The following is a 55,598-nucleotide window of genomic DNA, read 5'->3' as shown; positions in this document are numbered from 1 at the left end:
CGGCTGACCTTGCTCGATCCGCACCGCCGCGACCTTGTGCCCGGACGGAACCGGCTGGGAGACCGTGACGTTTTCTTCGTCCAGGTACGTGCCTTCACTCAGCGCCTGGCGAGCGATCAGCACGTTATCGAGGGGGTTCAGGCGGATGAACAGCGCGCTGCTATCGAACGCGGGCGTTTTGGCGATGAGTTCCATGCGGCCTCTCATGACGGTTGCGGCCTGGGTCAGCAGTACCAGACGCAACTTCCCTCAGGAAGCGGCACCGCGGCTGGCCGGTTATTGTTATGTACGACGTATCAAGCAGCCGCTTCAGAGCGCGGACGTTGTCGGCCGATTTTCAGCCACTCTATGAAGCCGGTACGTAATTTCCCAATGAAAGGTTTCGATTGAGCGATAACGCAGGGTTATCGATTCATGGGCCGTCTGCACCGTTAGAAATGGAGCTTAGACAAGTGAGCAGTGCCTTCACCGCCGCCGACATCGGCCTGGCTTTCGACGTCATCAGCCCGAGATTGGCCATGCTCAACGGCAACTCAACCGGCAGAATGGCGATCATGCCGTAACGCGCGTAGTGCTCGGCAACGTCATTGGGCACCACGGCAATCATGTCCGAGGATTCGAGCATCGAGCTGGTCGCCAGAATCGAGCGGGTTTCGATGATGTCCAGCGGCTTAATCAGTTGCGCTGCCTGCAGTGCGTTTTCGACCTGGCGCCGCATCGGGCTGCCGATAGGGTGGAGGATCCAGGTCATCGGCGCCAGCGCCGCCAGCGTCAGTCCGTTGTGGCTCGCCAGCGGGTGCTGCGGCCGGGCGATGATGCGCATGCGCTCGCCCTGTTCGAACCGCTGAATGTCGAGGCTCTGGCCGTCGAGTTGATCGGGCAGGCGGCCCAGCACCACGTCCAAGTCGCCGCGAATCAGTGCCGGTATCAATTCATCGCTGGTGCCGACTTCCAGGGCGATGCGCACCTTCGGGTGCGCGGCCTTGAACGCCAGCACACCACGGGTCAGCAGTGTCGGCACCGGGCCCATCACTGTGCCGATGCGCACCATCCCTGTAGCCCCCCGTGCCAGCTCGGCCAACTGCGCTTCGGCGTATTCGAACTCATGGAGCGCACCCCGGGCGTAACGAATCATCACCTCGCCGAACAGCGTCGGTCGCATGCCGCGCGGCAAACGCTCGAACAATTGCACGCCGAGACGATCCTCCAGCTGTTGCAGCAACAAACTGGCGGCGGGCTGGGTGGTGTGAATGGCGGTGGCGGCCTTGCGCAGAGTGCCCAATTCGCCCAAGGCGTTAAGCAAGGCGATCTGCCGGCTGGAGATCTTCGGTGTCGGGAAGGTGCCAGGCAAATCGGAGGGGGGTGATGTGTCTGACATATCGGATTTGATATCGATGGTTAGGATTTGGCGATTATGCCTGTATCGCCGTTCGGCCTACAGTCGGCTATGAGTGTAGGAGTGAGCTTGCTCGCGATTGCGATTGATCAGCGACTGAAGTGTTGACTGGCACGCTGCAATCGCAAGCGAGGTGGAACGCCACCCCGGTCACTCCTACAGGTATGCATTGCCACCCATAACAAGAGCCCATCATGCAGATCACCTCGATTTCTGTCCGCGACATCCGCTTCCCCACGTCCCTGTCCCTTGACGGGTCCGACGCGATGAACAGCGCGCCGGACTATTCCGCTGCCTATGTTGTGCTGCACACCGATTCGCCTGACGGGCTTGAAGGTCACGGCCTGACGTTCACCATCGGCCGGGGCAACGAGATTTGCGCCGCCGCGATCCACTCCCTGGCGCCCTGCGTGGTGGGACTGAGCCTGGAATCGATCACTGCGGACATGGGCGCGTTCTGGCACAACATCACTGCGGGCGACAGCCAGTTGCGCTGGCTGGGGCCGGAAAAAGGCGTGATCCATCTGGCCACCGCCGCGCTGGTCAATGCGGTCTGGGATTTGTGGGCCAAGGTCGAGGGCAAGCCGGTCTGGAAGTTGCTGGCCGACATGACCCCCGAGCAGTTGGTCAAGTGCCTGGACTTCAGCTACGTCACCGACGCCATCACCCCCGAAGAAGCCATCGCCTTGCTCCGTCGCCAAGTGCCGGGCAAGGCGAAGCGCGAGGCGCAGATGCGGGAGGAGGGCTATCCGGGCTACACCACCGCGCCGGGCTGGCTGGGTTATTCGGAAGAGAAAATGCGCCGACTGGCCCGCGAAGCCGTGGCCGAAGGCTGGACCCACATCAAGCAGAAGATTGGCTCGGACATCGAAGAAGACATGCGCCGCGCCGCGATTCTGCGGGATGAACTGGGCTGGGAACGCACGCTGATGATGGACGCCAATCAGGTCTGGAGCGTCGAGCAATCGATCAGCAACATGCGCCGACTGGCGGCGTTCGAGCCTTGGTGGATCGAAGAGCCGACCCACCCCGATGACATCCTTGGCCACGCGACGATCCGTCAGCGAATCGCGCCGATTGGCGTGGCCACCGGCGAGCATTGCCACAACCGGGTGATGTTCAAGCAGATGTTCCAGGCCGGCGCGCTGGATTTCTGCCAGCTCGACGCGGCACGGCTGGGCGGGCTGAACGAGGTGCTGATCGTGCTGCTGATGGCCGCGAAGTTCGACATCCCGGTATGCCCCCACGGTGGCGGGGTCGGGTTGTGCGAATACGTGCAGAACATTTCGCTGTTCGATTACATCGCCGTGTCCGGCTCTCTGGACAAACGCGTGCTGGAATACGTCGATCACCTGCACGAGCACTTCCTTGATCCGGTGGTCATCCGCCGCGGCCGCTACATGCCACCGCAGCGGCCGGGGTACAGCATCGAAATGCACCCCGAGACGCTGGAGCGGTATCAGTATCCAGACGGCGCGGTGTGGCTGGAACTGGCTGCCAACAGATGATTTAAATGTTGGTCACTCCGTCTCACGGATGCTGCACGGTGGCGCAGCAAACATAGACCCTGTGGGAGTGAGCTTGCTCACGAAAGCGGCACTCCAGGCCCAGAAAATGCAGCGGATGTACTGGCCTCTTCGTGAGCAAGCTCACTCCCACAAGTCCTCCGAACTGGCCGAAATATCGAGGCAGCTCACCATCCTGTGGGAGTGAGCTTGCTCACGAAAGCGGCATTCCAGTCACAGAAGATGCAGGGGCTATACCGGCCTCTTCGTGAGCAAGGTGGAACGCCACCCCGTTCACTCCCACACGCTCGTCATCGCCACGAATATCGGCGACATGGCCCTATTTGAGAAACCCCGCGCTGCGGCAACAGACAACCCCATGTCGCTGTGGACACGGGCCTTTCCCGGGCATGACCGGTATGATCCGTCGCATCTACCCGACCACGGTGCGACATGAATTCCCCCGAGCCCGGCCACGTCACCCCTCCCGCCAGTGCCCCCGTCACGCCACCCGAGCGTGACCGGCTCTCGGCTTCATTGCTCGGCGGCGGGTGCGAGCCTGACCCGCGTTTCACCCTCGCCAACGAACGCACCTTTCTCGCCTGGATCCGCACGGCGCTGGCGTTCCTGGCCGGTGGCATCGCGGTCGAAGCCTTTACCAGCGACGTGTTCAGCCCCGGCCTGCGTCGGGTGGTGGCCCTGTCGTTGCTGGTGCTGGCCTTGTTGGTGAGCGCCAGTGCCTGCGTGCGCTGGCTCAAGGTCGAGCGGGCGATGCGTCAACGCAAGCCGCTGCCGTTGCCGGTGCTGGTGCCGATTCTGTCGCTGGGCGGCGGGTTGGTGGCGGCGGGGCTGATCGTCTTTCTGATTTACGGCGCGTCGTGAATCGGCGCATGCCTGCCGTGCCGTTGCGCCACGACGATCCCGGTCTGCAACCCGAACGCACGCTGCTGGCCTGGCGCCGGACGCTGCTGACGTTGATCGGCGTGTGCATCTTGTTTCTGCGCTGGATTCCGCCGTTTGGGTGGATGGCGCTGCTGCCCGTCATTCTTTCGTTGATGGCGGGCCTCCTGATCCAGATCGGCCTCAACGCCCGCTACCGCAAAAGCGCCCGGGGAATGGCCCAAGAGCGCATACCGCCGCCACTGCGTGAAGTGGCGGTACTGGGTTGCACGGTGATGGTGTTGAGTCTGGTGGGGATTGTTGCAGTTGTTTCTGGTTGAAGATCCGGCATTGCGTTAGCCGCAATCTAGTGGCCAGCAGGACCTACCTCTTCCCGGCTAAAGCCGGTCCTACGACTAGCGCGCATTTCGTAGGACCGGCTTTAGCCGGGAAGGCGGTTTAAATGGCACGCCGCGCGTTTTAGTGGGACCGGCTTCAGCCGGGAAGGGGCTTCCACCGAATCCTGGCCGGGTGACTCAATACGCCGCCACCAACCCATCCTTCCTCGGATCGGTCCCGCCCACATACCCATGGGCCGTGCGCTGGATAATCTGCGCGCCGCCGAAGGCAAACACGCCGCTGGGGTCTTCCACTTCCACGTCATGACCCTTGGCGCGCAGCGCTTCGATCACCTGGGGATCAAATGACCGCTCCACCGCGACCTTAAGGCCCGACTCGATACGCCAGCGCGGCGCGTCGGCGGCAGCCTGGGGATTCTGCTTGTAGCGCAAAATGCGCAGCATCATCTGCAAATGCCCTTGTGCCTGCATCGGCCCGCCCATCAGGCCGAAGGACATCAGCGGCGTGCCGTCGGCATTCATCACAAAGCCCGGAATGATGGTGTGAAAGGGCCGCTTTCCCGGTGCCACGGTGTTGACGTGATCCGGGTCCAGGGTAAAACCCGCGCCACGATTCTGCAGGCTGATGCCCGTGCCCGGCACCACCACACCGGAACCAAAACCCATGTAGTTCGACTGAATGAACGAGACCATCATGCCGCTCTCGTCCGCCGCCGACAGGTACACCGTACCGCCGGCCTTGGGCGCGCCATGCAGCGGGTCTTGTGCCTGTTCACCGACCAGCGCCGCGCGGTCGCGCAAGTACGCCGGGTCGAGCATGTGTTCAGCGGCCACGCGCATGTGGTCGTTGTCGGTGACGTGCTGATTGAGGTCGGCCAGCGCCAGCTTCATCGCTTCCAGCACCGGGTGCACGGTCTCGACGCTGTTCACCGGCTGCTCGCCTACGCCAAGCGCTTCTAAGATGCCCAGACCCGCCAGCGTGGCGATGCCCTGACCATTCGGCGGCAGCTCGTGGACCACGGCGCCGGCGTACGGCACCGACAAGGTATCGATCCAGTCCACTTGGTGGTTCGCCAGATCCTCGAGGCTCATGACGCTGCCATTGGCGTTGGCGTGGCTGATCATCGCCTGAGCCAGTTCGCCGCGATAGAACGCCTCGCCTTTGGTGTCAGCAATCAGCTCCAGCGTTTTCGCGTGATCCTTCAGCATGACCTTCTCCCCGGCCTTCGGCGCTTTGCCGCTTTGGAGGAAGCACTCGGCAAACCCCGGCTGATCCTTCAACAGCCCGGCGCCGCGCCGCCACAGTTCGGCAATGATCGGCGTGACTTGGTAGCCGTTGCGCGCATAGCCGATGGCGGGTGCGGCGAGGGTGGCGAAGGGCAGCTTGCCGTAGCGCTCGGACAACGCGACCCAGGCCGACACCGCGCCCGGCACCGTCACCGAGGCCCAGCCGCGCTGAGGCATTTCCTGCTGACCGGCGAAATGCTCCGCTGTCCAGGCTTGCGGCGAGCGGCCCGAGGCGTTGAGGCCCTGCAACGTCTTGCCGTCCCAGACGATGGCGAACGCGTCGCTGCCGATGCCGCAACCGGTGGGCTCGACCACGGTCAGCACCATGGCGGCGGCGATGGCGGCGTCAACGGCGTTGCCGCCCTGACGCAGCATGTCCAGCCCGGCCTGTGCGGCCAGGGGTTGCGAGCAGGCGACCATGTTGTTGCCCATCACCGGCGAGCGGGCGGACGCGTAAGGTTGGCTGTAATCCAGATCATCGAACATGCAGTCGTTCTCTTCTTGGCAGTTGATCGGTTATAGAGGCGCGGCTTCGGCGTGTAAGGGGGAGCGCCGTCAGCTTTTCGGGTCAAGGGCATCACGCAGCCCGTCGCCCAGCAGGTTGAAACACAGCACCGTGATGTAGATCGCCACGCCCGGGGCGATGGACATCCATGGCGCCTGTTCCATGAAGTTCTTCGCGGTGTTGAGCATCGAGCCCCAAGACGGTGAGGGCGGTTGTTGACCCAGGCCGAGGAAAGACAGGCTCGCTTCCGCCAGAATGGCCGACGCGATGGTCAGCGTCGCTTGCACCACCAGCGGCGAGAGCACGTTCGGCAGCACGTAGCGCAGGATGATCCAGCGGTCCGGCAGGCCGATGGCGCGGGCGCCTTCCAGATAATCTTCGTGACGGATCGCCAGTACCTGACCGCGGGTCAGGCGCGAGAAAATCGGCATCGCCGACAGCCCGATGGCAATCATCGCGTTGCTCAGGCTCGGGCCCAGAAACGCGCCCAGGGCAATCGCCAGCACCAAAAACGGACACGACAGCAGCGCTTCCATGACGCGCGAAATCACCGCGTCGAGCCTGCCGCCGAAGTAACCGGCCAACAGGCCCAGCGGCACGCCGATGACCATGGCAATCGCCACCGAAACCCCACCGGCCAGCAACGAACTGCGCGCCCCCCAGAGCAGGCGGGAGAACAGGTCGCGGCCGAGTTCATCGGTGCCCAGCCAGTAGATCAGCGACGGCGCCTTGCGCACGGCGAGGAAGTTGGCCTTCAGCGGATCATGGGGCGCAATCCACGGCGCCAGCAGCGCGGCGAGAATGAAGATGATCAGCACCACCGCGCCGACCACCGCGCCTTTGTTGGCGAGGAATTTCTTCACGAACGGCGAACGGGTGCGCGGCCGCAATGGTTCTCTCAACGGCGCCTGGGACGGCGCGTTCAGCGGCGCCGAGGGATGGGTCGCAATCGAAGTCATCAGGCAGTCCTCAGACGCGGATTGATCAGGCGATAGAGCACGTCCGCCAGCAGATTCAGCAGCAGGAAGCCGATGGCGACGCACAGCACCACGCCTTGCACCACGGCGTAGTCGCGGTTGAACACAGCATCGACAATCATCTTGCCGAAGCCGGGAATGCTGAACACCTGCTCGGTCAGCACGGCGCCGCCGAGCAACTCACCGAACAGCAGCGTGGTCAGCGTGACGATGGGCATCAGTGCGTTGCGCAGGGCGTGCTTCAAGATCACCGTGCGCGGGAACAGACCTTTGGCCCGCGCGGTTCGCACGTAGTCGGCGCGCAACACTTCGAGCATCGCGCTGCGGGTGTGGCGCATCAGCACCCCCGACAGCCCCGCGCCCAGCACGAACGCTGGCAGGATCAGGGTTTTCAGGTTCTGCCCGACGTCTTCACCCAGCGGCACGAAGCCCGAGGCCGGCAGCCATTGCAGCTTCACGGCGAAGATCATGATCAACAGAATCCCCAGCCAGAAGTGCGGAATCGAGATCCCCGACAGGGCGAACACGTTGGCCGCGTAGTCCACCGACGTGCCCTTGCGCACCCCCGAGATCACCCCGGTGGGAATGCCGATCACCAACGCGATGATCAACGCCAGCACCGCCAGCTCGATGGTCACCGGCAGCTTCGACGCCAGCAGCACGGTCACCGGTTGCTCGGTGCGCAACGAGGTGCCGAAGTCGCCCTGCAGGACATTGCCGACCCAGTGCACGTATTGCAGCGGCAGCGGGTCATTGAGCCGGTATTTCTCGCGCAGGTATTCCATCACCGCCGGGTCGCGCTCTTCACCCGCCATGGCCTGGACCGGATCGCCCGGCAGCAGCTTTTGCAGGGTGAAGACGAACAGCGAAACCAGGATCAGCGTCGGAATGGCGCTGAGCAGGCGTCGCAGGATGAAAGTCAGCATGACGAATCCTCGCGGCCGAAGCGGTTGTCCACGGGCGCCGCTGTCATTTGAAAGCGACGTTGTTCAGGCGAATCAGACCATCCGGGTTGGGCACGAAACCGGTGAGGTTGCTGCGCATGGCGATGATTCGCGGATCGAAGTACAGGTAGCTGGTCGGCACGTCTTCGGCGAGCAGGCGCAGGGCCTCGAAGTAGAGGGCCTGACGCTGGGCCTGGTCGTTCACGGTGCGCGCCTTGTTCAGCAGCTCGTCCAGTTTCGGGTCGCAGAAATGCCCGTCGTTCTGGCCGCCCTTGCAGGTCACGAACTGGTGGATGTCGCCATCCGGATCAGGACGGCCCGACCAGGCGCTCATGCCGATCTGGAAGTTGCCGGCCTGTTGCTCGCTGAGCAGGGTGGCGTATTCGGTGGCGATCAGATTGACCTTGAAGCCGGCCTCTTCGGCCATCGTCTGAATGATCTGGCCGACCTGTTGCGCAATGGGGTTGTTGGCGACTTTCAGCTCGACGCTGAGGGGCGTCTTGACCCCGGCTTCCGCCAGCAGTTTTTTGCTGGCTTCGACGTCGCGGGTCGGGAGCGGCAGGTCCTTGTCGTAATACGGGCTGTTTTTCGGGAACGGCTGGGCGCTCGGTGCGTACAGGCCCTCGAACACCACCTGATTGATCGCGTCACGGTCGATCGCCAGCTCGAAGGCCTTGCGCACGCGCTTGTCCTTGCCCATGGGGTTGTTGGCCTTGTCGCCGTTGTTGGTGTTGTACATCAGCTGCATGTAGCCCAGGCCCGGCGTGCTGAACACCTGCACGTGGCTGTCGGCCTTGGCGGTCTTCACGTCGGTGGGCGCGACGCGTTCGATGATGTCCAGGTCGCCGGAACGCAGGTTGGCCAGGCGCACCGAGGTGTCCGGAATCGGCAGGAAAATCACCTTATCGAAGTGGTACGCCTGCTTGTTCCAGTAGTTGTCGAAGCGCTCCAGCACGATGCGGTCCTGCTGCACCCGCTGAACGAATTTGTATGGCCCGGAACACACCGGTTTCGAGGCCACGTCGGTCGCTGAAGCCTTGGGCGCGAGCATCATCCCGGCGCGGTCGGACAGCTGCGAGATCAGCGTGGCGTCGGGCTGCTTGACCTTGATCGCTACGGTGTTCGCGTCGACCACCTCAACGCTTTCCACCGACGCCAGTTCGCTCTTGCGCAGGGAGTCGGGCAGGGTGCGGGCGCGGTCGAGGTTGAACTTCACGGCGGCGGCGTCGAACACCTCGCCGTCGTGGAAGGTCACGCCGTCGCGCAGGGTCATGGTCAGGGTCTTGCCGTCCTCGCTCCAGTTCCAGGCGGTGGCCAGTTGTGGCGCGTAGGTCAGATCAGCATTGACGTCGACCAGCTTGTCGCAGAGCGCGGTGTAGACCAGTCGCCCCGAATAGGTACGCGAGCGGTGGGGGTCGAGCATGTCAGGGTCGTCCTGAATGCCGATGCGCAGGGTGGTTTCGGCGACAGCCGCATTCGCAGCGAGCAGCAACAACGTGGTTGTTATCAGGTGGGCGAACTTCATGGCTGACTCTCCAGAGAAAGGGCTTGATGGCTTTTGAACAGATTCAGACGCTGGCTATAAGCGGCGCTGGGGGTGGGCACGATCAGCGAACCGGCACCGGCGTTGGCGATTTCGCGCCAGTAATGGCAGGCCACCTGACGCCCCGGCTCGACGGTTTCGAAGACCGGCTTCACTTCGCGGCACAGCGGCTTGGCGTGGGGGCAACGGGTGTGAAAACGGCAACCGGACGGCGGTTTGCTCGGGCTTGGCATGTCACCGCCGAGCAACGGCCGCGGGCGGCGCAGGTCCGGGTGACTGACCGGCACGGCGGCCATCAGCGCTTGCGTATAAGGATGAAAGGGCGTTTCGAACAACGCGTTGACCGGTGCCAGCTCGACGATTTCGCCGAGGTACATCACCGCCACGCGGTCGCTCATGTGGCGGATCACCGCGAGGCCGTGGGCGACGATCAGCAGGGTCAGGCCGAACTGGTGCTTGAGGTCTTCCAGCAGATTAACCACCTGCGCCTGCACCGAGACGTCCAGCGCCGACACCGGCTCGTCGCCGAGGATCAGCCGTGGTTCCGAGGCCAGTGCGCGGGCGATGCCGATGCGCTGACGCTGACCGCCGGAAAATTCGTGGGGAAAGCGGCTGCCGTGCTCCGGCGCCAGACCGACCGTACGCAACAGCTCGGCGACTTTGTCCTGACGGGCGCTGCGGCTGTCGTCACGGTGCAGCCAGATCGGTTCGCCGATGATCGATTCCACGCTCATGCGCGGGTTCAGCGAGGCGAACGGGTCCTGGAAAATGATCTGCAGATCGCGGCGCACCTGACGCAGCTTGTCGGCCGGCAGATTGCCCAGGTTGCGGCCCTCATAAATGACGTCGCCTGCGGTGGGCTTGAGCAGGTTCAGCAGCACGCGGCCCAGGGTCGATTTGCCCGACCCCGACTCACCCACCAGCGCCAGGGTTTCGCCCCGGCGCACGGCCAGGGAAACCTCGTTGACCGCCTGCACCGGCGGCTTCTTGCGCTGGAACAATCCTGCTTCGCTGTGAAAGTGTTTGCTCACCGCGATGCTTTCCAGAATCGGCTTTTCCAGCGCCGATTCAGCCACCCCGGTATTCATGATGTGTGGGCCTGACAGGCTCATGCGCTGACTCCCAGATGCTGTTCAAGTGGCACGCGAATGCAGGCGGCAAAGTGCCCGGCGGAAACTTCCAGCAACGGCGGACGGGCTTCCCGGCAGGCAGCGATGACGAACGGGCAACGGCTGGCAAAGCGGCAGCCGCCGGGCATTTCAGCCGGCGTCGGCACGCGCCCATTGATCGTTGCCAAACGCCCCTCGCGAGGGCCGACCGAGGGCATCGAACCCATCAGGCCGATGGTGTAAGGGTGCTGCGGATCATCGAATAAGGTTTTGACCGAGCCGCTTTCGACGACGCGCCCGGCGTACATCACGATGACCTCGTCGGCCACTTCCGCGACCACGCCGAGGTCGTGGGTGATGAGCATCATCGAGGTGCCGGTTTCGGCCTGGAGGCTGGCGACCAGCGAGAGAATCTGCGCCTGAATGGTCACGTCCAGGGCGGTGGTGGGTTCGTCGGCGATGATCAGCGCGGGGTCATTGGCCAGCGCCATGGCGATCATCGCGCGCTGCCGCATGCCGCCGGACAGCTCGTGTGGGTAAGCGTCGAGGCGCTGAAGGGCATCGGGCACGCGGACCTTTTCCAGCATTTCCAGCGCGCGCTGGCGGGCGGCGCTGGCCGACAGACCCTGGTGACGCATCACGCTTTCGGCGATCTGATCACCGATGGTGAACACCGGATTGAGCGAGGTCATCGGCTCCTGAAAGATCATCGCCATGCGATTGCCGCGCACGTCCAGCAGGCGCTCGTCTGACATCCCCAGCAGCGGCTCGCCCAGCAAGTTCGAGGCGCTGGCCTGGACCGTCGCGGTGTCGGGCAGCAAGCCCATCAAGGCCATGGACGTCACGCTTTTACCGCAGCCGGACTCGCCGACGATGGCCAGGGTCTTGCCCGGCTGAATGGCGAACGACACGCCGTCGACGACATTGGCTGGCGCATCCTTGAAGCGCACGGTGAGGTCGCTGACGCTCAATACCGATGGGGTGTTCGCGGGTGAAGCACTCATACGCTGGCCTCGAGGTCTTGCTGGATGACGTGATCGAGCGCCTGTTGCAGCGCACGCAGATGACCGCGCATGGCGGTGGCGGCCTTGGCCGGGTCGCGACTTTCGATGGCGCCGATGATGTCGTGGTGATCGTGGCTGTAGGTGCTCAGGCGGTCGGTGTTGCGGGCGCGTTGGCGCAGGTCGCGCCACGCCGGGTCAAGACGAATGGCGTCGAGCATTTCGAAAATATCGAGCATCAGGCGGTTGCCCGCCGCTTCGGCGATCCCGCGGTGCAGCGCGCTGTCCCACAGCTCGATGCCTTCGGCGTCGGGTTCGCTGGCGTGTTGCTGGTGGGTGGTACGTTCGGCCAGTCGGCGCAGGATCGCCATCTGTTCGCCGCTGGCGCGCAGCGCAGCCAGTGACGCGAGTGCGGGCTCCAGATAGATGCGCGCTTCCATGACCTCGCTGAAATTGGTCCGGCTCGACAGCCTGGCAAAGCTCATGGCGGCGCTCGGTGGGGTAGGGCCGACGAAAGTGCCTTTGCCCTGCCGCCGCCAGATGTGCCCCTCGGCTTCGAGCACCGCCAGCGCGCGGCGAATGGCCCGGCGACTGACGCCGAAGTCCACCGCCAGGTCGCGTTCGGTCGGCAGCGGCCGCTGGGGAAACGCCGCCTGCTGCGCGACCAGTTGGCGCAGCGCGTCGAGGGCCATCTTCGACGAAGTGTCGTGGGTTGCGTCGGTGTCGATGCTGTCCATCTGCGTCTCTCGTCACGGGTGAACCGGAGGCCAGGGGCTGCGTGAAGCGGGGCCGGGCTACAGGGGACGAGTGCAATAGCGATGCCAATGGAAATTGGTTCGCCTGCAAGGACAGATGGCCGGTCGTGCGGACAGGCGTGATCCTGCCGCTTCGGGCCAATCGGCAAAGGTTCGGAAGTCTGGTTCGCAGGAGAGGACGGGATTGGTTCAGGCGGTAAGCGAACCAATTTCAGGAAGGGGCCAGGCAGGGCGCCTGTTTATGGTTCGAGTGCTTTATAAGGGGGCGTTGCATTGGGGTGATTCTGGCCGAAGCCAGAATCAGGGCTGCATCAATCCCAATGGGGCGCGAGGCTGGCCGGGCTGGTCAGGCGATGACCACGGTCCAGCTGGGCGATCTGCGCCATGTCGTCCTCGGTCAGCGTGAGGTCGACTGCTTTCAGGTTGCTTTCCAGGTTCGCTCGCTTGGTGGACGACGGAATCACCGCGTAACCCAACTGCATGGCCCACGCCAGCGTCACTTGCGCAGGGGTTGCGTTGTGGCGCTGGGCGATCTGCTCGATCACCGGGTCCTTCAGCACTTCGCCATAGGCCAGGGTCATGTAGGACGTGATCTTGATTCCGTGTTGCTTGGCGAAATCGGCGACGGTGCGATTTTGCAGGTACGGGTGCAGCTCAATCTGGTTGGTGGCGATGTTTTCGGCGCCGACCGCAGCAATGGCTTCTTTCATCAGCGCGACGGTGAAGTTGGAAATCCCGATCTCGCGGGTCAGGCCTTGCTGCTTGGCCTCCAGCAGCGCGCCCATGAACTCGGCGACAGGCACCTGGCCTTTCGGCGACGGCCAGTGGATCAGCGTCAGGTCGACGTGATCGGTTTTCAGCTTTGCCAGGCTTTCCTTCAGGCTCGGGATCAGCTTGTCGGCGGCAAAGTTGTCGGTCCAGATCTTGGTAGTGATGTAGAGCTCGTCACGGGGCACGCCACTCTTCTCGATGGCCTGACCGACCTCGGCTTCATTGCCGTAGATCTGCGCGGTGTCGATGACGCGATAGCCCAGTTCCAGGCCATTGCTGACCGAGTCGATGACGACCTGATCTTTCAGGCGGAAGGTGCCGAGGCCAAATGCGGGAACAGTCATGGGAGAACTCCAGGGTTCAAGGGGGAAGGGGAGAAACGATATTGACGGCCAGTATCCCGCGCCGGCGGGCATGGAAAAACCACAGCACGGGCACGGGAGTTTTGACGGGGGATCATGAATGCCATGGAGTTTGGGGCAGCGGGTGGATGGGATCGTTCAACGGGATGTGATTTCCGTAGAAGCTGTCCTTAGCCAGCGCGCTGCATTGCCTTGCGGAAAACGGAGGAACTGTAGGAGTGAGCTTGCTCGCGAAGACGGTATTTCAGCCGGAGAAGATTTAGCGGATGTACTGGCCTCTTCGCGAGCAAGCTCGCTCCTACAAGGTCCCTTGCCAGACTAAGATTTTGCGCGTGCCGCAGATCCGCTGGAGGGGCAAGCCAAATCCCGAAAACCGTCAAACATGCCCATCGCGTTTAACGAAATGCTTGTGCATGTCCGCCGTCAGCGCTTCCACCCGTTCGGTCAGCACCTTGGTCATTTCGGTGAGTCGGGTGTTCTGCTCCAGCAGCTCAAGCATCTGCGCGGTGTTCTGCGCGGCTCGGGCCATGCGTTCTTCATTGGCGGTCGCCAGTGCTTCTCTGTGCTCTGCGTCGGCATCTGCGCTGGCTTTGTCGCGGGCGGCCTGTCGCGTCTGGGCCAGCAGAATGAGCGGCGCGGCGTAGGCCGATTGCAGGCTGAACGCCAGATTGAGCAGGATGAAAGGGTAGAGGTCGAACGACACCAGCCCGCTCAGGTTGGCGCCCACCCACAGCAACACCAACAACGTTTGTGCGCCGAGAAAGGTGGGCGTGCCGAAGAACCGCGCAAATGCCTCGGCCTTGAGGGCGAAAGCATCGGTGCCAAAGGTCGGCGCCAGGTGGGCGTGGCGTTTGTGGAAGCGCAGGTGATCGACCGGCGCAGCGGCAGCGCTCGGTTCGGCGGGCGACGGGGAAGGCGTTGCGGTGGGCATGGGGCTTTCCTGAAGACAGAAACATCTGCCCACTATAGGCCTACGCCCCCTGGCGTTGTACTTAACCGCTGCTGAACCGATACGCGTCCCTGGGAGCCGCGTCAGTCCACAGGTTCAGGGTACAGCGGCTTGGAACGCTGCATGATGCTGGCGTAGTCGTAAACGTACTGGCGGCCGGCGTGACTGGTCATGCGCAGGCGGTCGATCAGTTGTCGCTCTTTCTTGTTCAGGTATCTCAACCCGTGGTGGTCACTGGACTTGAGGCGATCACGTTCATGGGCGTCAGGGAAAGTGATGACGTTCGTCATGAAATATCTCCTTGGTTAAATCCGTGTCCCCGGCTCCGGGTTCCGGGTTCACCCTGTGTGGTGCGACGCTGCACCTTACCCATAAAAAGTCGGACGCTACAACCCTGCAAATGATCAGTGGATCACAGGATTTGCGTGATCTCGAACGATTGACGGCTGCCGTTCACCACCACTTCCACCTCATCGCCATCGAACTTGCCGAGCAGGCTCTGACCCAGCGGCGAGCGTGCCGTGATCACCGTAATCACCTGCTCGTCGACCGTGATTTTCAGCCCCGCTGCGTCGGGTGCCAGAAACAACCGCTGTTGCGCGCCGTTGTCCGCCAGGAGGGCGATGAGGTCGCCGGTCTGGATGCCGCGCTGGTCATCGAAGGGCTTGAGCACGAGGGTGCGACACAGGTTCAGCGACTGGCGGATTTCCTCCACGCGCCGCGCCTGACCCGCCGCCAGATACGACGCCTCCAGTCCAAGGGTGTCGTACTTGTTCTCGGCGATGTTCTCTTCATGGGTCGCGGTTTCGTACGCCGTTTGCGCGGCCCGCACGGCCACATCGAGATCGACCTGCAACTTCTCGACGATGCAGTGCAGGACGGTTTGCTTGTTCACGGGCATGGCGTATTCGGGGGCATGGCATGGCTCGACAAAAGGGGATTCAGCCGCAGAACTGATAGACGCTGGCGCGGCTCTTCTCGCTGGGCGCGGTCTGGTTCTGCTGCATCCAGAACTGGCATTTCGGGCCGTTGAAGCTGCGTTGCCGCTCCGCCTGTTCGGCTTCCTGGCTCTGCCGCGCTTCGCTGTCGCGCAATATCTGCCGGTATTGATCAAACATCGGGTTATCACTTTCAAGCTTTGGCTTGGCCGCAGGCGGGGTCGTCATTTGCGCGGCCGCGTTGTTCAGTGCCTGGGTCTGCTCGGCGGGGAGCATTTTATAGATCAGCCACAGGCTGAGCAGGACGGCGATAAACCCCAGCCAGATGCCGGCGGCAATCGACAGGATCAGCTTGAGCGGGCGCAGCGTGACGGACAGTTCGCGGTGGTTGACGTACATGACAGACTCCAGACTTGTATGCATGTGGCCAGCGGTGGTGGCGATTGTCGCACGACCGGGGCTGGTGATTCTGCGCCGCAATGAAGGACAATCGGTTTTTTTGAACATCCTCAGGGAGCCCGGATGAAAGCCTCTTGGGATATTTTCTGCAGCGTTGTCGATAATTTCGGCGACGTCGGCGTGACCTTTCGCCTGGCCCGACAACTGGTCGCCGAACACGACCTGCAGGTTCGCCTCTGGATCGACGACCTGAATGCCTTCGCACGGCTGTGCCCGGGTGCCGATCCGCTGGCGGAAGAGCAGATGCGCGATGGCGTGACCGTCTGTCACTGGCCGAAGGAATGCCCCAAGGTGTGGCAAGGGGTCGAGCTGCCGGACGTGGTGGTCGAAGCCTTCGCCTGTCGCCTGCCACCGGATTACATTGAGGCCATGCACGGGGCAGAGAAGCGGCCGCTGTGGTTCAACCTCGAATACCTCAGCGCCGAGGACTGGGTGTCAGGTTGCCACGGCCTGCCGTCGATCCAGTCCTCGGGCCTGCGCAAGTACTTCTTCTTCCCCGGCTTCACCGGCAAGACCGGCGGTTTGCTGCGTGAGGCGGGCCTGATTCAAAAGCGTCAGGCGTTTCAGGCGGATTTCGCCGCACGCCAATCCTTCCTCCAGCGCCTGCACATCGTGCCCCATGCCGATGCGCGGCTGATGTCCCTGTTCGCCTACGAGCACGCCGGCCTCGGCACCTGGCTGGATTGCCTGGCCCAGGCTGATCGCACGACCCATTTGCTGGTGCCTGAAGGCCGCATTCTGGGTGACGTTCAGCGTTGGTTGGGCGTGGATGAACTGAAGGCGGGCGCCGTGCAAGTGCGCAACGCCCTGACCATTCAGGTGCTGCCGTTCGTGCGCCAGGAAGACTACGACCAGCTGTTGTGGTGTTGCGAATTCAACGTCGTGCGCGGGGAAGATTCATTCGTCCGCGCGCAATGGGCGGGGCGGCCGCTGATCTGGCACATCTACGAGCAGGATGACGACGCCCACTGGGCCAAGCTCGATGCCTTTCTGGACTTGTACCGGGTGGGATTGTCGGAGGAGGCGCAGCAGGCGCTGACCGAGGTCTGGCGCCAGTGGAATGCAGGAAAAGACATGACCCAGGGCTGGCATGCGCTGGAACAACACACCGACGAACTGGCCGCCCATGCCGAGCGCTGGTGTCTGGAACAGGCCTTGCAGGACGATCTGACGACTGCGCTGGTAAGGTTTTACCAAAGTTGGATATGATACGCGGCCTTGTATTAAGCCCTGTACGAAAAGTGGCTTTTCGTACAGGGCTTAGAAAGATCTTTCATCCAAATTCGGATACTCGTAATGAAAACTGGTAAAGAGCTTAAACCCGGTACCGTGATCAAGCTGGAAAACGATCCTTGGCTGGTTCAGAAAGCTGAATTCACCAAGTCGGGCCGTAACAGCGCGATCATGAAGACCAAGCTGAAAAACCTGCTGACCGGCTACAAGACTGAAATCGTCTACAGCGCAGATGACAAGCTGGACGACGTGATCCTGGACCGTAAAGAAGCCACGCTGTCTTTCATCAGCGGCGACACTTACACGTTCATGGACACCACTGACTACACCATGTACGAGCTGAACGCCGAAGACATCGAAGCCGTTCTGCCGTTCGTTGAAGAAGGCATGACCGACGTCTGCGAAGCGATCTTCTTTGAAGAGCGTCTGGTTTCCGTAGAGCTGCCGACCACCATCGTGCGCACCGTTGACTACACCGAAGGTTCGGCTCGTGGCGACACGTCGGGCAAAGTCATGAAGCCGGCCAAGCTGGCCAACGGCACCGAGCTGCAGGTGGCTGACTTCATCGAAATCGGTGACAAGATCGAAATCGACACCCGCGACGGCGGTTCTTACAAAGGCCGTGCTAAATAAGCACTGCTCTTGTAATGCCGGAGATGTAATGCCGGACACGAAAAAGCCCGACCATTGAGTCGGGCTTTTTTGTGGGTGCGTGAACGGGAAGTTCCAACACACGCTGACCCTGTAGGAGTAGGTGTCGCCGCCGCAGATGCAGCTGTCGACAAAGCGCTGTGGGAGCGAGCTTGCTCGCGAATAGACCGGTACATCCGCCAAATCTTCAGCGGCTGGAAATATGTCTACGTGAGCAAGCTCACTCCCACAGGGACTGCGTGTGCTGCGCAACAGTGCGGGTTATGAACGACGGAATCCAGCAATGCAAACGGGTCGACCATTGCTGATCGACCCGTTTTTTTATACTGCCTTTACTTCAAATGTACTTTCAGCTCTTGCGAAGCCTGCAGCATCGCCGAGCGCACTTCCGGCACTTGGCTGACCACGTTCAACAGCCCGTAATCGTGGATCATGCCGTTGTAGCGAACCGCCGTGACCGGCACACCGGCCTGGTCGAGCTTGCGAGCATAGGCTTCACCTTCGTCGCGCAGCACGTCGGCACCTGCCGTTTGCACGAGGGCAGGCGGCAGACCTTTCAACTGATCGGTCGTGGCCCGCAGCGGTGAGGCATAGATCTCCGCGCGCTGTTTCGGGTCGGTGGTGTAGTTGTCCCAGAACCACTTCATCATGTTGCGGGTGAGGAAGTGACCCTCGGCAAACTGATCGTACGAACCGGTATCGAAGTTGGCATCGGTCACCGGCCACAACAGCACCTGGTAACGGATGGCCGGGGTACCTTTGTCTTTGGCCATCAGGCTGACGACCGCCGCCATGTTGCCGCCGACGCTGTTGCCCGCCACCGCCAGACGCTTGCCGTCGACGTTGATTTCCTTGCCATGCTCGGCGACCCATTTGGTCGCCGCATAGGCCTGGTTGATCGCCGTCGGGTAGTGCGCTTCAGGGGAAGGCGTGTAGTTGACGAACACCGCCACTGCGCCCGAACCCTCTACCAGATCCCGCACCAGACGTTCGTGGGTCGGGTAATCGCCGAGCACCCAGCCGCCGCCGTGGAAGTACATGAACACCGGCAAGGTGCCTTTGACGCCGGCCGGACGAACGATCGTCAGGCTGATGTTCTGGCCGTCCACCGAAATGGTCTTCTGGCTAACATCGGCCTTGGGCAGGGTCAGCTTGACCCCGGCCTGGGCGCCGGTCAGCACCGCACGGGCATCCTTGGGCGAAAGCTGTTCGATCGGCTTGCCGCTTCCGGAATTCAGCGCGTCCAGAAACGCCTGCGTGTTGTGCTCGACGCCCGTATCGGTCGCCGCGAAAGCGTTGCCGATGGACAGTGCGAGGAGCGAGCCAGCCACAATCTTGCCAAACGTGTTCATGTTCTTCTCCCGGTCAAACGAGGGTTGGGGACGAGGTCTTGTGGCGAGCCTTTACACAGTCACGTGCAGACGGACATCGACGTTGCCGCGTGTGGCGTTGGAGTAAGGGCAGACCTGGTGGGCCGCATCGACCAGCGCCTGAGCTTCGGCTTGTTCAAGGCCCGGCAGGCTGATGTGCAGGTCGATGTCCAGACCGAAACCGCCAGGGATCTGGCCAATGCCGACGTGGGCAGTGATCGACGCGTCAGCCGGGATGGTTTTCTTGCTCTGGCCAGCGACGAATTTCAGTGCGCCGATGAAGCAGGCCGAGTAGCCGGCAGCAAACAGTTGCTCTGGGTTGGTGGCTTCGCCGCCAGCGCCGCCCAGTTCTTTTGGGGTGGCCAGTTTGACGTCGAGAATTTTGTTGTCGGAAACAGCGCGGCCATCACGGCCACCGGTTGCGGTTGCGACTGCAGTGTAGAGAGCTTGCATGGTAATTCCTCACGTGCTGATGGGTTGAATGTTGATAACTGAACCAGGGTCTGCTTGGCGCTAAAGTCTTGTGCGCTAAGCAAGTGAGATGGAATGTACTGCGCTAATGTTTAGTGCGCAAGATAAATTTTCGGGATTTTTCAAAAGAGTCGATTTTGGGGGGCTGATCAGAGGCTCTCGAGCAGATTTCCACGCAGGGCAAGCAGGTCTTTCTGCATTGACTTGAGCTGCTCAAGGTTGATGCCGCTGGCGGCCAGAATGCATTGCGGAACGCTCTGCGCCTTGGTGTGCAGGGCCTTGCCTTGCTCGGTCAGGGTCAGCAGCACGACACGTCCATCTTCCTTTGCGGGTGCGGCGGATCAGGCCTTCAGCTTCCAGCCGTTTGAGCAGCGGCGTCAGCGAGCCTGGTCGCCACGCGTCATACGGTAGCTCTACCCCGTAGTCGCTATCGCTGCTGCATCCGCTCAGAATCAGGTTCGATACGCATACGAACAGGACGTTGATGTTTTTTGATCGGACTTCACCAAGAGTCGTAAGGGATGCCGAAGGTGTCGATGTAGGCCTGCGATGCCGCATTGGGAGGACGATAGTAAAGGCCGTTTGAATGGCCTTCATGAGGGCCTTTCTCGACTATCCGACCTTGTACGCGGCTTACTTCAATCGGGTCCAGGCAAGCGCCTCTTATCCAGGTTTTAGCAATGCCGCCCGGAGCGAGCCCGATTACCAGCAGCTCACGGTGGTCGGTGATCCAGTCTTTGGTTCCTCTGCAGTACGTTTTTTCTTTGACCTCCAACATTGCATGACGAGTTGATTCAGGAATTTCAATGTAGGCCTCGTAGGTCTGTGGTTCGGCCAAAGACTGCCAACGTACGTAGATCAGTCTAGGAACCTCTGCTCGCCAGACGTGCTTGCCTGCTCCGTCCCCTGGACGTTTAGGCCACCCTCTCGGGGTTCCCTTGAGGTTAGGGGGAGTCTGAACCGCCGCCACGCCGCTCATTGCACGCCTAAATAATCGGCCTTTCACATCGACGACGTTTGCTGTCTCAATCCAGACTTCCATGTAGTTGGGAGCAAAGAAGCCCAGTCGCCATGCGTCGTAAGGCAGCTCTACGCCATAGTCATTAGCGCTGCTGCATCCGCTCAGAATCAGGCTCAAAACGCATCCGAGCAGGACGTTGATGTTTTTTGATCGGCCTTCACCAAGAGTCATAAGGGATGCCGAACTTGTCGATGTAGGCCTGCGATGCCTCATTGGGAGGGCGGTAGTAAAGGCCTTTTGAATGGCCTTCATGAGGACCTTTCTCGACTATTCGACCTTGCACGCGGCTGACTTCAATTGCATTTAGACAGCCTCCCTGAATCCAGGTCTTAGTCACGCCTCCCGGAGCCAAGCCCACCGTAATCAGGTCTCTATAATCGTTGATCCATTTGTTATCTGCCCTGCAATATGCGCGCTCACCTTTCAGCATGGCTTTGCGAATGCGCTCAGGTATTTCTATGTAGGCTTGATAGGTCTTCGGTTCGGCCAGAGATTGCCAACGCACGTATATAAAGCGAGGAAGATTAGCACCCAAGACTTGTCTTCCAGCGCCTGCTCCCGGATGTTTTGGCCAGCCCTTCGGACTGCCCGTTAAATTAGGAGGAGTCTGCACGGCTGCTACGCCACTCATTGCCCGCTTGAACCATCTGTCGTTGATATCCACAGCGTCAGCGGTTTCGATCCAGACCTCCATATAGTTGGGAGCAAAGAAGCCCAATCGCCAAGAGTCGTAAGGAAGTTCTACGTCGTCATTAATTGTGCTGCACCCGCTGAAGATCAGACCCAAAACGCATCCAAGCTGCGCTTTGAACTTACCGATTGTCATGAACGATCCGCTGGTAGTCATCGGTTGGCCGGTTGATAAACATTGGTCCGATGCTCGTTCGATTCCTGTCTTTCACCGCGTTCCAGCTGGCTGAAAGGTGGATGTAGCGTAGTAACAACAAGTCCTCTTCAGCGGCGGTTAGATCAAGCGTTGTTCTCCTGCCTGTTGCATAACCCAGAATCTTCGCTGAAATGGTGGCGAGATCAGTCGGCAAGGACAGGCGCTGGTCGTGCTCGTTGATAACATCGAGCGGGGCGCCGTGCTGTACTGCCAGCTCCCGCATCACCCGCAGATAAATCTTCGACAAATCTCCCTCCACCTCACGATCAAGTGTGGTCATAACGTAAACCTGCTTGTGAAGGGGGATTTGATTTTCCTGCGTGCGCTCTTCGTCTTCGGACCGGCAATGTATATCCACCTCAAGACCCTGATCGACCAAGCGTTTGACCAAAGGACCGACGCTTTGAACGGATTGTGAAAACGCAAGCGACTGTTCGTTAGGCGTGGTCTTTCGTTCCTGGCTACTTGCCGGTTTCGCGACCAGCAGCCTTTCACGCATACGAGGGCGGTAGCCGCCACCAATGTCCGAGTGCGAGCCGGGCAGAGCGATATCGTTCTCGGTGCGGATCAGGGCGAAATTCAATCGATGCTCATCCCGCGCTACCAACTGCACTACTTTGCGGGCGGCACCCGTTGGGAGCCCCAGGTTGAGTCCCCCGTTGCGATCATTGCCGGGACTGAAATCCAGCATTAACGGCGTGACAATGGCGGGCACGGTATCGAAGAGGCCGATGAAGTTCAGATGTACATCATGCTGGACACGCCAACCGAACCCTTCAACGAATACTGAGGCACTGGGAGGCAATGCTTTTGCAAGCAAGCTCTCGACGCCTTTCCGCATGTCATTGGCGAAATGACGAGCTGCAGCGGCTCCACGGCTGAACCCAAATACATCGATTTCAAGTTGCTTAATCGTTATCTCAGGATGGTTATCTTTAAATACTCTTAGGCGACGTAATATCAATGCCGAACTCTGTTCAACTCGCGCAACGACCCCGTTTTCCCCTCTCCCAGTTGCTTGTCCCCAAAGATCATCCTCACCACCGCTGACAGTCCCAATACCTTCCAGATAAACCTTTAGCGCCGCTTCTTCAGCATCCGCCTTGATCGAGACGTCGGAATGGTCCATGTACAAATCATAAAGCCGCGCCACATTGGAGGTGTCATTCCCAAAGCTGTTGTCTGGCGCACTCCCGTCAATCCCATAGCCAAACTCGGCACAGAACTTCTGAATGTCTTCGGCTTCATTTTCCAGCCCGACATCCCGCGCCATGCAACCTGCAACCGTTTCGCTGTTGGCCTGGTTGTTACCGGTGCCATCAAAGAACACGCCGAGGCGCAAAGTGATCAGTTGCTCCTGCTCGACTTCTTCTTCCTCTTCTTCGATGTCCTGCTCTCTCTGCGCGTCGGCAGGACGGCGTGGGTTGAGAGGCGTCGGCGTAGCTGCAACGGCAGCACCTTGCACGTAACCAGCGGCGGAAAAAGGCCTGCCGGCTACTGCCGCCGGAATTTCCTCGTTCTCGTAGGCGGCATAGAACAGCGATGCCTCCAACCGGGCTTTACAGGGGCAACCGCTGACACTGTCCAGGGTGCCGGCCAGGCGAATGCCGTCACTGGTCATGTGGGAAATTCCGCCTTCGATCCGATACGTTTTACCGTCGACACCGCACCTCACCGCGTCGCCCTCTCGCGACTGTTCAATGCCGTGCAACACCATGTGGGAGGTTGCTTGCATGACGAATCCGCCACAGCGGGTCTTGTCGTTCAGTCGGATGTAATAACCGGTAGCCATCAATGCTCGGTCCCTGTTCAGGTGTCGCGTCCATGCGAAAGAGTGGAGATGTGGGGAATCCACGCGAAAGCCTGATGGGCAGGTCGCGCAATGGAACCAAGTGGGGTGTTATTCGGCGTTAGCGCTGCCAACGGCAGGCAGGAAGTCGGCAGCCAAAGGGACGCCCTGGCGGGCTACGAACGGTCTGTGGGGCTGTGGCGTGTTGATGATCTCGTCGCCGTTGCACAAGCGGCTCCCCACCAACGCGACGTGACCATTGCTGTGGCCTGCGCCTGTGATGATTTGGGCGGTGGAACCATCCGGATAAAGAACGCAGTCTCCCTTATGCGCTAAGCGCACTTGCTCGCCGTTCTCCAGGATGCACGTGATAGTCGACTGCGTTTTTTGAACAATGCCGCCGTTGCGCGTCTGGCTGCCTTCAGTGGCAAGCCGGTAGATGCCGATGGGCGGATGGGCCAGGCAATAGGCTTCGTTTCTGCGAATAACCGCTACAGCGTCTTCGTGAAATTCAGCCATTTGTTCAGAAGTGAAGGTGGGCGTGTCGAGCGACTGAAGAAAGTCGCCTGTCACTTCATTGGTGTACATCGGAGCGAGTGAGGTAGTCATGCCCAGGTCCTGAGTCGTGATCATTCTGAGAGAGCCGTCCCAATCCATGCGGGGTGATTGAGCGGGTCGGGCAGAAATGATGATCAGGATCAAAGCCGGAAAGCGAAGCGCCTTGCCTGCGATGACGTAGGACAGAAATGAAAAGCGCGTCGTCCATTTCTTGCAGAAAGTGTCTATTCGTACTCAGCAAAAAGCCCCTGACTCTTGCGAGTTCAGGGGCTTCACTGTGCGTGTGAGCGAGTGTCAGACAGTCATGTGCAGACGGACATCGACGTTGCCGCGTGTGGCATTGGAGTAAGGGCACACTTGGCGGGCTGCATCGACCGGCGCCTGGGCTTCGGCTTGTTCAAAGCCAGCAGACTGATGTGCAGTACTGCGCTACTGCTTAGTGTGCACGTTTAATTTTGAGGTTTTTGAGAATTGTCGATTACGACAGCCGATCAGATGCTTTCCTGCAGATTTCCACGCAGGGCAAGCAGGTCTTTCTGCAGGGCCTTGAGCTGTTCAAGGTTGATGCCGCTGGCGGCCAGAATGCATTGCGGCACGCTCTGGGCCTTTTTGTGCAGCGCCTTGCCTTGCTCGGTCAAGGTCAGCAGCACGACCCGTTCATCTTCCTTGCTACGGGTCCGGCGGATCAGGCCTTCGGCTTCCAGGCGTTTGAGCAGCGGCGTCAGCGAGCCGGGATCGGTGAGCAAGCGGGTGCTGACTTCTCCGACGGTCAGGCCGTCGCGCTCCCACAGCACCAGCATCGCCAGGTACTGCGGGTAGGTCAGGTTCAGTGCCTGGAGCAGTGGCTTGTAGACCTTGGTCATCATCAGCGACGTCGAGTACAGGGCGAAGCACAGCTGGTTATCCAGCAGCAGCTCGTCGCAACTGCCAGCGCCAGCCTTGGGGTTGGGCTCGTTGGCGTTCATGGGGTGTCCCTCTCAGTCAGTAATGCTCGGTAATTTAGTGCCCTGCTGTTTAATGCACCAGATAATTTCGGTAATGGCCGGGCGTGGGGTTTTCTATCGGCCGCCTCAGCCGCGGATCGTTTCCACATCCTGATATCGTCTCAGCGGATTTCCTCAACGGCACTGACTGCGTAGCATGCGCGCAGAAATCGAATCAGAGGATCGGCCGTGATTGTCGATGTATTGATGTACCTGCTGCTGGGCGCCGCCATGGGCACACTGGGCGGACTGTTCGGCATTGGCGGCGGGCTGGTGGCCATTCCGGCGCTGGGGGTGTTGTTCGGGCTTGATCAGCAACTGGCCCAGGGCACGGCGTTATTGATGGTGCTACCCAATGTGCTGCTGGCGCTGTGGCGTTACAACCAGCGCAATCGGGTGTCGGTGCGTCATGCGCTGATGCTCATCGTGCCCAGTTTCACGATGTCCTGGCTGACCTCGCTGTGGGCCGTGCGCGTTGACCCTCAAATCATGCGCCTGGGCTTTGTCGGCTTTCTTGTGGTGCTGACGCTGTTTAACCTGATCCAGATGGTCTGGCGCAACGGGACCGTAGGCGCCGAGTTGCGGCACATCCGTTGGTTGTGGCTGCTGGGCCTCGGCTCGGGCGTGACTGCCGGGCTGTTCGGCGTCGGCGGCGGGGTAATCGCGACGCCCATTTTGACCGGCTTGTTCGGTGCGACGCAGGTGGCGGCCCAGGGCCTGGCGTTGGCCCTGGCGGCGCCGAGCACCACGATCACGCTGGCGACCTACGCCCTGCACGGCCATGTCGACTGGCTGATGGGCATTCCCCTTGCGATTGGCGGGCTGGCCAGCATCAGTTGGGGCGTCGCCTTGGCGCACAGTTTGCCGGAGCGTGTATTGCGATCGCTGTTCTGCGGCTTTCTGGTGATTTGCGCGATCATGCTGTGCTCCAAGCTCTGATGCCTGATGTCGTGAATGCGTTACAGCCTGAACCCCTCCGCAATGTGATCGGCCAGGCACTCGGTGATCGGCGACGGGTTGTTGGGATTGCGCAGCAGCACGATGCTCGCCGACGGCAACTGCGGCAGCCCATGCTGTTCCCCCAATACTTCCAGGTCCGAGGTGATCAGGCTTTGCAGTTGCGCCGTCACCGCCAGTCCTGCGCTGACCACGGCCATGATCGCTGACAGGCTCGCGCTGGTGTAGGCAACGCGGAATTCGCGGCCGGACGCCTGCAGCGCGTTGATTGCCCACTGCCGGCAAAAGCAGTCGGTGTTGAACATCGCCAGCGGCATCGGCGTTTGCTCCTGTGGGCAAAAGCCTGCGCCGACCGCCCAGACAAACCGCTCTTGGCGCAGGATCTGGCCGATTTCCTTGCCCGGCTCGCGGGTGACGATGCTTAAATCCAGGTCCTGGCGTTGCAGCAACTGCGACGAAGACTCGCAATGCACTTCCACCTGTACCAGCGGGTAGGCCTGGGCAAAGCGCTGCAGAATCCCCGGCAGAAAGCGCATCACGTAATCATCCGGCGTACCGATCTTCACCGTGCCGACCATGTGCGGCTCGCGCAGGGTGTTGAACACCTCGCTGTGCAGTTTCAGGATCCGCCGCGCGTAGCCCAGCAGCACTTGGCCTTCCGCGGTGAAGCTGATGGTGCGGCCGTCTTTCAAAAACAACGGGCGCCGCACCACGTCTTCCTCCAGCCGTTTCATCTGCATGCTGACGGCGGACTGCGTGCGATTCACCACCTCGCCGGCCTTGGTGTAACCGCCCTCATCGGCGATTGCGACAAAGGTGCGCAGCAGCTCGCTGTCGATACTCGGGTAGGTGGTCATGCATCAATCTCCCAGATGCAGTGCATAAGAAACATTCGTTGGATTGATCTTAGGCGCGGCGAGAGAATCTGCCCATCCCCACTGGAGGGCAGGACGATGAAAGGTCAAAAAGGTTACGTATTGGTCGCAAAATCTCTGTCGCAGGAATCCGCGCCGGAACGCTGGTGGAAATCGGCCGTGGCGCAGGTTGCTCGCTGGCGCAAGCTGCATCACCAGCGTGTCGAACTGGCCACCCTCAGCGATGACGCGCTGAAAGACATGGGCCTGAGTCGGGCGGATGTCTACGAAGAAGTGGAGCGTCCCTTCTGGGATGACCCGATGAAGCGCTGACAGAACAGCGGGTGATCGGTTAGCGTTGGGCACCGCCATGGAGGTTGCAATGCCCGCCAAACCGCCGAGTCACCCGCCACTTTCCCTCAAGCACGCGCGCCGGCTGGCGCTGGCCGCCCAAGGCTTTAACAGCCGCCAGCCGCCTGCGACGATCAAGGCCGCGCATGTCACGCAGTTGATCCAGCGACTCGGCGTGCTGCAGATTGATTCGGTCAATGCGCTGGTGCGATCGCACTACTTGCCGCTGTTTTCCCGGCTCGGCCCTTACCCGCGCACATTGCTGGAGCAGGCGGCGTGGAGCCAGGGTCGGCAACGCAATCTGTTTGAGTATTGGGGCCATGAGGCGTCATTGCTGCCGGTAGAGCTGTACCCGCTGATGCGCTGGCGGATGCAGCGTGCGGCCCAGGGCGAGGGCATTTATCAGCAACTGGCAAAGTTCGGCCGCGAGCAGCAGACCACCATCGCCCGGGTGTTGCAGACGGTTCGGGATCAGGGCGCGTTGGGCGCGGGCAGCATCAGCACCCGGCAGGATCGCGCCGGACCCTGGTGGGACTGGAGCGCCGAAAAGCATGCGCTGGAATGGTTGTTCGCAGCGGGTGAGGTCACGGTCGCCGGTCGTCGCGGTTTCGAGCGCCTGTACGATTTGCCCGAGCGGGTTCTGCCGGCGGCGATCGTCAATCACCCTGATATCGGCGAATCCGACGCCCAGCGAGGCTTGCTGCTGCATGCAGTCAAGGCGCTGGGCGTCGGTACCGAAAAGGACGTGCGCGATTATTTCCGGCAGGACCCGGCACCCGCCAGACGCGGGTTGGCTGAGCTGGTGGAGGAGGGCGTGGTTCAGAGGGTACAGGTGCAGGGCTGGAAGCAGCCGGCGTACACGCTTGCGGCGCGGGTCGTGCCACGCAAGGTGACGGCCAGCGCGTTGCTGTCGCCTTTTGATTCACTGATCTGGGAGCGAGGGCGCACCGAGCGGCTGTTCGATTTTCGCTATCGGCTGGAAATCTACACGCCCCAGGCCAAGCGTCTTTACGGCTACTACGTGCTGCCATTTCTGTACAACGAGCACATCGTTGCGCGGGTTGATCTTCGTGCTGAACGGGCAGCCGGGCGCCTGGCGGTACATGCGGTGCACGTGGAAGAGAAAGGGCTGGACGAAGAGGGCATGCAAGCCTTGGCCGGAAACCTGCTTCAACTGGCAGATTGGCTGGGCCTGCCCCAAGTGCAGATTAATTGCCAGCGGGCAAGTGCTGCCCGTTTGAGGGCTGCGTTCCTCGCGGGCGGCGTGGAACATCTCTAGCCGCCAATCTGCTCCCGGCACGGGCATTCTGCATGGAGGCTAAACGACAGTTCATGCAGAACACACGGGTTGCTCATCTGTTAATTTTCTTCAACCTGTTGATTTGAAACGATAAATAATCATGGGGAAAGTTGGCCCGTCCCCTGCAACCACCAAGGTATGCAAACGCTTTTGTATGAACCTGCCCATAAGGATCTTGAAAATGACTGACATCAACAAAGAATCGATCTCGCTGCTCAACGACCTGATCGAAACCAGCAAAGATGGCGAGAAAGGTTTCCAGGCCAGCGCAGATGACATCAAAAATCCGACCATCAAAGAATTCTTTGTGAGCCGCTCGGCTGAGATCGCAACTCCGGTGCGCGAGTTGCAGTCCGAAGTTCGCGCACTGGGCGGCGATCCAGAAACGTCCTCTAGCGTCAGTGGCACTCTGCACCGCGCCTGGGTCGGTCTGAAATCCACTCTGACCGGGAAAGACGACACCGCGATTCTCAACGAAGTTGAGCGTGGTGAAGACGTCGCGCTGAAGGCTTACAAAGAAGCGCGCTCGAAGGCTGTTGAAAAGAACCTTCCAGCCAGCGTTCAGTCGTTGATCGACAAGCAACTGCAGGGCGTACAGGCTAACCATGACAAAGTAAAAGCGTTGCGTGACGCCTCTCGCGCCGCCAGCTAAAAGTTGCCGCGAAGAAAAAACGCCAGCCCGCCTGGCGTTTTTTATGCGCGTCGTGTCGGAGCCCTACGAGCCAATTCGTGGCTGCAAAGAAGGTTCCGACACTAGCGCGTCTCCTTATCGCCGAACCTGCTTCAACGTCTCGGCAATTAGAAACGCCAGCTCCAGCGACTGATCGGCATTCATCCGTGGGTCACAATGGGTGTGGTAACGGTCCGACAAGCCATCTTCGGTAATCGGACGTGCGCCGCCGATGCATTCCGTGACGTTCTGGCCAGTCATCTCGATGTGAATGCCGCCGGCGTAGGTGCCTTCCGCCTGATGCACCTGAAAGAACTGCTTCACTTCCGCCAGGATCTGCGCGAAGTCGCGGGTCTTGTAGCCGCTGCTGGCCTTGATCGTGTTGCCATGCATCGGGTCCGAACTCCACAGCACCTTCTTGCCTTCGCGTTCCACTGCACGGATCAGCGCCGGTAGATGGTCGCCAACCTTGTTGGCGCCCATGCGCGCGATCAGGTTCAGGCGGCCCGGATCGTTGTTCGGGTTGAGGATGTCGATCAGCCGGATCAGGTCATCGGTGTTCATGCTGGGCCCGACCTTGACGCCGATCGGGTTCTTCACCCCACGCAGGAATTCCACGTGGGCGCCGTCCAGTTGCCGCGTGCGGTCGCCGATCCACAGCATGTGCGCCGAGCAATCGTAAAAGTCATTGGTCAGGCTATCGCGGCGAACGAAGGCTTCTTCGAAATTCAGCAGCAGCGCTTCGTGGGCGGTGAAGAAACTGGTTTCGCGCAACTGCGGCGAGGTGTCCATGCCGCAAGCGCGCATGAACGCCAGGGTCTCGTCGATGCGATCGGCGAGCTGGCTGTACTTGTCCGACAGCGCCGAGTTGGCGATGAAATCCAGATTCCACTTGTGCACTTGATGCAGGTCGGCAAAACCGCCTTGAGCGAAAGCGCGCAGCAGATTGAGGGTCGCGGTGGACTGGTGATACGCCTGAAGCAGACGATCCGGGTCGGGCACGCGGCTTTTCTCGTCGAAGCCGATGCCGTTGACGATGTCACCGCGATACGCCGGCAGGGTCACGCCGTCAATTGTCTCGTCGTTGGAGGAACGCGGTTTGGCGAATTGCCCGGCCATGCGCCCGACTTTGACGACCGGGCAACCGGCGGCAAAGGTCATGACGATCGCCATCTGCAGCAGCACCTTGAAGGTGTCGCGGATTTTCGCGGCCGAGAATTCGAAGAAGCTCTCGGCGCAATCGCCACCCTGCAGCAGGAACGCCCGCCCCTCGGTCACCTCGGCAAACTGCCGGCGCAGCTCTCGCGCTTCCCCGGCAAACACCAGCGGTGGATAGCTGGCGAGGGTCTGCTCGACACGGCGAACGTGGTCCGCGTCCGGGTATTGAGGTTGCTGCTGGATAGGCAGGTTCCGCCAGCTGTCGGGGCTCCAGGGTTGGCTCATCTTGAACTCGAAGTCAGTGCGATCGGACAGGCATGTTAGCAGCTCGCCTCGAGAATTTGCGTGACCTGCGGGGCGCGATTCGCCGACAATCCGCGCTTTTCCGGGCCGCCGCTTGCGTCTGTCTGCACACGAGGCCCGGGGCGCGGCAACGCCGATCCTTGCGGGCGTGCTCCCGAACCACTCTGACCATGGGTACGAAAACAGCAATGACCGAGGAACGCGTAGAGCACGTGTTGGCCGAAGTTCACGACGAATTCGGCAAGATCCGCGTACTTGAAGTGGCCGATTACCGCTTCCTGGAGTTCGGTGATGCCATCGAGCAGAGTTGCACGTTCACGGCCGATCCGGCTTGGCTCGAATACGACTACACCCGTGCGATGTTCATTGGTGCGCTCTGTCATCCAGCCCCGGAAAGCGCGCTGTTCATGGGGTTGGGGGCGGGCACGCTGACCCAGGCGTGTCTGAAGTTTCTGTCCCTTGACGATGTCGAAGCCATCGAACTGCGCCCCGATGTGCCGCGTCTGGCCATGGAATTCATGGGCCTGCAGGACGATCCCCGGTTGTACGTGCGCATCGGCGACGCCCTCGACCTGCTGCCGACCGCCGAAGACGCTGATCTGATCTTTGTCGATCTCTACACCGACGCCGGCCCTGCGGTGGGCCATCTGGCCTGGGGCTTTCTCGAGAAATGCCAGCAGCGGCTCAACCCCGGCGGCTGGCTGATCATCAATCAGTGGGCATCGGACGACGGCAAGCCGTTGGGCGCGGCGCTCCTGCGCGGGCTGTATCACCGTCATTACTGGGAGCTGCCGGTGAAGGAGGGCAATGTCATCCTCATCGTCCCCGCCGACCTCGATCAGACGCTGGACATTGACGCCCTCAGCCAGCGCGCCGAGAGCCTCGCGCCGCAACTGGGCTATTCGCTGTTGCCGCTGATCAAGACGCTGCGGCCCGCCACCTGATCAGCAATCCTTGAACACCGGCGTGCGTTTTTCCAGCAACGCCTGCAGGCCTTCTTTGGCGTCCTCGCTGTCCAGCACACGCCGGACCAGCGCGGGCAACGCTTTCGCGGCAACACTTTCACCCTCGAGCACCGCCTGACGCGCGGACTCCAGGGTGGTGCGAATCCCCAACGGCGCGCGGTCGGCAATGTGCCGAGCCAGGCGCAGCGCCGAGGGCAACAGGTCCTCGGGTGCCATCACTTCCTGTACCAGGCCCATGCGGCAGGCTTCGTGGGCGTCGAACTCATCGCCCGTCAGCAGCCAGCGCATGGCATTGCCCCAACCTGCGATCTGGTGCAGCCGCAGAGTCGCGCCGGCGCAGGCAAAAATGCCGCGCTGCACTTCCCGATGGGCGAAGCGGGCATTGCTCGCACAGAGATTGATGTCAGAGGCGAGCATCAGCTCGATGCCCAGCGTCAGGCACCAGCCCTGGGCCGCGACGATCACCGGCTTGCTCACCCGCGGTCCGATCGACAGGCCCCAAGGGTCGAAACCGCCGGCCGGCAGCGTCCAGCCGTCTCTCAATGCCGGCCCTGCCTCAGCCAGATCGAACCCGCCGGTAAAATGATCGCCGTGGGCAAACACCACCGCGACCCGCGCCTGGTCGTTACGCTCGAACTCCCCGTAGGCCAGGCTCAACTGATTGAGCATGTGCATGTCGAAGGCGTTGCGCTTTGCGATGCGGTCCAGGCCGATGAGCATGATGGCGCCGCGCTGTTCCCGGCTGACGTGGCCTTTGATCGAAGAGGTCATGTCGCTGTTTCCTGCAGATGAGGAGAAAGGGAGGGTGGGGGTGTCGCACTGTCCAGATGAATCGTTTAAGCTCTGCTCGCTACCGATACCGGGCACTTGAAAAGTAGACACTGACGCAGCTTTGCGCAAAGCCTGTGACAGTTGGCCGCAAGGGGCTGTTTCCCGAAAAAAATCCTCACTTGTTTCAGCATTTCCGGTATAGTGCGCGCCGGCCTTTCATAGGGCCCTCGTCACGGTTTAGGTTCGCGAAGCCATCTTCTCGAACCGGTTCGGTCACGAACCACCCATGACGATCCATTCATCAATACGTTTTCGCAAATCCCCGCCGACAAAGCAGCCAGGGTGACTCTAGGGTCTTACACGGCACGCGCAGCTTTGAAGCATGGGTCTTTGCGGATGCACTCAGAGGCAGACCCATGACCCAGGAAACCGGCGGCTTCGCCGCTCTTAACCTTCACCCGACAATTGTTGCAGCTGTAGTAGCCACCGGCTACGAAGAGCCTTCGGCCATTCAGCAGCAATCGATCCCCATTATTCTCGCCGGTCACGACATGATCGGTCAGGCGCAGACAGGTACCGGTAAAACCGCCGCCTTCGCTCTGCCCATCCTGAGCCTGATCGACCCGACGAAACGCGAGCCGCAAGCGCTGATCCTCGCGCCGACTCGTGAGCTGGCCCTGCAAGTGGCCACCGCGTTCGAAACCTACGCCAAGCAGATGCCAGGCGTTACCGTTGTGGCTGTCTACGGCGGCGCGCCAATGGGCCCGCAGCTGAAAGCCATTCGCAATGGCGCTCAAATCGTCGTCGCTACCCCGGGCCGTCTTTGTGACCACCTGCGTCGTGACGAAAAAGTCCTGGCGACTGTGAACCATCTGGTTCTCGATGAAGCTGACGAAATGCTCAAGCTGGGCTTCATGGATGACCTCGAAGTCATCTTCAAGGCCATGCCTGAAACCCGTCAGACCGTGCTGTTCTCGGCGACCCTGCCGCAGTCGATCCGCGCGATCGCCGAGCGTCACCTGAAAGACCCGAAACACGTCAAGATCCAGAGCAAGACCCAGACCGTTACCGCGATCGAGCAGGCTCACCTGCTGGTTCACGCTGACCAGAAGACCTCTGCCGTGCTGAGCCTGCTGGAAGTCGAAGATTTCGACGCCCTGATCATGTTCGTGCGCACCAAGCAGGCCACTCTGGATCTGGCCAGTGCCCTTGAAGCCAAAGGCTACAAGGCTGCTGCGCTGAACGGCGACATCGCTCAGAACCAGCGTGAACGCGTCATCGACTCCCTCAAGGATGGCCGTCTGGACATCGTTGTTGCGACTGACGTTGCTGCCCGTGGTCTTGACGTTCCGCGTATCACTCACGTGTTCAACGTTGACATGCCGTACGACCCGGAAGCCTACGTTCACCGTATCGGCCGTACTGGCCGTGCCGGTCGCGAAGGTCGCGCCCTGTTGCTGGTAACGCCGCGTGAGCGTCGCATGCTGCAAGTTATCGAGCGCATGACCGGTCAGAAAATCGCCGAAGTCCGCCTGCCGGACTCCCAGGCCGTTCTCGATGCCCGCATCAAGAAACTGACCAACAGCCTGTCGCCGCTGGTCGCTGATGCTGAAGCAAGCCATGGCGAATTGCTGGACCGCCTGACTGCCGACATCGGTTGCACCCCGCGTGCTCTGGCCGCTGCCCTGCTGCGCAAGGCCACCAATGGTCAGGCGCTGACCCTGAGTGCGATCGAGAAAGAGCGTCCACTGGTGCCGAACAACGCGCCACGTGGTGACCGTCCTGAGCGTCCGGCAGGCGACCGTCCTGATCGTGGCGACCGTGAACGTCGTGCCCCGGTGCCGTTGGCCGAAGGCCGTGCTCGCTGCCGTACCGCGCTGGGTGCCCGTGACGGCATCGCTGCGAAAAACCTGCTGGGCGCCATCCTCAATGAAGGTGGTCTGGCTCGCGAAGCAATCGGTCGCATCCAGGTGCGTGACAGCTTCAGCCTCGTCGAGCTGCCGGAAGACGGTCTCGAGCGCCTGCTGGCCAAGCTGAAAGACACCCGCGTTGCCGGCAAGCAGCTGAAGCTGCGTCGCTATCGCGAAGACTGATCTGCCCTTGAGCTGATCGTCTGAATAAAAAAATCCCCGACTGGTTCGGGGATTTTTTTGTGTGAGATTTGGGGTTTTGTTGGGTTTGAGTGAGCACTCAATCAGAGCAGCAGTGTTTTCCCTTACGCGACGACGCCTATGAATAATGCCAGATGCGGGGGAAGGGGTTTTCCGATAATTGATGAAAGCTCAGCTACCTGCTGTTTCGCGAGAGGCCATTCGGCTGCAGCCATGGCATTAAGACTTTCGTGGCCGAGAACACCGACAATCTGATCAGTCAGCGCTCTGTCCACTGCCAGCTCGTATTTCAAAGAGTCGTCCGGATCATTATTCGGCAGAAAACCATTGATCTCTAAGTACATGGAGGTTGCTCCTATTTTTCTACTTTACGGCCCGGCTGTGCTGGTTTGGTTTGCTCGCCAGTGACGGCGTCGAACTCACCCAGGTGCTTACCTTGTTTATCGTAAATCTCAACCGCTCCATGTTGGCTGTCCCATTCCAATATACGGGCCTTGCCATCTTTCCAGCGTTTGCGAAGACCACCTCCACCTTGGACCTTAGTTTTACCTGTAACTTTCACTGCATCTGGGAAGGCTTCAAGTCCAGCGGGAGGCGGATGATACCCATGATCCCCATTAAACGGCCGCGCATACACCACGTACATCGACCTCAGCCCCGAGTCAGCGGGGAAGACGAGGATGCAGTCTTCAGCGGTGATGTCGTCGCCGGGGAGGCCTTCGAGCTGGCTGTCGGTGCCGTCCGGGATCGGGTGGACGAGAATGGTGCCTAAACGGGCATCGCTGTTTTCAGGATAGACCAGGGGCTCCAGCGTCCCGTATCGACCCCGTCGAGGCGTCATGAGAATGGTGACGCCATTGAGGTGGGCTTCCATCGCGCTTTTGTCGGCATTCCAGCGCGCCAGCACGGTGCGGACCGAATCGTCGCCGGATGCCTTGGAGTGGATGCCGTAGATCTGCAACTCGCCTTCTGCATCACGGCGCAACTGGAAACGCACCCGCGTTGTCGCCTGAGTCAGGTTGCGCAATTCGTCGTCGGTGTACAGCGTGCCATCGCCCATCTTCGCCGGGAGCATCCCCACGATGAACAGACTCGCCGGGCCGCCTGCTCCGCGAAGCAGCCAGGTATGGCTGCGCTGCATGATGCCGCCACCGGCCATACGGCCCAGTCCCATGTCTGCGCCGAGTGCGGCGGCAATGGCGTCGGAGGCGGAAGGCAGCAGCATGGCGCCCGCCATCATGACCGCGCCGAAGTTGGAGGCGGGTTCTACGGTGGTACCGGCGTCGGTGCTGCACCATTCCCCGTTACAGGATTTGGCGAATACCTTGTCGGTACGCGCCTTCGGCTCGGGCCACCGTTCTGGCATCGGGGTTGGTACCCGCACGGGTTCGGGCGGCGGATTCCACGCTACCCACGACGCGCCTCCGTTGGGAAGCCCTCTAAAAATCGAGTTTTCTTCAAAGGGGTCTTTTTTGTCGTCCTTGAACATGACCGTTCTGATGTCCGCCAATTTAAGGCGGCGCAGGATGCAGGCGGTCCGACGAGTGGTCAACGGTAGGGCGGTCATGGGATGTTGCCGTGCCCACAGGCTTTTGATGTCAGTGGGACCGGCTTTAGCCGGGAAGGCGTCAGATGGCACACCACATAATTGATGTCGACTGAGCTGGCCTATTCCCGGCTAAAGCCGGTCCCACACTAGTCCGCGTTGTCCAGGCTGGAGCTGCCGTCTGAACTTGAACAGGTAGACGCGTGGGTCTTATCTGGCACGCCGCCGACAGGCTTTTGATGTCAGTGGGACCGGCTTTAGCCGGGAAGGCGTCAGATGGCACACCACCTGATTGACGGCGCCTGAATTGGCCTATTCCCGGCTAAAGCCGGTCCTACCGGGGCGTCATAGCCCATTCCTAAGATTCCAGGTCGAGTCGATCGACTTACCCAAACCGATAGATGTCCATCCCTAACGCACCCATGGTGAAACCCTGGTGCTCAATGCTGAATTTCCCACCCGCCGCCCGAGCGAAATACAGCGGCAGAAGGTGTTCATCGGTCGGGTGGTTGCGCACGGCTTGGGGCGCCTGGTTTCGGTAATCGTGCAGCGCTTTCAGATCATCGGCCGCCAGCTTTTCTACCATCCAGTCACGGAACGCCAGGGCCCACGGCGTGATGCTTTCAGGTCCCGCCTGCCAGTCCAGCTCTCGCAAGTTATGGGTGATGCTGCCAGAACCGATCAGCAGAACGTTTTCCTCGCGCAGTCCATTTAGCGCCTGCCCGACATTCGTCTGCAGGGCAGGGCCCCCGCGCGTAGGCAGCGAGACCTGCACAATGGGAATGTCCGCCTGCGGGTACATCAACGACAAGGGGACCCAGACGCCATGGTCGAATGGCCGTTGAGTGTTCATGCGCGCTGGCAGGTCAGCCTCTGCCAGCAGTTCCAGCACGCGATGCGTCAGCTCTGGCATGCCGGGCGCCGGGTACTGCACGGCGAAAAGTGCGGATGGGAAGCCGCCGAAGTCATGCCAGGTCTCCGGCTGGGGATTGCCGTTGACCAGCAGTTCATTGCTTTCCCAGTGCGCCGAGACCATAACGATGGCTTTGGGGCGCGGCAGGGTGGCGGCCAGACGCGCAAGCGCCGGCCCGCTCTCACCCGGTTCGAGGGCAAGCATGGGCGAGCCGTGGGAAATGAACAGGCTAGGCAGCATTTGCAGTGTCCTGAGCGTATAAGGTGAGTGGCATGATCGGGCAGTACATCCATCTAAATCTAATATAAGTTTTCGTCCGTTTTGATCGGGATATCAGGAGTGTCTATGGAGCCGCGTTTTTGGCATGAGCGCTGGGCGATCAATCAGATCGGTTTCAATCAGGCGTCTGTGAATTCGCACCTCTTGCGCCTGTGGCCAGAGCTCACCGCCATGCCAGGGGAGCGCGTGCTGGTGCCGTTGTGCGGCAAAAGCATCGACATGGTCTGGCTGCTCAACCAGGGTTTTCACGTGGTAGGCGCAGAATTGTCTGAGATAGCGGTGGCCGGATTCTTCAGCGAGAACGGTTTGCAGCCGACGGTCGAGGAGCGTGGCGCGCTCAAGGTTTATCGTGCGGAGGGCTGCGATATCTGGTGCGGTGACTTCTTTGCCCTAAATCCCGAAGACGTGGGCGACTGCACCGCATTCTACGACCGAGCCGCCCTGATTGCGCTGCCGCCGGACTTGCGCTGGCGTTACGTCAAACAGCTCAATCACTTGCTGTCGAAAGATGCCTGCGGCTTGTTGGTGACGCTGGATTACGATCAGTCGCTGATTGCCGGCCCGCCGTTCTCAGTGGATGAGGAAGAGGTGCTCCAGCTGTTGTCCCCTGATTGGCGGGTCAAGCGCGTCGCGGATCTGGATGTGCTGGAGCAGGGCGTGAAGTTCAAGCAGGCGGGCGCGACATCCCTGATGGAATATGCCTATCGGCTGTATCGGCGATAAGGAAGGGGCAGGCTAGCGACTGGGCTCCAGTGCTGAAAGATCCAGCGGATGTGGATTCGTCTTCGTGAGCAAGCTCACTCCTACAGACCGCATATGCGCACAAATCTGCCACAGGCAAAAGAAAAGGGCGACTTCACGTCGCCCTTTCTCGTCCAGCTATCACGGAATCAACCGCGACGGCGAAGCGCCTCGATGCGTTCTTCCAGCGGCGGGTGGCTCATGAACAGCCCGGCCAGGCCGTGCTTCAAGCCACCGTTGATGCCGAACGCCGTCATGCTCTCAGGCATTTGCACCGGAACGCCCTGTTCCGAGCGTAGGCGCTGCAGCGCGCTGATCATCGCGCCCGTACCGGCCAAGCGGGCACCGGCGTCGTCTGCGCGGTATTCACGCTTGCGCGAGAACCACATGACGATGGCGCTGGCGAGGAAGCCGAGCACGATTTCAGCGAAGATGGTCGCGATATAGAACGCGATGCCACGGCCTTCTTCATTCTTGAAGATCACCTTGTCGACGAAGTTGCCGATGATCCGCGCGAAGAACATGACGAAGGTGTTGACCACGCCCTGGACCAGCGCCAGCGTCACCATGTCGCCGTTGGCCACGTGACCGATCTCGTGAGCCAGCACCGCCTTCACTTCATCGGGCGAAAAACGCTCCAGCAGGCCCTGACTGACCGCGACCAACGCGTCGTTCTTGTTCCAGCCGGTGGCAAAGGCGTTGGCCTCGTAGGCGGGGAAAATACCCACTTCCGGCATCTTGATGCCCGCATCGCGAGACAGTTGTTCCACGGTCTGCAGCAGCCATTGCTCATGGCGGGTGCGGGGTTGGGTGATGATTTCGGTGCCCGTGCTCATCTTCGCCATCCATTTGGAGATGAACAGAGAGAACAGCGAACCGGCAAAACCGAACACGGCGCAGAAGATCAGCAGCTGATTGAGGTTCAGATCAACCCCGTTGGCCGCCATGAACCCGTTGAAGCCAAAAAGGCTCAGGGTGATGCTGGCAATCAGCACGACCGCAAGGTTAGTGGCCAAAAACAGCAAAATGCGCATCATGGTTAAGAGTGTCTCCTCGGGAAGAATATGTAACGTACTGCGGGGGTATATAAGGTGATGTCGGGGCGTATTCAACCGGGCGATCATTTCAAACTGTGTCGTTTGGTGTCGCCTCGGCGATAAGTGTCATCGGCGAGAGAGTGAGGCCACGGCAATTGCGCTCAAATCGGCCGGAGTCGGCTTGCGGGGGGGCACCCGCAAGCCGGCTCTGCAGCAAGCAGCTTTACTGCTTGTAGGTCTTCAGGAAGTTGCCGATCCGGCCAATGGCCTGTTCCAGATCGTCCACACGCGGCAGCGTCACCACGCGGAAGTGGTCCGGCCACGGCCAGTTGAACGCCGTGCCCTGAACGATCAACAGCTTTTCCGACAGCAGCAGGTCCAGCGCGAACTTCTCGTCGTTGTGGATCGGGCAGACCTTCGGGTCGATGCGCGGGAAGGCGTACAGCGCACCCATCGGCTTCACGCAGCTGACACCCGGAATGTCGTTGAGCAATTCCCAGGTCCGGTTGCGTTGTTCCAGCAGACGGCCCGGCGGCAGGATCAGGTCATTGATGCTCTGATAGCCGCCTAGCGCGGTCTGGATCGCGTGCTGACTCGGCACGTTGGCACACAGGCGCATGTTCGCCAGAATGTCGATGCCTTCGATGTAGCTCTGCGCGTTGTGCTTGGGCCCGGAAATCGCGATCCAGCCGGAGCGGAAACCCGCCACGCGGTAGGACTTCGACAGCCCGTTGAAGGTCAGGCACAGCAGGTCCGGTGCCAGCGAGGCGGTGCAAATGTGCACGGCGTCGTCGTAGAGAATCTTGTCGTAGATTTCGTCGGAGAAGACCACCAGATTGTGCTGACGGGCAATCTCCAGCATCCCCAGCAATACTTCGCGGGAATAAACGGCGCCGGTCGGGTTGTTCGGGTTAATGATGACCATGGCTTTGGTGTTCGGCGTGATCTTGGCCTTCATGTCCTCCAGATCAGGCCACCAGTTGGCCTGCTCGTCGCACAGATAATGCACCGGGTTGCCGCCCGACAACGCCACGGCGGCGGTCCACAGCGGGTAGTCCGGAGCCGGCACCAGCACTTCATCGCCGTTGTTGAGCAGGGCCTGCATCGACATCACAATCAGTTCGGAGACGCCGTTGCCCAGATAGATGTCTTCGATGCCGACACCTTCAACCTGCTTCTGCTGGTAGTACTGCATCACCGCCTTGCGCGCGCTGAACAGGCCTTTTGAATCGCTGTAGCCCTGGGCCATGGGCAGGTTGCGGATGACGTCCTGCAGAATTTCGTCCGGCGCCTCGAAACCAAACGGCGCCGGGTTACCGATGTTCAGCTTGAGGATGCGATGGCCTTCCTCTTCCAGGCGCTTGGCGTGCTTGAGCACCGGCCCGCGAATGTCGTAGCAGACGTTGGCGAGCTTGTTCGATTTGCTGAACTGCATGGTGATTGGTCCCGAAAAGAGACGGCCCGCTGTGTGAAGATGCGCAGACCGCTGAGCATGACGCCATCAAAATGGGTTTGTACGCGAGAAACGCGGGTGACAGACTGGCGTCCAACGAAGGCGCAATCATACGTGCCACCCGATCCGTGGAAAAGACGCAGATCGGGCTTTTTCATTTACGGAGGTCTACCCGTGGCTAAGCTGGATAAAACCCTTGAAGAATGGAAAGCGATGCTCGATCCGGAGCAGTACAACGTCTGCCGGCTAAAGGGCACCGAGCGCCCATTCAGCGGTAAATACAACGAGACCAAGACCGACGGCGTTTACCACTGCATCTGCTGCAACGAGCCCCTGTTTGATTCGGAGACCAAGTTCGATTCGGGTTGCGGCTGGCCGAGCTTCTACGCGCCGCTGGAAGGCAGCGCCGTGGTCGAAGTGCGCGATGTCAGTCACGGCATGATTCGCACTGAAGTGGTCTGCAGTAAATGCGATGCTCACCTCGGTCACGTGTTCCCGGACGGCCCGGCGCCTACCGGTCTGCGCTATTGCATCAACTCCGTGTGCCTGGAGCTGGTGCCACGCGGCGCCTGATGCAGGCCTATCAGCGGCAACAATGGGATAGCGCGCCAGACAATGGCGCGCTAGCGTTGCGGTTTACCACTTCCGAGGCATCCCCATGAGCGACGAACTGCTGAACATTCCGGTGCAAACGATCAAGGGCGAACAAAAGACCCTCGCTGATTTCGGCGGCAAGGCGGTATTGGTGGTGAACACTGCCAGCAAGTGCGGTTTCACGCCGCAGTACAAGGGTCTTGAGGAGTTGTGGCAGGGCTACAAGGATCGCGGGCTGGTGGTGCTGGGCTTTCCATGCAACCAGTTCGGCAAACAGGAGCCCGGCAACGAAGGGGCGATTTCCGACTTTTGCGAACTGAACTACGGGGTAACCTTCCCGCTGTTCAAGAAGATCGACGTCAACGGCAGCCATGCCCACCCGCTGTTCGTGCAGCTCAAGAAGCGCGCGCCGGGCTTGCTGGGTTCGGAAGGCATCAAGTGGAATTTCACCAAGTTCCTGGTAGGTCGCGACGGCAAGCTGGTCAAGCGTTACGCCCCATTGACCAAGCCGGAAGACATCAAGGCCGACATCGACGCGCTGCTGAAAGAACAAACAGCTGGTTGATCGAAGCCGCTTTCAGTGCGGCTGTTCCACGGGGATCCACTGATCAAGCAACGCCATCAATTCCTCGCGACGAAACGGCTTGGCCAGGTAGTCGCTCATGCCCGCGGCCTTGCAGTGTTCGCGCTCTTCGGGCATCGCGTTGGCCGTCAGTGCGATGATCGGCAGGTCCGACCAACGTCCGTTTTTCCGAATGCAACGGGTGGCGTCATAGCCGTTCATCACGGGCATGTTGCAGTCCATCAGCACCAGATCGAAGTGGTCCTGCTCAAGCTGTTGCAGCGCTTCGGCGCCGTTGCTGCTGACGATGACCTCGCAACCGAGCTTGCCCAGCATGCCTTTCGCTACCAGTTGATTAACCGGGTTGTCCTCCACCAGCAGGATACGCGCCCGATGGGTGGGTGAGGGGGCGACCTGTTCGTGGCTGCTGCCCGCCTGGCCGTCGGCATCCAGAATGCGCGCCAGGCTCTGATGCAGCACGTAGCGCGGTAACGGCCGCGCCTGCTGCTGCAGCGGTGCCAGGGCCGCAACTTGCTCGCCGGGCATGAAATTGCCGTACGCCGTCACCAGCAACACCGGCACCGTGCACGCCTCGCGGATGGCCACCAGGCATTGCGGGCAATCGGTGATGAGCAAGTCCGCGTCGCAGTCGGGTGGTGCGTCTTCCTCAAGGTGCTGGCAGGTAACGCCCCATTCCGGCAGCACTCGGCTCAACATTTCCAGTAATCCGCTGCCCGCATCGCTGGCGACCAGCACTTTGCCTTTCAGCAGCGGCCATTGCAGCGCCGGCGTGTGTGCCGGCAGCGGCAGGTCCACGCGGAAGCGGCTGCCAACGCCAAGGGTGGACTCGATACTCAATTGCCCGTTCATGGCATCGGTCAGGTTGTGGGTCAGGGTCAGGCCCAGACCGGTGCCGCCGTACTGCCGGGTGATCGCCGCTTCGGCCTGGGTGAATGGCTGGAAGATTTTCGCCTGAGCGTCCTGCGCGATACCGATGCCGGTGTCGCACACCTCGATACGCATGTGCTCGCCATGTTGACCCAGGCGCACATCCACGCGCCCTGCCCGGGTGAACTTGAGGGCGTTCGAGAGCAGGTTGCTGACGATCTGGCGCACCCGGGTCGGGTCACCCAGCACGGACGCCGGGAAACGCGGGTCGATCAGGCAGGTCAGCTCGACATTCGGCGCCGCGTTCTGCGACAGCAGGCTGGCGGTGTCTTCGATCAAGGCCGCCAGATCGAACGGAATGCGCTCAAGCTCCACCTGACCGGCATCAAATTTCGACAGGTCGAGAATGTCGTTGAGCAGTTCGACCAACACCTTGCCCGAGTCGTGGGCAATGGACAGCTGCTGGCGCTGTTCTGCACTCAGCGGGCCATCGAGGGACAGGGCCAGCATGCCCAACAAGCCATTGAGGGGCGTGCGTATTTCATGGCTCATATGGGCCAGAAAGGCTGAGCGCGCGTGGGCCATGTCCAGCGCCGTGCTGCGCGCGATCTGCAGTTCTTCGTTGGACTGGCTGAGCCGGGCGTTGCTGGCTTCAAGCTGGTTGGTCCGCGCGGAGACGATGTCTTCCAGTTCGTTGAGGTGGTCGGTGAGCCGGTTTTCCGCTTCCCGCCGCCGCGCGAACTCACTGGCCACGCTCTCGAACTGCCGATTCGTGACCGCCACCAGCACGCCGATTTCGTCATGCTCATGGCCGCGCGGGCAGGGCAGCGGGGGTTGAACGGGGCTGCGCGGATCCCGTTCCGAGAGCGCACGGATCATGCCCGTCAGCGGTTTGGTCAGGGTGAAGTAAAACAGCGCCAGCAACAGGCCGGCCAGCACCAGGCTGCGCACGAAACCGTTGATCAGTGTGATCCCGGCGCGCTGCAGAAAATGGCTGCCGAAAGCGAAGGTGTCGACGTCCAGGTGCAAGACGCCGATGGACTCATTGGGTATGTGGTCCAGGTGCAGCACGTCTTCGAACTGCCGGCTGCCGCCGAACAGGAAGTCACTGACCATCCGGTAGGCGCTGTTCGCCAACGGTCGCGACACGGCAGCGAGCTGAACGTTGTTGTTATCGGTCAGGCGCGCGCCGACCACGGCCGGTGAGTGCAGCAGGCCGAGGGTCAGCTCCTGCGCCAGTTCTGCGTCGAGGTTGTAGGCAATGCGCGAGGCGGGGTTGTGACTGATTTGCAGCAAGGAGCGAATTTCACGATCGATGGACGCGTCTTCGCTGGCATAATCGAGCGCAATTTGAGACAGACTGAGCAGCGTGCCCAATACAAAGCCGATCAGCACAGTCAGACGGGCCTGTTTGAATGACAGCCTGTGGGTGATCGCTATATCCATAAAGGCATTGTCACTTCTCGTGTCCGTCGCGTGGCAAGCATAGCTGATCGCGACCGGGCGTTAACCCGTTAAATCAAGGAGAAACCGTGGATTCTCGATTGAACGCATTTCTGGAGCGCGCCGAGTCGGTGCTGGCGCGTCTCGAACCTCTGCTGCCTGCCGTGCGACAGCCCGTGGACTGGGATACAACGCTGGCGGCGCGCTGGGTGCGCGAAGGCCGTGTCGGTTACCTGATGCCGCTCGAGGTCACCCTGGACATGCGCCTGTCCGACCTCATTGGCGTTGACCGCCAGCGTGAGCAACTGGGCCGCAACACGCAACAGTTCATCGACGGGCTGCCCGCCAACCACGCGTTGCTCTGGGGTTCCCGTGGCACGGGCAAATCGTCACTGGTCCGGGCGTTGCTCGCCGAGCACGCCAAAGCCGGTCTGCGCCTGATCGAGATCGAGCGGGATCATCTGGGGGATCTGCCGCGTGTGGTCGAGCAGCTGCAGAAATTGCCGCAGCGCTTTGTATTGTTCTGCGATGACCTGTCGTTCGAATCCGGCGAAGGCGACTACCGGGTGCTGAAGAGCGTGCTCGACGGCTCGCTGGAACAGGCGCCGGACAACGTCCTGCTGTACGCCACGTCCAATCGCCGCCACCTCGTGCCGGAAAAGGAGAGCGACAATGCTCACTGGCAGCGCGGTGACGACGGCGAGATTCACCCGAGTGAAGCCGTGGAGGACAAGATCGCGCTGTCGGACCGCTTTGGTCTATGGCTGTCTTTCTATCCCTTCACCCAGGAGCATTTCCTGGATGTGGTGGAGCACTGGATCGGCGAGCTGGCGACCAAGGCCGGCTTGCAATGGCAGCGTGATGAAGCCCTTGAGATTCACGCCGTGCGCTGGGCGACCGGCCGCGGCAACCGCAACGGTCGTTGCGCGTATCAGTTCGCCCGCTACTGGGTTGGTTTGAAAATGCTGGAGCAAGACGCATGATCGATTTGAATTCCGCAGGCGAGGGGCTTGATGGCTACCGCCTGCTCGCTGCACAACTGGAATCCCTGCTGGCGGACGAGCGCGATTTCATCGCCAACGCTGCGCAGTTCTCGGCTTTCCTTTATACCCAGCTCGACGACCTGAACTGGGCAGGCTTCTACCTCAATCGCAACGAAGAGCTGGTGCTGGGTCCGTTCCAGGGCCAGATCGCCTGCGTGCGCATTCCGTTCGGCAAGGGCGTCTGCGGCACGGCGGCACAGAGCCGCGAAACCCAGCGCGTGCACGATGTCCATGAGTTTCCCGGACACATCGCCTGCGACAGTGCTTCCAATAGCGAGGTGGTGGTGCCTTTGATAAAGGACGGAAAGCTGATTGGCGTTCTGGATCTGGACAGCCCGAGTGTCGGGCGCTTCAGCGAGGAAGATCAGGCGGGGATTGAGCGGCTGGCGGCGATCTTCTTGAAATCGACCGATTGCTGAGATGAAGCCCTGACGCACCGCGCGGTGCGTCAGGTTTAAGCCATCAGTCGTAGATGGCTTTCTTTTTCCATTCGGCGTCGGCGTCCACGACTCTCAAGCCTTCGGTCAGCTCGTTATTGTCGTCTTCAGTCGGTGCGATGGTGTCCAGCACCATGGAGTTGGCCTTGGCCAGCTGCCGTTCCATGGCCTGCAGGTGGGCTTTCCAAGGTGCGGGTTCAGGCTGGTTTTTCAGGTATTGAACGCCGCGCTCGAAGGCCAGACGGGCTTGGCCGGGCTGTTCCTGACTCATCGCGTGCTGGCCGAGGTTGTTGAAGAACTCGATGTGCAGCAGCACCAGCAAGTTACGGATCTCGCGAATCCAGTGTTTGGCTTCAGCGGTTTGCAGGAAACCATCGTGGGCCGCCCGCGTGACCTGGCCATGCATGGCTTCCAGGAGAAAGCGCACGTCCTTGGCCTTGGCTTCGGTCTGAATCGGGCTGGCCGGGTTGCTGACCGTGATCGCGTCACCCTGGGCCACCAGCGCTTCCAGCTCAGCCTGGCGTTCCTGAAGGTTCGGGTTGTTCCTCTTTTCCAGCGCCAGCAGACGCTTGACCACGTTCAGCTCAAGGCGAACCAGCAGCAGCTTGAGCGCCGGTGTCATCAACTGACCGGGGAAGGTTTCGGACAGCTCGCTGCAGCGACGCAGCCGGTCATTGAGCTCGACGAGACCTCGCGCACGCTCGACCTTTTTGCCCTCTGCGACATGATTCAAGTAGCCGACGGCTATGAGGAGCACGATGCCTGCTACGACGAACAGGGTGATAATGAGTGGTGTCACCGCACAAGCCTCAGTCAAGTAATTTGCGCGAGTGTAGTGGCTATCCACTATCGCGGGAAGGTGGTCCTGTCACTTCGCCAGATTTAGGCCACGGCGGCTGACACCTGTGTATCGGCCGCACATTGCTTAAATAGAGGGCGAAGTCATTGATTTGAATATATTTTCACTGAGGGGTTGACGACCCCTATATCCATCCATAGAATGCGCGCCACTTGCAGCGTAAAGCACACAGCAGAGCGTAGCAGGCAGTGAATGTTGTAGCGTGTCCCCTTCGTCTAGTGGCCTAGGACACCGCCCTTTCACGGCGGTAACAGGGGTTCGAGTCCCCTAGGGGACGCCATTGCGGGAATAGCTCAGTTGGTAGAGCACGACCTTGCCAAGGTCGGGGTCGCGAGTTCGAGTCTCGTTTCCCGCTCCATTTTTAAGCAGCTTTGCTTTCGGGCGAAGTTGAGTGAAACCAGGAAGCATCTTCGGATGTGTTTCTGGAACTGGAACACAACACCATGGTGTTTCCAGGCTGTGTCCCCTTCGTCTAGTGGCCTAGGACACCGCCCTTTCACGGCGGTAACAGGGGTTCGAGTCCCCTAGGGGACGCCATTTGCGGGAATAGCTCAGTTGGTAGAGCACGACCTTGCCAAGGTCGGGGTCGCGAGTTCGAGTCTCGTTTCCCGCTCCAAATTCTCAAAAACGCCGCTCAACAGAGCGGCGTTTTTGTGTGTGTTCGATTTATATCAAACGCCCGCTGCTGGTGAATCTCGTCCTGCATATTCCGCATATTTCCATATAACTATATTGAATTTATTTAATATAACGTTCGATGCTATGGTTCTGATGCCTGATGCTGGGTGAACCAGCGCAGGCCCAAGAATCGGCTACCGCACAGGCGGACCGGCGCTCATTTCATGATCCCGGTTCCGATGGAGCCTCCCCGGAGATTGCCTGTGTCGATCAAATCCTTTCTGCTGCGTCCTGTGTTGTCCCTTCTTTTATTCAGCGGCTCCCTCACCGCGGTGCATGCCGCAGAACTGGTCGTGGGCGACCAAAGCTATGGCGCCCGGACCGTCATGGAAGCCGCCGGCGTTCTCGACGATTTGCCTTACACGCTGGAGTGGAAGCAGTTCACTGCCGGCTCGCCTGTGGCGGAAGCGCTCAACGCAGGCAGCCTCGACGTCGGACTGCTGGGTGATGCCCCCGTGCTGTTTCTCGGCGCGTTGGGGGCGCCGATCAAGGTGATTGGGGTTTCCCGGCAGAACCTGGCGGGTGTGGCGATCGTGGTCGGCAAGGATTCGCCCATCAAAACGGTGGCGGACCTTAAAGGCAAGCGGGTGGCGATCTGGAAGGGTTCGTGGAGCCAGCAACTGATGCTGACCGCGCTGGACAAGGCCGGCATCGCGCGGGATGCGGTGGAATATCGATATCTGAGTGCGCTGGATGCTTCTCACGCCCTGGACGGCGGCTCGGTCGACGCCATCGCGACATGGGATCCCTACGTGATTCAACAGGAACGGCAGGGCGGGCGGGTGATCACCACTGCGCAAAACCTGATCCCGGCGCAGAGCTTTGTTGTTGCCAATGACCGCTCGATCAAAGACAAGCGCCCAGAGATCACTGACTTTCTCCAGCGCCTGCAGAAGGCTCGGGCCTGGTCGGTCGCCAACAAGCAAAACACTGACACGTACGCCAACGCCTGGGCCGTCCTTTCCAAGGCCGATCCTGCAGTGGCGCGCGGCTGGTTTGAGCGTTCGGCGACGGTGGTGCTGCCGATTTCGCCCCAGGTCATCACCCAGGCGCAGCAGACCATCGACTTTTTCAACGCCGCCGGGCTGACGAAATCCTATCCTGCTGGCACTGTATTCGACGACTCCTTTGCCTCGGCGCTCGAAGCCGGGGCTGACGCGTTGGCACAAACGGCGCGTTGATCGATCACGGCAGTCATCGCACAGGCCTACCTGCTGGAGCATTCACCCATGAGTTTCACCTCGTTGCATTGGGGCGCTTACCGTCCGCGCGTTGTTGACGGACGTCTGCAGGCCATGGACCCGGTAGAGTGGGACGCGGACCCTTCGCCGATCGGTTTATCCATCCCCGGCGCCATCGACTCTGCCACGCGTATCCGTCGGCCGGCCGTGCGCCGCAGTTTTCTTGAGCGCTTCAACGATCATCCGGCCCTACGCGACCCGCACCTGCGCGGCAACGAAGCCTTTGTCGAGGTGCCGTGGGACGTTGCGCTGGATCTGGTCGCCACTGAGTTGTCGCGGGTGAAGGGCGAGCACGGCAATAAGGCTATTTTCGGCGGCAGCTATGGCTGGGGCAGCGCGGGGCGTTTTCATCACGCCCAGAGTCAGCTGCACCGTTTCCTCAACAGCTATGGCGGCTACGTGTACAGCGTCGACAGTTACAGCCTCGGCGCCGGCCGGGTGTTGATGCCGCACATCGTCGGCAATATGGACTGGCTGCTGGCGGCGCATACGTCCTGGCGGAATCTCGCGGAGCATTGCGAGCTGTTCGTCGCTTTCGGCGGCTTGCCGTTGAAGAACGCCCAGTGCAGTCCCGGCGGCGCCAGCGATCATCTGGTCAGCAACGGCATTCGCAGGATGTCGGATGCCGGCGTGCAGTTCGTCAATGTCAGCCCGCTGCGTGATGATTTAACCGGATCGGAACGCAATGAATGGCTCGCCGTCCGGCCCGGCAGCGACACTGCGCTGATGATGGCGCTGTGCTGGGTGCTGGTGGACGAAGGGCTGCACAACACGGATTTTCTGCGTCGCTACACGGTGGGGCATGAGCGCTTCATCGAATATCTGCTCGGCGCCGTGGATGGTGTGGCGAAGACGCCGGAGTGGGCTGCGGCCCTGACTGATATTCCGGCCCAACGGATTGTCAGCCTCGCGCGGGAAATGGCCGGCAAGCGCACGATGATCAACGTCGCCTATTCGCTGCAGCGGGCGCAGTTCGGCGAGCAACCGTTCTGGATGACCGTGACCCTGTCGGCGATGCTCGGGCAGATCGGTCTGCCCGGTGGCGGCTTCGGTCTGGGTTATGGTTGCATGAACAACACCGGCAGCGGGCGCAAGGCGTTTTCCGGGCCGCGCTTTTCCCAGGGCGTGAACCCGGTCAAGGATTTCATTCCGGTGGCGCGGATCACCGACATGCTGCTCAATCCCGGCGAGGCTTTTGATTACAACGGCAAGCGGTATCACTATCCGCACATTCGGCTGGTGTACTGGGCTGGCGGTAACATCTTCCACCATCACCAGGACATCAATCGACTGCTGCACGCCTGGCAGCGTCCGGAAACCATCATCGTTCACGAGCAATTCTGGACCGCTCAGGCCAAACACGCCGATATCGTACTGCCGGCCACGACCGCACTGGAGCGGGATGACATCGGCAGCGCGGCGTCGGACCGCTACATGATCGCCATGCACAAGGCGATCGAGCCAGTGGGGGAGGCGCGGGATGATTATGCGATCTTCGCCGAGCTGTCCCGTCGGCTCGACTGCATGCAGGTGTTTACCGAGGGCCGTGACGCCGGTCAATGGCTGCGCTTGTTGTATGAAGAGTCGCGATCACGGGCCGGAAGCTTCGCCATCGAGCTGCCCGATTTTGAGGAGTTCTGGCGCGAAGGTGTCTTTGAGGTGGATTACCCGCCAGACGATACGGTGCTGCTCAAGGCGTTTCGTGACGACCCGCAGGGGGATCCGCTACAGACGCCGTCGGGCAAGATCGAGGTTTTCAGTGAGACGATCGCAGGCTTTGGTTACGCCGATTGCCCCGGCCATCCCGTATGGCTGGACAAGCCCGCCCAGCCGCTGCCCCTGCATCTGCTATCGAATCAGCCGAAGACGCGCCTGCACAGCCAATACGACCACGGTGCGTACAGCCAGGCCTCGAAAATTCAGGGGCGGGAGCCGTTGACGATCAACCGGCAGGACGCCTTGGCGCGCGGGATTGCCGAGGGGGAGGTGGTCAGGGTGTTCAATGATCGAGGTGCATTTCTGGCGGGGGTGATTGTGTCAGACACCATTCGCCCGGGCGTGGTGCAGATCGCCACCGGCGCCTGGTTTGATCCGTTGGCGAAGGGGCAGGCGAATAGCCTGGAGAAGCACGGCAATCCGAATGTGCTGACTGAAGATGTCGGCGCGTCGAGTCTGTCCCAGGGCTGTTCGGCGCAGACGGTCACGGTTGAAGTCGAGAAGTGGCACGGCGAAGTGCCCCCGATCACCGCGTTCGATCCGCCTGAAATCCTGGGAGCCAGGGTCTAAATGCATGATTGATGGCGCTCATGCTGGCGCCTTCCCGGCTGAAGCCGGTCCCACTAAACACCGCGTACACCCGTAGGACTGGCTTTAGCCGGGAAGGACGTTGCAGTGCATCACTGCCTGACCGCCCTTGCGACAAACACCGCTTTGCCCACCCCCTGTAACACCACGTCATTCTGCGGTGTGTGCACACGGCCGCAGACGACGTTGCGGTAATGGCGTTGCAGCGGGTTGCTGCGGGACAGGCCGGGGTTGCCGGTGGCTTCGATGGCCAGCTCTACCGCGCGAATGGCGTTGCTGGTCACCAGGTATTTGATCTGGGACGCATGGCCCGCCGACGTCAGCCCATGAGTCGCTGACTCCAGCAGCGTGCGATTGGCGAACAGCAGCGTGTCGATATGGCCGAGCACTTCCTGAAAGCGCGGCAGTGTCGACAGCGAGGCGCCCAGGTTGGACGGCGTGCGCTGCTCCAGAAATCCGACCAGCCAGTCGCGCGCCGACTGAGCAATGCCGTCGTACACCGACGACAACAACACCGACATCCACAGCAACCCCATCGCATCCAGCTCCGGCTGAGGTGAACTCGCCGGGCTGGTGTTGACAGCATGGTCCAGCGGCACCAGCACGTCGTCGAAAATCACATCGTGGCTGGACGTCGCGCGCATGCCCAGGTGGTCCCAGTCCTCGACGATGCGCACGCCCGGGCTGTCCTTGCGCACCAGCCAGACCCCGACCCGCGGATCGGCGTCATCGCTGCGCGCCCACACGTTGAACCACGTCAGCCCGTGACTGCCCGTTGAATAAATTTTCCGTCCGCTGATCCGCCAGCCTTGCGCCGTCCTGCGCGCAATCGTCGCCGGCAGCCCGCCGCGAGAGGGTGAACCCAGATCCGGCTCGACCCGCAGGGCATTGATCAGCGCGCCCTTATTGACTGCGTCCAACGCCACCTGGCGGTAGAGATGCTCCGGCCAGTTTTTCACCTCGCGAATGCGCGCGTGCTGGATGTACTGCATCACCAGAATCAGCGCGGTGGACGGCTCACCTTTCGCCACCGCGCTGATCACCTGTTGCGCCCGCTTGAGATCCGCATCGCCGCCCCCCAGCGCGCCTTCCACCGTCAGCCCAAGCAAACCGTGCTCTTGCAGCAAACGGAAGTTTTCGTGTGGGAATTCAGCCGTCTGGTCGTAGTGCTGCGCAGACTCGGTCAGCCGCTCGGTTATCCCCTGCAAACGCGCAGCGAAGGCCGCTTCGGTCTCGGCGACTACAGGGGCGCCAGGCTGCCGATTCAATCCTGCGCTCATGCCGGGACCTTCGATTGTTCAGCGTCCGTGACCTTCGTCGCAGCGGACAACCGCACGGCCGTATGACGATTAACCGGAAACGCCAGGCCGAAATGCTCGCGCAGGGTCGAACCACTGTAATCGGTGCGTTGCAGGCCACGCTGCTGCAGGACTGGAATGACCAGCTCCGTGAAGGATTTCAGCCCATCAGGCAGCAGCGAATTGATGATGAAACCGTCGCTGGCGCCGTGCTCGAACCAGTGCTGAATCTGATCGGCGACCTGTTCAGGTGTGCCGACAAACTCGCGGCGAGGGCGGGAAAAATCCAGCGCGACCTGGCGCAGGGTGAGGTTCTGCTCCCTGGCTTGCTGTTTGATGCGGTCGGATCCGCCTTTCTGGCTGTTGGCGCCAAGATCGCCCAGGTCTGGAAACGGCGCATCCAGCGGGTATTGGCTGAAGTCGTGGTCGTTGAACGGTCGGCCCAGCGCGCCGATGGCGTCCTCGATGCTCACCAGTTGCACGGCTTGCTGATAACGCTGCTCAACCTCGTCTGCGTTGCGACCCACGATCGGGCGAATGCCCGGCAAAATCGACAGGTCATCCGGGTTGCGGCCGAAACCGACGGCGCGGCGCTTGAGATCGGCGTAATACGCTTGGGCTTCTTCCAGGGACTCGGCGTGGACGAAAATCGCGTCGGAATATTCCGCAGCGAAGTTGCGCCCGTCCTCCGAGGTGCCCGCCTGAAACAGTACCGGCTGGCCCTGGCGGGAGCGGGCGATGTTCAGCGGACCTTTGACCTGGAAAAAGTCGCCCGCGTGGTTCAAGGCGTGCAGCTTGCTGCGGTCAAAGAACTCGCCGGTTTGCTTGTTGTGGGTGAAGGCGTCGTCCTCCCAGGAATCCCACAGCCCTTTGACCGCCGACACGTGTTCCCTGGCGATGCGATAGCGCACGGCGTGGGGCGGATGTTCGCTCTTGCTGAAGTTCTCGGCGGTGCCGCTGAGCCATGAGGTGACGACGTTCCAGCCGGCCCGGCCGCCGCTGATGTGGTCCAGCGAAGAGATCTGCCGTGCCACTTGAAAGGGCTCGGTGTAGCTGACGGTCACGGTCGCCACCAGCCCGATCTTCGATGTCGTCGCCGCCAGCGCCGAGAGAATGGTCAGCGGCTCGAACCGGTTGAGGTAATGCGGGCTGGATTTCTCGTGAATGTGCAGGCTGTCAGCGATGAACACGAAATCGAACTTCGCGGCCTCGGCCAACCGGGCCTGTCCCTTGTACCAGTCGAAGTTGGTGCTGGCATCAGCCTGCGCGTCCGGGTGGCGCCACTCGCCCCAGCCGTGGCCCACGCCGTGGACCATTGCACCGAATTTGAGTTGACGAGGCTTGCTCATGATCTGTGCTCCTGATTCGAGCGCTTAACGCGCAGCTTGGGGATTGGTTGGGTCAGTGGCTTGATTGGCTGTATGTTCGGCCGATTGCTCGGCGGCCAGGCGGATGGCGTTGAAGCCCGGGTCGAAGCCGCGGGAGACGTCGACGTGCTTGTTGAGGATGCCTTCGCGCTGATAGATGTCCGCGGTGTTCTGCAGGCCTTCGATGACGCCGTCATTGATGCTCACGCGTTCCATCTTCGTCTCTTGATTGACCGCCAGGTGCACGGCCAATGGCAGGCCGGTCACCTTGGTCTGGGCGGCGGCGTATTCGGCAGGGTGGGCGTTGGCCCAGCGATAGGCGCGGTCGAGCCGCACCACGAAGTCGTCCAGCTGCACGCGCTTGTCGGCGATGGCTGAGCGGGTCGCAGCCAGGTAGGAATGGTTGGTCAGCAAATCCGGCCCATTGGGCAGAATGCGCGCGCCGTTTTGCGTGGCGACGGTGGTGTAGGGCGCCCAGGTGGCCCAGGCGTCGGCGTCGCCGTTGTCGAGGATCAACCGGGATTCACTGGGCAACAGGTAGACGAAATTCACGTCGCTGGTCTTAAGCCCTGCTTCGTTCAGCGCGCGAATGGCCAGGTAGTGGCCGATGGAGCCGCGCCCGGTGACGATGCGCTTGCCCTTGAGGTCCGCCACCGACTTGATCGGCGAGTCGTTACGCACGATCAGCGCGGTGGTGTAGCGGCCATCGACGTGGGTGATGCTGATAACCTTCAACGCCGCGCCGGCGCCCAGCGCGAAGACATAGGGCGCGTCGCCCAGTGCACCGACGTCCACGGCCCCCGCGTTTAGGGCTTCGCCCAATGGCGATGCCGAGGGGAATTCGGAAAACTTGATCTCGTACGGTACGTCTTTCAACTCGCCAGAGACCTCCAGCAGCACCTTGAGCGCAGATTTCTGGTTGGCGACGAGCAGCGGCTGAAGCGGCCCGGCGGCCTGGACGATCGGGCCGAATGACAGGGCGAGCAACGCGCCGATGAGCAGGTTTCGGGCGCGGAGCAGGGGAGTGAAGGGGGCGGACATGGTGCGTGTCTCCAGGCGTGGAAATGGATTCTCGGCCTCCGCCTGGAGAAGGGGTCGGCAACAGGATTGACCATATGCCTATAAGAAATGAAATAGAAGTATCTTTTGGTTATATGCTAATTATGTATTTGTGTGATTATGTATTTTCTAATTATCAAATAAATGCATAACCATTTTTAAAACGATGTGTTTTTTCCAGGAGCGGTTACCCAGTAAGTGGTGGGCACACTCACTGGATCTTCATAGGTTGAAACGCCATCTTCGTGAGCAAGCTCACTCCCACAGGGCTTGCGTCGCCCGCTCAACGAAGGGGGCCAGCGGCTAGGCGGTTCAGATCACGTAGAAGCCGTGGGTCCCGTCGCGGCCCAATTGCTCGACCAATCCGTACTCCCAATCCAGATAGGCCTGCATCGCTTCGCGCGGTGCATCGGTGCCCTCGTATGGCCGGCGATAGCGATCAATGCGCGGCGAGGCCAGATGGCTTTCACCGTGCTCAAGCTCGAACCCGGCAGCCACCCAACTCGCGGTGCCGTCCTTCAGCACAAACACCGGCTTGCCGGTCAGGGCTTCGACCTCCGACACCGCCAGGCGCGCGAGTTTGCTGCTGCCACAGGTGAGCACGTAACGCTCGGCAGGCGGGATGTTTTGCAGCGCGTTTGCCAGCTCGGCACGCAGCACCCACCAGGCGCCCGGAATATGCTGCTTCACGTAGTTGGCGCTGGCAGTGAAATCCAGCACTGCCACGCCGCCGTTTTCGCGCCACTCGCGCAGCGTTTCGGCGCTAATCTCCTCGACCTGGGACGCGGGCGGATTCGGCGCGTTCCAGCCGCCTTTTTCGCTGAAATCCTCTGGACCCAGGTCGTCCACCACAAGCACCTCCCAGCCCAACTGCGTGAGCCACGAAGCAGACATGTTCGCGCGCACGCCGTCGTCATCCAGTAATACGATTCGCGCGCCGCGCACGCTGGCGTAATGGTCAGTCTCCTGCACCAGCTGCCCGCCCGGCGTCGAACGGGCACCGGGCACATGGCCGGCTTCGAATTCCTCCGAAGTGCGCACATCGAACAGGTACGTCGTGCGAGTCGTTTCTGCCTGCCAGACCGGCAAGTCCGCGCGGCTGGCGCGTTTCACTCGCGCTTTGTCCGCCACATGGCGCGCATCGGACCGGGCAACTTCCCGGGTCGCTTCACTGACCGGCGGGAAGCGCCGTGATTGCCCGTGGTCCAGCGTCTGCCCGGCCAGCAGCCAGCCGATCGTGCCATTGCGCAGGGCGGAAACCGGGTTGGGCAGGCCGGCATTCACCAGTGACTGAGTGCCGATGATGCTGCGCGTACGCCCCGCGCAATTGACGATGATCCGGGTGTTGGGATCGGGCGCCAGCTCGCGCGCCCGCAGCACCAGTTCGGCGCCGGGCACACTGACACCAGTGGGAATGCTCATGGTCTGGTATTCATCGAACCGCCGCGCATCCAGCACCACCACGTCGGCCTTGGCGTCGAGCAGCTGCTTGACCTCCTCGGCGGCCAGCGATGGCGTGTGGCGATGGTGCTCGACCAGTTCGCCGAACGCCTTGCTCGGTACGTTGACGTCGATGAACACCTCGCCGCCAGCGTCGCGCCAGCCCTGCAGCCCGCCTTCAAGCAGCTTGACGTCGCTGTAGCCCAGGTCCTGAAAACGCTTCACGGCGCGTTCGGCCAGACCCTCGCCATTGTCATAAACCGTCACAGCGGTGT

At 61.1% G+C, this 55,598-nt stretch carries 53 protein-coding genes, 4 tRNA genes and 2 pseudogenes (2 of these 59 cut by a window edge); 22 read left to right on the top strand and 37 right to left on the bottom strand.

The window, feature by feature from the left end:
* Together FX982_RS00580 and FX982_RS00575 are read right to left on the bottom strand one after the other, a co-directional pair.
* Positions 1 to 195: the 5' portion of a UxaA family hydrolase gene (locus FX982_RS00580; RefSeq protein WP_172609244.1), read on the bottom strand. 1,359 nt of this gene lie to the left of the window's left edge; 195 of the gene's 1,554 nt are visible here — the first part of the coding sequence; its start codon is at positions 193 to 195; its stop codon lies off the left edge, out of view.
* Between the two features lie 217 nt (positions 196 to 412).
* Positions 413 to 1,378: a LysR family transcriptional regulator gene (locus tag FX982_RS00575; protein ID WP_172609243.1), complete on the bottom strand. Its 966-nt coding sequence runs from the start codon at positions 1,376 to 1,378 to the stop codon at positions 413 to 415.
* Positions 1,379 to 1,590: 212 nt separating this feature from the next.
* On the opposite strand from FX982_RS00575, the gene FX982_RS00570 reads away from it, so the two are divergent.
* The 3 genes from FX982_RS00570 to FX982_RS00560 all read left to right on the top strand — a co-directional run bounded on the left by FX982_RS00570 (position 1,591) and on the right by FX982_RS00560 (position 4,121).
* Entirely contained in the window at positions 1,591 to 2,904 is a 1,314-nt protein-coding gene (locus tag FX982_RS00570) for an L-fuconate dehydratase (RefSeq protein WP_172609242.1), read from the top strand.
* A 450-nt stretch (positions 2,905 to 3,354) separates the two neighbouring features.
* Positions 3,355 to 3,783, top strand: a complete 429-nt coding sequence (locus FX982_RS00565; RefSeq protein ID WP_172609241.1) for a YidH family protein — start codon at positions 3,355 to 3,357, stop codon at positions 3,781 to 3,783.
* Positions 3,784 to 3,791: 8 nt separating this feature from the next.
* Positions 3,792 to 4,121, top strand: a complete 330-nt coding sequence (locus tag FX982_RS00560) for a DUF202 domain-containing protein (RefSeq protein ID WP_172609240.1) — start codon at positions 3,792 to 3,794, stop codon at positions 4,119 to 4,121.
* A gap of 195 nt (positions 4,122 to 4,316) precedes the next feature.
* Here the strand turns inward: FX982_RS00560 and FX982_RS00555 are convergent, their stop codons facing one another.
* From FX982_RS00555 to FX982_RS00500, 12 genes are all read right to left on the bottom strand, one after another.
* Positions 4,317 to 5,912, bottom strand: coding sequence for a gamma-glutamyltransferase family protein (locus FX982_RS00555; RefSeq protein WP_172609239.1), 1,596 nt, complete (start codon positions 5,910 to 5,912; stop codon positions 4,317 to 4,319).
* Positions 5,913 to 5,981: 69 nt separating this feature from the next.
* Positions 5,982 to 6,890, bottom strand: a complete 909-nt coding sequence (locus FX982_RS00550) for an ABC transporter permease (RefSeq protein ID WP_254074866.1) — start codon at positions 6,888 to 6,890, stop codon at positions 5,982 to 5,984.
* Positions 6,890 to 7,834 (bottom strand): ABC transporter permease, encoded by a 945-nt coding sequence (locus tag FX982_RS00545; protein WP_172609238.1) that lies wholly within the window; start codon positions 7,832 to 7,834, stop codon positions 6,890 to 6,892. The genes FX982_RS00550 and FX982_RS00545 overlap by 1 nt, the downstream gene beginning before the upstream one ends.
* 43 nt (positions 7,835 to 7,877) lie before the next feature.
* Entirely contained in the window at positions 7,878 to 9,377 is a 1,500-nt protein-coding gene (locus tag FX982_RS00540; RefSeq protein ID WP_172609237.1) for an ABC transporter substrate-binding protein, read from the bottom strand.
* Complete coding sequence (locus FX982_RS00535) at positions 9,374 to 10,507, bottom strand: ABC transporter ATP-binding protein (protein WP_172609236.1); 1,134 nt, start codon at positions 10,505 to 10,507, stop codon at positions 9,374 to 9,376. The genes FX982_RS00540 and FX982_RS00535 overlap by 4 nt, the downstream gene beginning before the upstream one ends.
* Positions 10,504 to 11,508, bottom strand: a complete 1,005-nt coding sequence (locus FX982_RS00530; RefSeq protein ID WP_172609235.1) for an ABC transporter ATP-binding protein — start codon at positions 11,506 to 11,508, stop codon at positions 10,504 to 10,506. The genes FX982_RS00535 and FX982_RS00530 overlap by 4 nt, the downstream gene beginning before the upstream one ends.
* Positions 11,505 to 12,242: a FadR/GntR family transcriptional regulator gene (locus FX982_RS00525; protein ID WP_122535620.1), complete on the bottom strand. Its 738-nt coding sequence runs from the start codon at positions 12,240 to 12,242 to the stop codon at positions 11,505 to 11,507. Before FX982_RS00525 ends, FX982_RS00530 begins: the two co-directional genes overlap by 4 nt.
* 329 nt (positions 12,243 to 12,571) lie before the next feature.
* Positions 12,572 to 13,375: a 2,5-didehydrogluconate reductase DkgB gene (gene dkgB / locus FX982_RS00520; RefSeq protein ID WP_172609234.1), complete on the bottom strand. Its 804-nt coding sequence runs from the start codon at positions 13,373 to 13,375 to the stop codon at positions 12,572 to 12,574.
* 394 nt (positions 13,376 to 13,769) lie between these two features.
* Positions 13,770 to 14,324, bottom strand: a complete 555-nt coding sequence (locus tag FX982_RS00515) for a DUF1003 domain-containing protein (RefSeq protein ID WP_122535618.1) — start codon at positions 14,322 to 14,324, stop codon at positions 13,770 to 13,772.
* A 101-nt stretch (positions 14,325 to 14,425) separates the two neighbouring features.
* Positions 14,426 to 14,632 carry a hypothetical protein gene (locus FX982_RS00510; protein ID WP_065993044.1) on the bottom strand — a complete coding sequence of 69 codons (207 nt, stop codon included), beginning with the start codon at positions 14,630 to 14,632 and terminating at the stop codon, positions 14,426 to 14,428.
* 122 nt (positions 14,633 to 14,754) lie between these two features.
* The gene (locus FX982_RS00505; protein WP_172612944.1) at positions 14,755 to 15,237 is read right to left on the bottom strand and encodes a GreA/GreB family elongation factor; all 483 of its coding nucleotides are present in this window, start codon (positions 15,235 to 15,237) and stop codon (positions 14,755 to 14,757) included.
* A 46-nt stretch (positions 15,238 to 15,283) separates the two neighbouring features.
* Positions 15,284 to 15,679: a hypothetical protein gene (locus FX982_RS00500; RefSeq protein WP_172609233.1), complete on the bottom strand. Its 396-nt coding sequence runs from the start codon at positions 15,677 to 15,679 to the stop codon at positions 15,284 to 15,286.
* A 123-nt stretch (positions 15,680 to 15,802) separates the two neighbouring features.
* Here FX982_RS00500 and earP point away from each other — a divergent pair, with 123 nt between their 5' ends.
* Both earP and FX982_RS00490 read left to right on the top strand, forming a co-directional pair.
* On the top strand, positions 15,803 to 16,948 hold the full coding sequence (earP, locus tag FX982_RS00495) for an elongation factor P maturation arginine rhamnosyltransferase EarP (protein WP_172609232.1): 1,146 nt from the start codon (positions 15,803 to 15,805) through the stop codon (positions 16,946 to 16,948).
* A gap of 87 nt (positions 16,949 to 17,035) precedes the next feature.
* Positions 17,036 to 17,605: an elongation factor P gene (locus FX982_RS00490; protein ID WP_172609231.1), complete on the top strand. Its 570-nt coding sequence runs from the start codon at positions 17,036 to 17,038 to the stop codon at positions 17,603 to 17,605.
* A 350-nt stretch (positions 17,606 to 17,955) separates the two neighbouring features.
* Here FX982_RS00490 and FX982_RS00485 read toward each other — a convergent pair whose 3' ends face one another.
* The 9 genes and pseudogenes from FX982_RS00485 to FX982_RS00445 form a co-directional block, all read right to left on the bottom strand.
* A complete protein-coding gene (locus FX982_RS00485; protein WP_172609230.1) occupies positions 17,956 to 18,975 on the bottom strand; it encodes an alpha/beta hydrolase in 1,020 nt (339 codons plus the stop codon).
* Positions 18,976 to 19,026: 51 nt separating this feature from the next.
* Positions 19,027 to 19,446, bottom strand: coding sequence for an organic hydroperoxide resistance protein (locus FX982_RS00480; RefSeq protein ID WP_065993050.1), 420 nt, complete (start codon positions 19,444 to 19,446; stop codon positions 19,027 to 19,029).
* 167 nt (positions 19,447 to 19,613) lie between these two features.
* Positions 19,614 to 19,854: pseudogene (locus FX982_RS00475) on the bottom strand (MarR family winged helix-turn-helix transcriptional regulator); the annotation flags it as partial.
* A gap of 112 nt (positions 19,855 to 19,966) precedes the next feature.
* Positions 19,967 to 20,656, bottom strand: coding sequence for a DUF2931 family protein (locus tag FX982_RS00470; RefSeq protein ID WP_172609228.1), 690 nt, complete (start codon positions 20,654 to 20,656; stop codon positions 19,967 to 19,969).
* The gene (locus tag FX982_RS00465; protein ID WP_172609227.1) at positions 20,643 to 21,311 is read right to left on the bottom strand and encodes a DUF2931 family protein; all 669 of its coding nucleotides are present in this window, start codon (positions 21,309 to 21,311) and stop codon (positions 20,643 to 20,645) included. The genes FX982_RS00470 and FX982_RS00465 overlap by 14 nt, the downstream gene beginning before the upstream one ends.
* Positions 21,298 to 23,163, bottom strand: coding sequence for a DUF2235 domain-containing protein (locus FX982_RS00460; protein ID WP_172609226.1), 1,866 nt, complete (start codon positions 23,161 to 23,163; stop codon positions 21,298 to 21,300). Before FX982_RS00460 ends, FX982_RS00465 begins: the two co-directional genes overlap by 14 nt.
* Before the next feature lie 108 nt (positions 23,164 to 23,271).
* Positions 23,272 to 23,769 (bottom strand): hypothetical protein, encoded by a 498-nt coding sequence (locus tag FX982_RS00455; protein ID WP_172609225.1) that lies wholly within the window; start codon positions 23,767 to 23,769, stop codon positions 23,272 to 23,274.
* Between the two features lie 243 nt (positions 23,770 to 24,012).
* Positions 24,013 to 24,123, bottom strand: a pseudogene (locus tag FX982_RS00450) (organic hydroperoxide resistance protein); the annotation flags it as partial.
* Between the two features lie 86 nt (positions 24,124 to 24,209).
* A complete protein-coding gene (locus tag FX982_RS00445; protein ID WP_172609224.1) occupies positions 24,210 to 24,683 on the bottom strand; it encodes a MarR family winged helix-turn-helix transcriptional regulator in 474 nt (157 codons plus the stop codon).
* A gap of 225 nt (positions 24,684 to 24,908) precedes the next feature.
* Between FX982_RS00445 and FX982_RS00440 the strand changes: the two genes are divergently transcribed.
* The gene (locus tag FX982_RS00440; RefSeq protein ID WP_438826351.1) at positions 24,909 to 25,640 is read left to right on the top strand and encodes a sulfite exporter TauE/SafE family protein; all 732 of its coding nucleotides are present in this window, start codon (positions 24,909 to 24,911) and stop codon (positions 25,638 to 25,640) included.
* Positions 25,641 to 25,660: 20 nt separating this feature from the next.
* Here the strand turns inward: FX982_RS00440 and FX982_RS00435 are convergent, their stop codons facing one another.
* Positions 25,661 to 26,515 (bottom strand): LysR substrate-binding domain-containing protein, encoded by an 855-nt coding sequence (locus FX982_RS00435; protein WP_065993052.1) that lies wholly within the window; start codon positions 26,513 to 26,515, stop codon positions 25,661 to 25,663.
* Between the two features lie 96 nt (positions 26,516 to 26,611).
* Here FX982_RS00435 and FX982_RS00430 point away from each other — a divergent pair, with 96 nt between their 5' ends.
* The 3 genes from FX982_RS00430 (at position 26,612) to FX982_RS00420 (ending at position 28,815) form a co-directional block, all read left to right on the top strand.
* Positions 26,612 to 26,845, top strand: a complete 234-nt coding sequence (locus FX982_RS00430; RefSeq protein WP_254074865.1) for a DUF1127 domain-containing protein — start codon at positions 26,612 to 26,614, stop codon at positions 26,843 to 26,845.
* Positions 26,846 to 26,894: 49 nt separating this feature from the next.
* Positions 26,895 to 28,142, top strand: a complete 1,248-nt coding sequence (locus tag FX982_RS00425) for a winged helix-turn-helix domain-containing protein (RefSeq protein WP_172609222.1) — start codon at positions 26,895 to 26,897, stop codon at positions 28,140 to 28,142.
* A gap of 202 nt (positions 28,143 to 28,344) precedes the next feature.
* Positions 28,345 to 28,815 carry a PA2169 family four-helix-bundle protein gene (locus FX982_RS00420; protein WP_172609221.1) on the top strand — a complete coding sequence of 157 codons (471 nt, stop codon included), beginning with the start codon at positions 28,345 to 28,347 and terminating at the stop codon, positions 28,813 to 28,815.
* 114 nt (positions 28,816 to 28,929) lie between these two features.
* Here FX982_RS00420 and FX982_RS00415 read toward each other — a convergent pair whose 3' ends face one another.
* Positions 28,930 to 30,276: a class II 3-deoxy-7-phosphoheptulonate synthase gene (locus FX982_RS00415; protein WP_172609220.1), complete on the bottom strand. Its 1,347-nt coding sequence runs from the start codon at positions 30,274 to 30,276 to the stop codon at positions 28,930 to 28,932.
* Between the two features lie 206 nt (positions 30,277 to 30,482).
* On the opposite strand from FX982_RS00415, the gene FX982_RS00410 reads away from it, so the two are divergent.
* Entirely contained in the window at positions 30,483 to 31,238 is a 756-nt protein-coding gene (locus FX982_RS00410) for a spermidine synthase (protein WP_172609219.1), read from the top strand.
* Here the strand turns inward: FX982_RS00410 and FX982_RS00405 are convergent, their stop codons facing one another.
* A complete protein-coding gene (locus FX982_RS00405) occupies positions 31,239 to 32,030 on the bottom strand; it encodes a crotonase/enoyl-CoA hydratase family protein (RefSeq protein WP_172609218.1) in 792 nt (263 codons plus the stop codon).
* A 416-nt stretch (positions 32,031 to 32,446) separates the two neighbouring features.
* On the opposite strand from FX982_RS00405, the gene FX982_RS00400 reads away from it, so the two are divergent.
* Positions 32,447 to 34,123, top strand: coding sequence for a DEAD/DEAH box helicase (locus FX982_RS00400; protein WP_122623792.1), 1,677 nt, complete (start codon positions 32,447 to 32,449; stop codon positions 34,121 to 34,123).
* Positions 34,124 to 34,245: 122 nt separating this feature from the next.
* On the opposite strand, the gene FX982_RS00395 is transcribed toward FX982_RS00400, so the two are convergent.
* The 3 genes from FX982_RS00395 to FX982_RS00385 form a co-directional block, all read right to left on the bottom strand.
* The gene (locus tag FX982_RS00395) at positions 34,246 to 34,485 is read right to left on the bottom strand and encodes a pyocin S6 family toxin immunity protein (RefSeq protein ID WP_172609217.1); all 240 of its coding nucleotides are present in this window, start codon (positions 34,483 to 34,485) and stop codon (positions 34,246 to 34,248) included.
* A gap of 11 nt (positions 34,486 to 34,496) precedes the next feature.
* The gene (locus FX982_RS00390) at positions 34,497 to 35,630 is read right to left on the bottom strand and encodes a colicin E3/pyocin S6 family cytotoxin (RefSeq protein WP_172609216.1); all 1,134 of its coding nucleotides are present in this window, start codon (positions 35,628 to 35,630) and stop codon (positions 34,497 to 34,499) included.
* Positions 35,631 to 36,072: 442 nt separating this feature from the next.
* Positions 36,073 to 36,840, bottom strand: coding sequence for a DODA-type extradiol aromatic ring-opening family dioxygenase (locus FX982_RS00385; RefSeq protein ID WP_172609215.1), 768 nt, complete (start codon positions 36,838 to 36,840; stop codon positions 36,073 to 36,075).
* A 105-nt stretch (positions 36,841 to 36,945) separates the two neighbouring features.
* Between FX982_RS00385 and FX982_RS00380 the strand changes: the two genes are divergently transcribed.
* A complete protein-coding gene (locus FX982_RS00380; protein WP_172609214.1) occupies positions 36,946 to 37,602 on the top strand; it encodes a thiopurine S-methyltransferase in 657 nt (218 codons plus the stop codon).
* A gap of 167 nt (positions 37,603 to 37,769) precedes the next feature.
* Here the strand turns inward: FX982_RS00380 and htpX are convergent, their stop codons facing one another.
* Positions 37,770 to 38,657, bottom strand: a complete 888-nt coding sequence (gene htpX / locus FX982_RS00375) for a protease HtpX (RefSeq protein ID WP_037011815.1) — start codon at positions 38,655 to 38,657, stop codon at positions 37,770 to 37,772.
* A gap of 223 nt (positions 38,658 to 38,880) precedes the next feature.
* Positions 38,881 to 40,092, bottom strand: a complete 1,212-nt coding sequence (locus FX982_RS00370; RefSeq protein ID WP_122535600.1) for a pyridoxal phosphate-dependent aminotransferase — start codon at positions 40,090 to 40,092, stop codon at positions 38,881 to 38,883.
* Between the two features lie 192 nt (positions 40,093 to 40,284).
* Here FX982_RS00370 and msrB point away from each other — a divergent pair, with 192 nt between their 5' ends.
* On the top strand, positions 40,285 to 40,683 hold the full coding sequence (gene msrB, locus FX982_RS00365; RefSeq protein WP_172609213.1) for a peptide-methionine (R)-S-oxide reductase MsrB: 399 nt from the start codon (positions 40,285 to 40,287) through the stop codon (positions 40,681 to 40,683).
* An 85-nt stretch (positions 40,684 to 40,768) separates the two neighbouring features.
* The gene (locus FX982_RS00360; RefSeq protein ID WP_172609212.1) at positions 40,769 to 41,269 is read left to right on the top strand and encodes a glutathione peroxidase; all 501 of its coding nucleotides are present in this window, start codon (positions 40,769 to 40,771) and stop codon (positions 41,267 to 41,269) included.
* A 12-nt stretch (positions 41,270 to 41,281) separates the two neighbouring features.
* Here the strand turns inward: FX982_RS00360 and FX982_RS00355 are convergent, their stop codons facing one another.
* Positions 41,282 to 43,600, bottom strand: coding sequence for a hybrid sensor histidine kinase/response regulator (locus FX982_RS00355; RefSeq protein WP_172609211.1), 2,319 nt, complete (start codon positions 43,598 to 43,600; stop codon positions 41,282 to 41,284).
* Between the two features lie 86 nt (positions 43,601 to 43,686).
* Between FX982_RS00355 and FX982_RS00350 the strand changes: the two genes are divergently transcribed.
* Both FX982_RS00350 and FX982_RS00345 read left to right on the top strand, forming a co-directional pair.
* Positions 43,687 to 44,580, top strand: coding sequence for an ATP-binding protein (locus FX982_RS00350; RefSeq protein ID WP_172609210.1), 894 nt, complete (start codon positions 43,687 to 43,689; stop codon positions 44,578 to 44,580).
* Positions 44,577 to 45,059, top strand: a complete 483-nt coding sequence (locus FX982_RS00345; RefSeq protein ID WP_122623786.1) for a GAF domain-containing protein — start codon at positions 44,577 to 44,579, stop codon at positions 45,057 to 45,059. The genes FX982_RS00350 and FX982_RS00345 overlap by 4 nt, the downstream gene beginning before the upstream one ends.
* Before the next feature lie 43 nt (positions 45,060 to 45,102).
* Here FX982_RS00345 and FX982_RS00340 read toward each other — a convergent pair whose 3' ends face one another.
* On the bottom strand, positions 45,103 to 45,876 hold the full coding sequence (locus tag FX982_RS00340; protein ID WP_122535594.1) for a hypothetical protein: 774 nt from the start codon (positions 45,874 to 45,876) through the stop codon (positions 45,103 to 45,105).
* A gap of 264 nt (positions 45,877 to 46,140) precedes the next feature.
* On the opposite strand from FX982_RS00340, the gene FX982_RS00335 reads away from it, so the two are divergent.
* The 6 genes from FX982_RS00335 to FX982_RS00310 all read left to right on the top strand — a co-directional run bounded on the left by FX982_RS00335 (position 46,141) and on the right by FX982_RS00310 (position 50,141).
* A tRNA-Glu gene (locus FX982_RS00335) sits at positions 46,141 to 46,216 on the top strand.
* A 2-nt stretch (positions 46,217 to 46,218) separates the two neighbouring features.
* Positions 46,219 to 46,294 (top strand) — tRNA-Gly (locus FX982_RS00330).
* 103 nt (positions 46,295 to 46,397) lie between these two features.
* A tRNA-Glu gene (locus tag FX982_RS00325) sits at positions 46,398 to 46,473 on the top strand.
* Between the two features lie 3 nt (positions 46,474 to 46,476).
* A tRNA-Gly gene (locus tag FX982_RS00320) sits at positions 46,477 to 46,552 on the top strand.
* Positions 46,553 to 46,847: 295 nt separating this feature from the next.
* Entirely contained in the window at positions 46,848 to 47,795 is a 948-nt protein-coding gene (locus FX982_RS00315) for an ABC transporter substrate-binding protein (RefSeq protein WP_254074956.1), read from the top strand.
* Between the two features lie 48 nt (positions 47,796 to 47,843).
* Positions 47,844 to 50,141: a molybdopterin guanine dinucleotide-containing S/N-oxide reductase gene (locus FX982_RS00310; RefSeq protein ID WP_172609209.1), complete on the top strand. Its 2,298-nt coding sequence runs from the start codon at positions 47,844 to 47,846 to the stop codon at positions 50,139 to 50,141.
* A gap of 110 nt (positions 50,142 to 50,251) precedes the next feature.
* Here the strand turns inward: FX982_RS00310 and FX982_RS00305 are convergent, their stop codons facing one another.
* From FX982_RS00305 to FX982_RS00290, 4 genes are all read right to left on the bottom strand, one after another.
* Positions 50,252 to 51,439, bottom strand: a complete 1,188-nt coding sequence (locus FX982_RS00305) for an acyl-CoA dehydrogenase family protein (protein WP_172609208.1) — start codon at positions 51,437 to 51,439, stop codon at positions 50,252 to 50,254.
* A complete protein-coding gene (locus FX982_RS00300) occupies positions 51,436 to 52,806 on the bottom strand; it encodes an LLM class flavin-dependent oxidoreductase (RefSeq protein WP_172609207.1) in 1,371 nt (456 codons plus the stop codon). Before FX982_RS00300 ends, FX982_RS00305 begins: the two co-directional genes overlap by 4 nt.
* 24 nt (positions 52,807 to 52,830) lie before the next feature.
* Complete coding sequence (locus FX982_RS00295; RefSeq protein WP_172609206.1) at positions 52,831 to 53,865, bottom strand: ABC transporter substrate-binding protein; 1,035 nt, start codon at positions 53,863 to 53,865, stop codon at positions 52,831 to 52,833.
* Positions 53,866 to 54,195: 330 nt separating this feature from the next.
* Positions 54,196 to 55,598, bottom strand: partial view of a rhodanese-related sulfurtransferase gene (locus FX982_RS00290; protein WP_172609205.1) — the 3' portion only. 178 nt of this gene lie beyond the right edge of the window; 1,403 of the gene's 1,581 nt are visible here — the last part of the coding sequence; its start codon lies off the right edge, out of view — the gene reads right to left on this strand; its stop codon occupies positions 54,196 to 54,198.

Source organism: Pseudomonas graminis (genome assembly GCF_013201545.1).
Lineage (GTDB): Bacteria > Pseudomonadota > Gammaproteobacteria > Pseudomonadales > Pseudomonadaceae > Aquipseudomonas.
The sequence above is the reverse complement of the archived record's forward strand: the minus strand, read 5'-3'. Positions and strand labels throughout refer to the sequence as shown.

Excerpts from the sequence above, each read along its gene's own strand:
- FX982_RS00405 (WP_172609218.1), bottom strand. The coding sequence starts at position 32,030 with ATGACCTCTTCGATCAAAGGCCACGTCAGCCGGGAACAGCGCGGCGCC.
- FX982_RS00515 (WP_122535618.1), bottom strand. The coding sequence starts at position 14,324 with ATGCCCACCGCAACGCCTTCCCCGTCGCCCGCCGAACCGAGCGCTGCC.
- FX982_RS00510 (WP_065993044.1), bottom strand. The coding sequence starts at position 14,632 with ATGACGAACGTCATCACTTTCCCTGACGCCCATGAACGTGATCGCCTC.
- FX982_RS00525 (WP_122535620.1), bottom strand. The coding sequence starts at position 12,242 with ATGGACAGCATCGACACCGACGCAACCCACGACACTTCGTCGAAGATG.
- FX982_RS00535 (WP_172609236.1), bottom strand. The coding sequence starts at position 10,507 with ATGAGCCTGTCAGGCCCACACATCATGAATACCGGGGTGGCTGAATCG.
- FX982_RS00500 (WP_172609233.1), bottom strand. The coding sequence starts at position 15,679 with ATGTACGTCAACCACCGCGAACTGTCCGTCACGCTGCGCCCGCTCAAG.
- FX982_RS00305 (WP_172609208.1), bottom strand. The coding sequence starts at position 51,439 with ATGAGCGCAGGATTGAATCGGCAGCCTGGCGCCCCTGTAGTCGCCGAG.
- FX982_RS00420 (WP_172609221.1), top strand. The coding sequence starts at position 28,345 with ATGACTGACATCAACAAAGAATCGATCTCGCTGCTCAACGACCTGATC.
- FX982_RS00480 (WP_065993050.1), bottom strand. The coding sequence starts at position 19,446 with ATGCAAGCTCTCTACACTGCAGTCGCAACCGCAACCGGTGGCCGTGAT.
- FX982_RS00360 (WP_172609212.1), top strand. The coding sequence starts at position 40,769 with ATGAGCGACGAACTGCTGAACATTCCGGTGCAAACGATCAAGGGCGAA.
- FX982_RS00560 (WP_172609240.1), top strand. The coding sequence starts at position 3,792 with ATGCCTGCCGTGCCGTTGCGCCACGACGATCCCGGTCTGCAACCCGAA.
- FX982_RS00370 (WP_122535600.1), bottom strand. The coding sequence starts at position 40,092 with ATGCAGTTCAGCAAATCGAACAAGCTCGCCAACGTCTGCTACGACATT.
- earP (WP_172609232.1), top strand. The coding sequence starts at position 15,803 with ATGAAAGCCTCTTGGGATATTTTCTGCAGCGTTGTCGATAATTTCGGC.
- FX982_RS00445 (WP_172609224.1), bottom strand. The coding sequence starts at position 24,683 with ATGAACGCCAACGAGCCCAACCCCAAGGCTGGCGCTGGCAGTTGCGAC.
- FX982_RS00395 (WP_172609217.1), bottom strand. The coding sequence starts at position 34,485 with ATGTACTTAGAGATCAATGGTTTTCTGCCGAATAATGATCCGGACGAC.
- FX982_RS00440 (WP_438826351.1), top strand. The coding sequence starts at position 24,909 with ATGTACCTGCTGCTGGGCGCCGCCATGGGCACACTGGGCGGACTGTTC.
- FX982_RS00490 (WP_172609231.1), top strand. The coding sequence starts at position 17,036 with ATGAAAACTGGTAAAGAGCTTAAACCCGGTACCGTGATCAAGCTGGAA.
- FX982_RS00460 (WP_172609226.1), bottom strand. The coding sequence starts at position 23,163 with ATGGCTACCGGTTATTACATCCGACTGAACGACAAGACCCGCTGTGGC.
- dkgB (WP_172609234.1), bottom strand. The coding sequence starts at position 13,375 with ATGACTGTTCCCGCATTTGGCCTCGGCACCTTCCGCCTGAAAGATCAG.
- FX982_RS00570 (WP_172609242.1), top strand. The coding sequence starts at position 1,591 with ATGCAGATCACCTCGATTTCTGTCCGCGACATCCGCTTCCCCACGTCC.
- FX982_RS00415 (WP_172609220.1), bottom strand. The coding sequence starts at position 30,276 with ATGAGCCAACCCTGGAGCCCCGACAGCTGGCGGAACCTGCCTATCCAG.
- FX982_RS00485 (WP_172609230.1), bottom strand. The coding sequence starts at position 18,975 with ATGAACACGTTTGGCAAGATTGTGGCTGGCTCGCTCCTCGCACTGTCC.
- FX982_RS00540 (WP_172609237.1), bottom strand. The coding sequence starts at position 9,377 with ATGAAGTTCGCCCACCTGATAACAACCACGTTGTTGCTGCTCGCTGCG.
- FX982_RS00355 (WP_172609211.1), bottom strand. The coding sequence starts at position 43,600 with ATGGATATAGCGATCACCCACAGGCTGTCATTCAAACAGGCCCGTCTG.
- FX982_RS00400 (WP_122623792.1), top strand. The coding sequence starts at position 32,447 with ATGACCCAGGAAACCGGCGGCTTCGCCGCTCTTAACCTTCACCCGACA.
- FX982_RS00435 (WP_065993052.1), bottom strand. The coding sequence starts at position 26,515 with ATGACCACCTACCCGAGTATCGACAGCGAGCTGCTGCGCACCTTTGTC.
- FX982_RS00455 (WP_172609225.1), bottom strand. The coding sequence starts at position 23,769 with ATGACTACCTCACTCGCTCCGATGTACACCAATGAAGTGACAGGCGAC.
- FX982_RS00555 (WP_172609239.1), bottom strand. The coding sequence starts at position 5,912 with ATGTTCGATGATCTGGATTACAGCCAACCTTACGCGTCCGCCCGCTCG.
- FX982_RS00300 (WP_172609207.1), bottom strand. The coding sequence starts at position 52,806 with ATGAGCAAGCCTCGTCAACTCAAATTCGGTGCAATGGTCCACGGCGTG.
- FX982_RS00575 (WP_172609243.1), bottom strand. The coding sequence starts at position 1,378 with ATGTCAGACACATCACCCCCCTCCGATTTGCCTGGCACCTTCCCGACA.
- FX982_RS00390 (WP_172609216.1), bottom strand. The coding sequence starts at position 35,630 with ATGTTCAAGGACGACAAAAAAGACCCCTTTGAAGAAAACTCGATTTTT.
- FX982_RS00410 (WP_172609219.1), top strand. The coding sequence starts at position 30,483 with ATGACCGAGGAACGCGTAGAGCACGTGTTGGCCGAAGTTCACGACGAA.
- FX982_RS00545 (WP_172609238.1), bottom strand. The coding sequence starts at position 7,834 with ATGCTGACTTTCATCCTGCGACGCCTGCTCAGCGCCATTCCGACGCTG.
- FX982_RS00550 (WP_254074866.1), bottom strand. The coding sequence starts at position 6,890 with ATGACTTCGATTGCGACCCATCCCTCGGCGCCGCTGAACGCGCCGTCC.
- FX982_RS00385 (WP_172609215.1), bottom strand. The coding sequence starts at position 36,840 with ATGCTGCCTAGCCTGTTCATTTCCCACGGCTCGCCCATGCTTGCCCTC.
- FX982_RS00470 (WP_172609228.1), bottom strand. The coding sequence starts at position 20,656 with ATGACTCTTGGTGAAGGCCGATCAAAAAACATCAACGTCCTGCTCGGA.
- FX982_RS00345 (WP_122623786.1), top strand. The coding sequence starts at position 44,577 with ATGATCGATTTGAATTCCGCAGGCGAGGGGCTTGATGGCTACCGCCTG.
- FX982_RS00380 (WP_172609214.1), top strand. The coding sequence starts at position 36,946 with ATGGAGCCGCGTTTTTGGCATGAGCGCTGGGCGATCAATCAGATCGGT.
- FX982_RS00295 (WP_172609206.1), bottom strand. The coding sequence starts at position 53,865 with ATGTCCGCCCCCTTCACTCCCCTGCTCCGCGCCCGAAACCTGCTCATC.
- FX982_RS00530 (WP_172609235.1), bottom strand. The coding sequence starts at position 11,508 with ATGAGTGCTTCACCCGCGAACACCCCATCGGTATTGAGCGTCAGCGAC.
- FX982_RS00310 (WP_172609209.1), top strand. The coding sequence starts at position 47,844 with ATGAGTTTCACCTCGTTGCATTGGGGCGCTTACCGTCCGCGCGTTGTT.
- FX982_RS00430 (WP_254074865.1), top strand. The coding sequence starts at position 26,612 with ATGAAAGGTCAAAAAGGTTACGTATTGGTCGCAAAATCTCTGTCGCAG.
- FX982_RS00565 (WP_172609241.1), top strand. The coding sequence starts at position 3,355 with ATGAATTCCCCCGAGCCCGGCCACGTCACCCCTCCCGCCAGTGCCCCC.
- FX982_RS00465 (WP_172609227.1), bottom strand. The coding sequence starts at position 21,311 with ATGACAATCGGTAAGTTCAAAGCGCAGCTTGGATGCGTTTTGGGTCTG.
- FX982_RS00425 (WP_172609222.1), top strand. The coding sequence starts at position 26,895 with ATGCCCGCCAAACCGCCGAGTCACCCGCCACTTTCCCTCAAGCACGCG.
- htpX (WP_037011815.1), bottom strand. The coding sequence starts at position 38,657 with ATGATGCGCATTTTGCTGTTTTTGGCCACTAACCTTGCGGTCGTGCTG.